The sequence below is a fragment of the Vibrio sp. YYF0003 genome, from assembly GCF_036350715.1.
Lineage (GTDB): Bacteria > Pseudomonadota > Gammaproteobacteria > Enterobacterales > Vibrionaceae > Vibrio > Vibrio natriegens.
On record NZ_JAZDWA010000006.1, the window covers coordinates 115343 to 173013 of the forward strand.

The 57671-nt window shown below is 46.2% G+C and carries 46 protein-coding genes (2 of these 46 running past the window's edge); 15 read left to right on the forward strand and 31 right to left on the reverse strand.

Features of this window, described 5'->3' with window-relative positions; translation table 11 throughout:
* From V1U08_RS17345 to dsrO, 4 genes are all read right to left on the reverse strand, one after another.
* A protein-coding gene (locus tag V1U08_RS17345) for a c-type cytochrome (protein WP_372378677.1) crosses the window boundary here: on the reverse strand, positions 1–89 show its beginning. 475 nt of this gene lie to the left of the window's left edge; the window shows 89 of its 564 coding nt (coding positions 1–89); it begins with the start codon at positions 87–89; its stop codon lies beyond the left edge, outside the window.
* Between the two features lie 177 nt (positions 90–266).
* Positions 267–3359: a tetrathionate reductase subunit A gene (locus V1U08_RS17350; RefSeq protein WP_330471088.1), complete on the reverse strand. Its 3093-nt coding sequence runs from the start codon at positions 3357–3359 to the stop codon at positions 267–269.
* A gap of 17 nt (positions 3360–3376) precedes the next feature.
* A complete protein-coding gene (gene nrfD / locus V1U08_RS17355) occupies positions 3377–4507 on the reverse strand; it encodes an NrfD/PsrC family molybdoenzyme membrane anchor subunit (RefSeq protein ID WP_330471089.1) in 1131 nt (376 codons plus the stop codon).
* Positions 4504–5271: a sulfate reduction electron transfer complex DsrMKJOP subunit DsrO gene (gene dsrO / locus V1U08_RS17360; RefSeq protein WP_330471090.1), complete on the reverse strand. Its 768-nt coding sequence runs from the start codon at positions 5269–5271 to the stop codon at positions 4504–4506. Before dsrO ends, nrfD begins: the two co-directional genes overlap by 4 nt.
* A 177-nt stretch (positions 5272–5448) precedes the next feature.
* On the opposite strand from dsrO, the gene V1U08_RS17365 reads away from it, so the two are divergent.
* Together V1U08_RS17365 and V1U08_RS17370 are read left to right on the forward strand one after the other, a co-directional pair.
* Positions 5449–7284, forward strand: coding sequence for a sensor histidine kinase (locus V1U08_RS17365; RefSeq protein ID WP_330471091.1), 1836 nt, complete (start codon positions 5449–5451; stop codon positions 7282–7284).
* A gap of 18 nt (positions 7285–7302) precedes the next feature.
* Positions 7303–7911 carry a response regulator transcription factor gene (locus V1U08_RS17370; protein WP_330471092.1) on the forward strand — a complete coding sequence of 203 codons (609 nt, stop codon included), beginning with the start codon at positions 7303–7305 and terminating at the stop codon, positions 7909–7911.
* Between the two features lie 22 nt (positions 7912–7933).
* Here the strand turns inward: V1U08_RS17370 and V1U08_RS17375 are convergent, their stop codons facing one another.
* From V1U08_RS17375 to V1U08_RS17395, 5 genes are all read right to left on the reverse strand, one after another.
* A complete protein-coding gene (locus V1U08_RS17375; protein ID WP_020335600.1) occupies positions 7934–8815 on the reverse strand; it encodes a transglutaminase family protein in 882 nt (293 codons plus the stop codon).
* Positions 8812–11385, reverse strand: a complete 2574-nt coding sequence (locus V1U08_RS17380) for a circularly permuted type 2 ATP-grasp protein (RefSeq protein WP_330471093.1) — start codon at positions 11383–11385, stop codon at positions 8812–8814. The genes V1U08_RS17375 and V1U08_RS17380 overlap by 4 nt, the downstream gene beginning before the upstream one ends.
* Positions 11386–11487: 102 nt before the next feature.
* Positions 11488–14835: a transglutaminase family protein gene (locus tag V1U08_RS17385; protein ID WP_330471094.1), complete on the reverse strand. Its 3348-nt coding sequence runs from the start codon at positions 14833–14835 to the stop codon at positions 11488–11490.
* The gene (locus V1U08_RS17390) at positions 14832–15776 is read right to left on the reverse strand and encodes an alpha-E domain-containing protein (protein WP_330471095.1); all 945 of its coding nucleotides are present in this window, start codon (positions 15774–15776) and stop codon (positions 14832–14834) included. The genes V1U08_RS17385 and V1U08_RS17390 overlap by 4 nt, the downstream gene beginning before the upstream one ends.
* Positions 15776–17233: a circularly permuted type 2 ATP-grasp protein gene (locus V1U08_RS17395; RefSeq protein ID WP_330471096.1), complete on the reverse strand. Its 1458-nt coding sequence runs from the start codon at positions 17231–17233 to the stop codon at positions 15776–15778. The genes V1U08_RS17390 and V1U08_RS17395 overlap by 1 nt, the downstream gene beginning before the upstream one ends.
* 428 nt (positions 17234–17661) lie before the next feature.
* On the opposite strand from V1U08_RS17395, the gene V1U08_RS17400 reads away from it, so the two are divergent.
* The 6 genes from V1U08_RS17400 (at position 17662) to V1U08_RS17425 (ending at position 25031) form a co-directional block, all read left to right on the forward strand.
* Positions 17662–19218: a sensor domain-containing diguanylate cyclase gene (locus V1U08_RS17400; protein ID WP_330471097.1), complete on the forward strand. Its 1557-nt coding sequence runs from the start codon at positions 17662–17664 to the stop codon at positions 19216–19218.
* 540 nt (positions 19219–19758) lie between these two features.
* Positions 19759–20595: an MBL fold metallo-hydrolase gene (locus V1U08_RS17405; protein ID WP_330471098.1), complete on the forward strand. Its 837-nt coding sequence runs from the start codon at positions 19759–19761 to the stop codon at positions 20593–20595.
* Positions 20596–20849: 254 nt separating this feature from the next.
* Positions 20850–21755: a 30S ribosomal protein S6--L-glutamate ligase gene (gene rimK / locus V1U08_RS17410; protein WP_020335591.1), complete on the forward strand. Its 906-nt coding sequence runs from the start codon at positions 20850–20852 to the stop codon at positions 21753–21755.
* A gap of 200 nt (positions 21756–21955) precedes the next feature.
* Complete coding sequence (locus V1U08_RS17415) at positions 21956–22345, forward strand: hypothetical protein (protein WP_065297049.1); 390 nt, start codon at positions 21956–21958, stop codon at positions 22343–22345.
* Positions 22346–22407: 62 nt separating this feature from the next.
* A complete protein-coding gene (locus V1U08_RS17420; protein ID WP_330471099.1) occupies positions 22408–24516 on the forward strand; it encodes a protein-disulfide reductase DsbD family protein in 2109 nt (702 codons plus the stop codon).
* Entirely contained in the window at positions 24516–25031 is a 516-nt protein-coding gene (locus V1U08_RS17425) for a protein disulfide oxidoreductase (RefSeq protein WP_330471100.1), read from the forward strand. Before V1U08_RS17420 ends, V1U08_RS17425 begins: the two co-directional genes overlap by 1 nt.
* A gap of 57 nt (positions 25032–25088) precedes the next feature.
* Here the strand turns inward: V1U08_RS17425 and V1U08_RS17430 are convergent, their stop codons facing one another.
* The 3 genes from V1U08_RS17430 to V1U08_RS17440 form a co-directional block, all read right to left on the reverse strand.
* The gene (locus V1U08_RS17430; protein WP_014232435.1) at positions 25089–25622 is read right to left on the reverse strand and encodes a hypothetical protein; all 534 of its coding nucleotides are present in this window, start codon (positions 25620–25622) and stop codon (positions 25089–25091) included.
* A gap of 367 nt (positions 25623–25989) precedes the next feature.
* Positions 25990–27015 (reverse strand): DUF2955 domain-containing protein, encoded by a 1026-nt coding sequence (locus V1U08_RS17435; RefSeq protein ID WP_330471101.1) that lies wholly within the window; start codon positions 27013–27015, stop codon positions 25990–25992.
* Positions 27016–27023: 8 nt separating this feature from the next.
* The gene (locus V1U08_RS17440) at positions 27024–28088 is read right to left on the reverse strand and encodes an HlyD family secretion protein (RefSeq protein WP_330471102.1); all 1065 of its coding nucleotides are present in this window, start codon (positions 28086–28088) and stop codon (positions 27024–27026) included.
* Between the two features lie 99 nt (positions 28089–28187).
* On the opposite strand from V1U08_RS17440, the gene V1U08_RS17445 reads away from it, so the two are divergent.
* Positions 28188–29048 (forward strand): LysR family transcriptional regulator, encoded by an 861-nt coding sequence (locus tag V1U08_RS17445; RefSeq protein WP_243974146.1) that lies wholly within the window; start codon positions 28188–28190, stop codon positions 29046–29048.
* Positions 29049–29187: 139 nt separating this feature from the next.
* Positions 29188–29730, forward strand: a complete 543-nt coding sequence (locus V1U08_RS17450) for a hydrolase (protein WP_065297043.1) — start codon at positions 29188–29190, stop codon at positions 29728–29730.
* A gap of 30 nt (positions 29731–29760) precedes the next feature.
* Here V1U08_RS17450 and V1U08_RS17455 read toward each other — a convergent pair whose 3' ends face one another.
* From V1U08_RS17455 to V1U08_RS17470, 4 genes are all read right to left on the reverse strand, one after another.
* The gene (locus tag V1U08_RS17455; RefSeq protein WP_330471103.1) at positions 29761–30657 is read right to left on the reverse strand and encodes a 1-aminocyclopropane-1-carboxylate deaminase/D-cysteine desulfhydrase; all 897 of its coding nucleotides are present in this window, start codon (positions 30655–30657) and stop codon (positions 29761–29763) included.
* Positions 30658–30774: 117 nt separating this feature from the next.
* Positions 30775–32055, reverse strand: a complete 1281-nt coding sequence (locus V1U08_RS17460; protein ID WP_330471104.1) for a sensor histidine kinase — start codon at positions 32053–32055, stop codon at positions 30775–30777.
* Positions 32052–32729 (reverse strand): response regulator transcription factor, encoded by a 678-nt coding sequence (locus tag V1U08_RS17465; RefSeq protein ID WP_020335581.1) that lies wholly within the window; start codon positions 32727–32729, stop codon positions 32052–32054. Before V1U08_RS17465 ends, V1U08_RS17460 begins: the two co-directional genes overlap by 4 nt.
* A gap of 188 nt (positions 32730–32917) precedes the next feature.
* Positions 32918–35254 (reverse strand): YgiQ family radical SAM protein, encoded by a 2337-nt coding sequence (locus V1U08_RS17470; RefSeq protein ID WP_330471105.1) that lies wholly within the window; start codon positions 35252–35254, stop codon positions 32918–32920.
* A 347-nt stretch (positions 35255–35601) separates the two neighbouring features.
* Between V1U08_RS17470 and V1U08_RS17475 the strand changes: the two genes are divergently transcribed.
* The 3 genes from V1U08_RS17475 to V1U08_RS17485 all read left to right on the forward strand — a co-directional run bounded on the left by V1U08_RS17475 (position 35602) and on the right by V1U08_RS17485 (position 38805).
* Positions 35602–37629, forward strand: a complete 2028-nt coding sequence (locus V1U08_RS17475; protein WP_330471106.1) for a sensor domain-containing phosphodiesterase — start codon at positions 35602–35604, stop codon at positions 37627–37629.
* A gap of 157 nt (positions 37630–37786) precedes the next feature.
* On the forward strand, positions 37787–38473 hold the full coding sequence (locus V1U08_RS17480) for a hypothetical protein (protein ID WP_065302603.1): 687 nt from the start codon (positions 37787–37789) through the stop codon (positions 38471–38473).
* Between the two features lie 131 nt (positions 38474–38604).
* Positions 38605–38805, forward strand: coding sequence for a DUF4250 domain-containing protein (locus V1U08_RS17485; RefSeq protein ID WP_014232424.1), 201 nt, complete (start codon positions 38605–38607; stop codon positions 38803–38805).
* 22 nt (positions 38806–38827) lie between these two features.
* On the opposite strand, the gene metR is transcribed toward V1U08_RS17485, so the two are convergent.
* Positions 38828–39739, reverse strand: coding sequence for an HTH-type transcriptional regulator MetR (gene metR / locus V1U08_RS17490; protein ID WP_118118872.1), 912 nt, complete (start codon positions 39737–39739; stop codon positions 38828–38830).
* Between the two features lie 261 nt (positions 39740–40000).
* Between metR and metE the strand changes: the two genes are divergently transcribed.
* Positions 40001–42283, forward strand: a complete 2283-nt coding sequence (gene metE / locus V1U08_RS17495; RefSeq protein ID WP_330471107.1) for a 5-methyltetrahydropteroyltriglutamate--homocysteine S-methyltransferase — start codon at positions 40001–40003, stop codon at positions 42281–42283.
* A 118-nt stretch (positions 42284–42401) separates the two neighbouring features.
* On the opposite strand, the gene V1U08_RS17500 is transcribed toward metE, so the two are convergent.
* The 7 genes from V1U08_RS17500 to V1U08_RS17530 form a co-directional block, all read right to left on the reverse strand.
* Positions 42402–42788 carry a GspS/AspS pilotin family protein gene (locus V1U08_RS17500; protein WP_014232421.1) on the reverse strand — a complete coding sequence of 129 codons (387 nt, stop codon included), beginning with the start codon at positions 42786–42788 and terminating at the stop codon, positions 42402–42404.
* Between the two features lie 3 nt (positions 42789–42791).
* Positions 42792–43088: a YciI family protein gene (locus V1U08_RS17505; protein ID WP_014232420.1), complete on the reverse strand. Its 297-nt coding sequence runs from the start codon at positions 43086–43088 to the stop codon at positions 42792–42794.
* A gap of 114 nt (positions 43089–43202) precedes the next feature.
* On the reverse strand, positions 43203–43598 hold the full coding sequence (yciA, locus tag V1U08_RS17510) for an acyl-CoA thioester hydrolase YciA (protein WP_014232419.1): 396 nt from the start codon (positions 43596–43598) through the stop codon (positions 43203–43205).
* A 202-nt stretch (positions 43599–43800) separates the two neighbouring features.
* Positions 43801–44364 (reverse strand): septation protein A, encoded by a 564-nt coding sequence (locus V1U08_RS17515; RefSeq protein ID WP_330471108.1) that lies wholly within the window; start codon positions 44362–44364, stop codon positions 43801–43803.
* Positions 44365–44495: 131 nt separating this feature from the next.
* On the reverse strand, positions 44496–44738 hold the full coding sequence (locus V1U08_RS17520; RefSeq protein WP_014232417.1) for a hypothetical protein: 243 nt from the start codon (positions 44736–44738) through the stop codon (positions 44496–44498).
* 89 nt (positions 44739–44827) lie between these two features.
* Complete coding sequence (gene luxN / locus V1U08_RS17525; RefSeq protein WP_330471109.1) at positions 44828–47365, reverse strand: quorum-sensing autoinducer 1 sensor kinase/phosphatase LuxN; 2538 nt, start codon at positions 47363–47365, stop codon at positions 44828–44830.
* A gap of 418 nt (positions 47366–47783) precedes the next feature.
* Positions 47784–49052, reverse strand: coding sequence for a dicarboxylate/amino acid:cation symporter (locus V1U08_RS17530; RefSeq protein WP_014232414.1), 1269 nt, complete (start codon positions 49050–49052; stop codon positions 47784–47786).
* A 542-nt stretch (positions 49053–49594) separates the two neighbouring features.
* Between V1U08_RS17530 and V1U08_RS17535 the strand changes: the two genes are divergently transcribed.
* Complete coding sequence (locus V1U08_RS17535) at positions 49595–51136, forward strand: long-chain-fatty-acid--CoA ligase (protein ID WP_330471110.1); 1542 nt, start codon at positions 49595–49597, stop codon at positions 51134–51136.
* 98 nt (positions 51137–51234) lie between these two features.
* On the opposite strand, the gene V1U08_RS17540 is transcribed toward V1U08_RS17535, so the two are convergent.
* The 7 genes from V1U08_RS17540 to V1U08_RS17570 form a co-directional block, all read right to left on the reverse strand.
* Positions 51235–51927, reverse strand: a complete 693-nt coding sequence (locus tag V1U08_RS17540) for a Crp/Fnr family transcriptional regulator (protein WP_014232412.1) — start codon at positions 51925–51927, stop codon at positions 51235–51237.
* Positions 51928–52200: 273 nt separating this feature from the next.
* Positions 52201–53007 (reverse strand): tryptophan synthase subunit alpha, encoded by an 807-nt coding sequence (gene trpA, locus V1U08_RS17545; protein ID WP_014232411.1) that lies wholly within the window; start codon positions 53005–53007, stop codon positions 52201–52203.
* Entirely contained in the window at positions 53007–54197 is a 1191-nt protein-coding gene (trpB, locus tag V1U08_RS17550) for a tryptophan synthase subunit beta (RefSeq protein WP_330471111.1), read from the reverse strand. Before trpB ends, trpA begins: the two co-directional genes overlap by 1 nt.
* 40 nt (positions 54198–54237) lie before the next feature.
* Entirely contained in the window at positions 54238–55677 is a 1440-nt protein-coding gene (trpCF, locus tag V1U08_RS17555) for a bifunctional indole-3-glycerol-phosphate synthase TrpC/phosphoribosylanthranilate isomerase TrpF (RefSeq protein WP_330471112.1), read from the reverse strand.
* Between the two features lie 13 nt (positions 55678–55690).
* A complete protein-coding gene (gene trpD, locus V1U08_RS17560) occupies positions 55691–56686 on the reverse strand; it encodes an anthranilate phosphoribosyltransferase (protein ID WP_330471113.1) in 996 nt (331 codons plus the stop codon).
* A gap of 19 nt (positions 56687–56705) precedes the next feature.
* Positions 56706–57296 carry an aminodeoxychorismate/anthranilate synthase component II gene (locus V1U08_RS17565; RefSeq protein ID WP_330471114.1) on the reverse strand — a complete coding sequence of 197 codons (591 nt, stop codon included), beginning with the start codon at positions 57294–57296 and terminating at the stop codon, positions 56706–56708.
* Positions 57297–57302: 6 nt separating this feature from the next.
* On the reverse strand, positions 57303–57671 hold the 3' end of the coding sequence (locus V1U08_RS17570; RefSeq protein ID WP_330471115.1) for an anthranilate synthase component 1. Its footprint extends 1194 nt past the window's final position; the window shows 369 of its 1563 coding nt (coding positions 1195–1563); the start codon falls outside the window, past its right edge; it ends in the stop codon at positions 57303–57305.

Consider the following 57671-nt stretch of genomic DNA (forward strand, 5'->3'; position numbering starts at 1 on the left):
GCGATATTGGCCTGGCCCATACCATCTTGACCATGGCAACCGCTACACACACCAGCTTTTTCAGGAATAGACGAGGCGCTTACGCTCATTGTGGTTGCCAGCAAACTGGCTGCGACCACTGAAAGAACTTTTGACATGCTGACTCACTTTGTCTTTTTTAGAATCGCAATATTGTCTTCCTTGTCAATAAGTGGCGGTATTGTGGATTTCCACATATTTGACGCTGAGAACGTGAGAGGGCTGCCCCAAAAGGACAGCCCCGAAGGTTAAGCTTTGATTATCTTAGCTGGCAGGGATTGACGTGCCGCTGCGCCGACCACCCAATCCAATAACACGCCTTTTCCTTCTCGGGTTGGATCTATCAAGCCAATGTCATTGATGTTGACGCCATTCTGGCGGCAAGTTTTCACTGGCTGCTGCTTATCGCCAATCCAGTGCGCGCGTTGTCCTAACTCGGTATGACCAAATCCATGTTCAAAGCCGAGAGTTCCCGGACGAATGCCGCTAACTACCATCGCGAGCGCTTTGGTGCTTGCCGACGGGGTTTCGATAGTAAACTCATCGCCGGTTTCAAGACCTGCTCGTTCGGCATCGATAGGGTGGATATAAACCGGGTTAACTCCTTTGATCGAGTTCAATCTTGGCGATAAATTTGACACCGCACTGTGAATATTGGACTTAAAATTCGTCAGGCTAAAAGGCCACTCAGAACTCGGGTATTTTTCCTCCAAAGGCGTACCGTCCGCCAGTTTCTGCGGATGCCATGTCGGACATCCGGAATAGAAATCGCCCGTCATGGTGTTTCTTGCGCTACCAACACGCTCGTTCCATATCGCAACTGGACGCGTCCACTTATGTTTCATTTGCTCATCTTGATAGGCTTCTGTCGTGTTTTCGAATCGACCACCACGAGCAAAAATAAAGGCTACGCGTTTCATCTCCTCTGCGGTGAGTGTTTTTTGCATGGCTGGCATCAAACGCTCTAAGCCCGACCATGCAATATCTTCTGCCGACACTTCAGGCACGCCGCCTTTCACATAAGCCAGGTTTGCCGCAGAGCGTAGGTAGAAATCTTCTGCGCTATGGAGAGCGTGCCAGTTACCTTGAGCGTCCGGAATTGCTTTGTCACCAAATCCGCCCAGTTGCATTTTCTTGGCGACATCAATCAAAAAGTTCTCTAAGCAAATCGAGCGGCCGTCGGCAGTTTTATCGGTTCTTGCCTCCACAATCGGCCAGCGAGCAGTCACGGTTTTCACGGGTACGCCATGCCAAGGTGTTGCCATACCCCAGCTTTCATAGGTGACGGTGTCTGGCACAATGTAATCCGATAACGCGGTGGTTTCGTTGATGAAAGCATCGACGGAGACAATTAAACCAAGCTGTTTTGGATCTTTGAGCTTGTCTTCCAGCAATGTTTTTAAACCTGGGACGCCATACATTGGGTTCGCCATATGGTTGACCCAGGCTTTTACTCGGTATGGGTAGCCATCGATGGCTGCCGACAAGTGCTCGGTAAGCAGTGGTGCCGCAAATGGATACCAAGGCGCGCGTGTTGGGTAAGGGGATTCACCAGCTTCAACACGACGCTTGTATTCGCTGGTCTTGTGATACGGGAATTTACTGCGAGAGAGAAAAACGCCCTTCGGATCGACTTTGCCTTGAAATTGGGTGAAGTCATAGCCTGGACCATTGGCGGAGGTTGGATAGCCACCCGCTTTCGCCATCGCGCCACCTTTCATGTTGATATTACCAATCAGTGCGTTGAGCATCATGATGGTAAACGCATTGTAGAAACCATTAGTGTGCATGTTGCCACCGTGGGTGTCGACGGCTGCTTTTGTACCGTGACTGGTAAATCGCGTTGCTAATTCCACAATTTGTTCGACAGGGATTTCACACTGCTGACTGTAAAACTCCAGATTGTATTTAAACGCCTCTTCTTTGAGTCTTTGCAGCGACGACTTTACCCGAACATCACCCGATGTGAGTGTCACGGTTTTATCGACAAACAGTTCTGCTTCATCGGACTGAGTATGAACACTCAATTCACTGCTCTGGGCATCGACAATGACATATGGGTCTGAGTCAGAAAGCACATCGCCATCGAATGGCAGGTTGAGATCGGACGCACGTAAAAACGTCCCGTTCCTAGGGTGCTGCTCATCGCTGATCACCAGATGAGTGGCATTGCACCAGTGCGCGGTGCCTGCGCGTTTCATTGCGTTTGCGCCCGGCTGGGCTAAGAAGGTTTTATTGTAGCGTTGGTTTTCCAAGATCCACTGGATCATACCAAGCACAAGGGCAGAATCGGTTCCGGGTTTAATCGGAATCCAGCGGTTATTGTCTCCAGCCGCCAAGCTTGACGAACCCGCAGGCAAGCTTGGCGTGATGATGCTGTACTCCAGTTTACCGTTGGTTCGCGCATTGGCGAGTTGCCGAGCTTGACGCTTAAATGGATTACCGGCTTGAGCGGGTGACATACCGATGAAGATAATGTATTCCGCGTTGTCAAAATCTGGTTTCAAATGCGCGTACTTATCTAAATCATTCATGAATGCGCCGCTGCCAGCGCGAAATGCATAGCCGCAGTATGAACCGTGGTGACCGAAGTTACGCGTCCCAAAACTGTTAAAAGCGAAACGTTTAAAGATGTCGTCCCGGCCTTCGTTTCCGGCATTCGTCATTAACAGTTGGTTGGCTTTGGGGCCATATTCTGGATTATCAGGATCGACTGGTGTCTTTAAATCCCGAATTGCACGCAAGCCATCGACATGGCCTTCTCCAAATAAATCGCCACCTTCGACGACTTCTTCTATCAACTTCTCGTAGCTGATCGGAGTCCATTTGCCTTCGCCTCGCTTTCCTGCTCGTTTGAGTGGCTGGGTAATACGGTACGGACTGTTACGAATCTCTAGCATGCCATTGCCACGAGCACATGCAGTCGATCGACCTTCAAGACCCGCTTCTCCCGCCAAACTTAAATAGGCGTCTTTGACTGGCGTTTCGAAGGGGATATGTTGCTGCTGAGAGAGTGGGTGATATGGGTTGCCACTGATACGCAAAATTTCGTCAGTACGGTTGTCAATGCGCACTCGCAATCCACACAGTGACCAACAACCGAAGCACATCGACGGTGCAATGCGCTGATTTGAATTCGGGATCAGATTGCCTTTGTCACTGACTGTGTATTCAGGTTCCAGAGAGTTGCCGTGGTGACTATCGCGAGTTTTTTTACCCGCAGTGCCTTCAAGCGCACCTTCAACCATATGTTTAGTGGTGGTGGCATAACCTGCAGCGAATGCGCCAAGCCCACCAACGGCAAGCCCTGATTTCAAAAACTGACGGCGTTTGTTATCCATAATGAAATCCTCTTTGATTAGCGTTCGGTTAAGGTGAGTGAAGTCGTTTTTCTATGGGTGTTTTGTTTGGACTGAACCAGTTCTGAGCCGAGTAAGGCCAGTGCTAGCCACAACCCGAACATGCCAATAATGCCGAGCCAGCCATTTCCATTCATAGTCAATTGGTACGGATACAGACCGGCATCGAATTTGGCGATGGTCTGCACTTCCATGATGGTGAACCAGCGAACCAGCCACGCGCTTGCAAGTGAGGTTAATGACATGCAAGACAACCCAAAGATGCGACGAAAGTGAGAAGATGTGGACGTTTTACTGTCTCTCAACGTAATGAACGCGAGCAACATACTGCCTAAAATTATCAAGGTGATCAGGGCAATGTTTTCTACCCATTGGTCGCTTGAATAAAGTGAGAATGTCGAGTTATTGGATGCCCAAATTGGCATGAGAATCAGGGTTAAGCCTCCGCTTATTAACACAGACTTTTTCATTAAATTGGTATCGCCTGAGGATAGGCTTTTTGAGTGGTTTGGTAGTAGTAGCCAGATCAGCAGAGCAAAACCAACTGCGCCCATAAATGCAGTGACGAACCAAAGAATAGGCGAAGCAGGTTGATGCCATAAAGAGCGTGACTGAACGACGGCGATTTCTGCACCCGTATAGAGTGCGATGGTTAAGCCAGAAAACACGGTGATCATAGATATCATCAGCATGGCTTTACGGGAGATTCGCCACTCACCAAACGATAACTTCGACAATAAAGGCAGTATTTTCCCCGGTTGCTCACGCAAATTGATCAGGTCCTGACGCAGGTACAGCCAGGCTGTCATCACAGCTAGACCAGAAAATACGGGCAGGAACAGCGAGCCTAAAGACATCCACGACCACGGGGTGAAATGCGCGTAAAAATGCCAAGCGCGCCCCGGCTGGTGTAGATCGCCCGTTAACGCCAACGGTCCCACGATAGCGCCTATGGCCAAGGTTAGTACCAATGCAGCGCGCAGCCGGTGGCTGGTGTATTGTTCAAACAGTAAAGCTATCAAAAACAGAATAGCTGCCGCATAAGCAGAACCGATATAGAAGAAATACTGTACTGCCCACGGGAGCCAGGCCATCGCTTGAGGTTGGACTAACACTTCGGTGATGTTCATGCGTGTTCTCCTTGTGGATCGTAAATCGCTGGTTGTCCGTCTATATGGTCGGTAAAGCGTTCATCCATGCCGATATAAAAAACGTGCGGTTTGGTGCTTTGTTTGGGCTTGAGCACTTTGATGTCGTTTTGATGTTCTGCAATTAAGCGGCGTATTTCACTTGACGGGTCATTCAAATCGCCAATCACGCGTGCCCCGCCAACACAGGTTTCCACGCAAGCTGGCAATAACCCTTTTTCTAATCGATGTGCGCAGAAGGTGCATTTGTCAGCAGTAAGTGTGTCTTCATTGATAAAACGAGCGTCGTAAGGGCAAGCTTGTACACAATACGCGCAGGCGACGCAGCGGCTGTTATCCACCATGACGATCCCATCTTCGCGCTGAAAAGTCGCCTGAACGGGACAAACTGCCACGCAGGGCGGGTTGTCACAGTGGTTACAAAGGCGAGGGAGCATAAAGGCTTTAGACTCTTGAGTGGCGGTAGAACCATCATCGAGTGTCACCTCATATTGTTTTACCGTGGTGCGGAACTGTCCGATAGGCGCTTGGTTTTCGATACTGCAACTTACAGTACAAGCTTGGCAGCCGACGCATTTGCGTAAATCAATCACCATGGCGTAACGTTTACCGACGTGTCCTTTTCGGTCGGGGGAGTGGTTATTTCGAATGACATTACCCGCCGTGGCAGTGCCAATACCTGCAATTGGGATCAGCGCGGCACCAGCTGTGACAGCGCTGAGAAAGCGACGTTTGGTGGAATCCATAACTCACCTGCTTAGTTGAATTTGAACTGACTGATTCCATTGTGAGAAATGTGCTGCGAGGTCGATATAGTGGATTTCCACATACCCAGATCAAAGTTGATCTAAAACAAATGTGGTTTAGGGAATGTAGCTGTTATTCTTGTTCCATCATTTGCTTAGGGAATATTCGACCTCATCATGAAAAAAACATCGCTGCTGTGTCCGGTTTGGATTCTTTTCTTGGCTGTGTTCTCCTCTTTGGTTCAGGCAACGCCTTCGGTACAAATAGAGCAACAAGGCGTTAAACAGCATGAAATGAAGCAGAATGAGGTTAAGCAGATAGTTGACGTCGGTGTTTTGGCAATACGTGGTCATCTTTATGCGGAGCAGAGGTGGCAACCGACTATTGATTGGTTAAATAAGCAAATTTCTGAAGTTCACTTTGTTCTTCATCCTCTGAATTTAGATGAAATGGGAGAGGCGGTGAAATTTCAGACCATGGATTTCATCGTAACTAATCCCGGACAAGCGGTTCGATTAGGCAGACAATACGCGCTTTCCTGGATGGCGACCTTGACCAGTCGCGCCCCACAAAACTCAAACTATGGCATTGGGTCAGCGCTGGTGGTACGGGCAAACTCTCCGTATCAAACATTAAAAGAGGTGTCTGGGTTGCCAGTGGCCGCAGTGGAGGAAAAAGCCTTTGGTGGATACCTGACCTTGCGCTACCAAATAGTAGAAATGGGACTCGATCCGAATGACTTTTTTGCTGATGTTCGCTTTCTCGGCTTCCCTATTGACGCCAACCTCTATCAATTACGTGACGGCAATGTCGAAGCCGCTGTGGTGCCCGCCTGTTTATTGGAGAAGATGCAAGATGAAGGTCTGTTACAGCAAGGCGGTTTCAGAGTCTTAAATCAACAGCCGCATGAACACTCCTCCTGTGCGGTGTCGACTCCGCTTTATCCCAACTGGTCATTTGCCAAAACAGAGCGAGGCTCTTCTCTTCTGGCGAAAAAAGTCGCTCAGGTATTGCTTGCGATGCCGCCAGAACATCCAGCGATTATTGCTGCTGGCGCATCGGGATGGACGTCACCAGTGAGTTTGTTGAGCATTGATAAACTCTATCAAGCTTTAGATTTGCATCCCTTGCAGCAACCTTGGTGGCAGGAGGCACTGCGTTGGCTGCGTAACCATCAGGAATGGGCGTGGGCGCTGTTCATTTTTGTGATTGTGTTGAACGCTTACCACTTTTGGCTTGAATATCGTTTTAGTAAAAGCAAGCAGGCGTTGGAGCAGACTTCTCTGAGGCTGAAAGAGAAAAGCGAGCAGTTGGAGCATTCGCAGAGAGTTGCCATTGTCGGAGAAATTGGCAGCAGTCTCGCCCACGAATTAAACCAGCCATTGGCGGCGATTCGAAATTACAGTGAGGGCGGTTTACTGCGTTTAGCTAAGAAGCGCCCTTACGAAGATATTGTTCCTGTTTTTGAGAAAATACAGGGTCAAGTAGAGAGAGCCGATGCGATTATTCAACGTCTAAGAACTTTGATCCGCAAGCGTAGCGTTGATAAAGCGCCTTGTGATATTCAAGCGTTAATTGATGACACGGTTGAGTTGCTCCATTTCCGACTGCAAAAGCAAAATGTATCGGTTGTGACCAGTAGCGAAGGGGAGGTTCGCCACATCTTGGCCGATGCCGTGGGTGTTCAACAGGTTTTGGTTAATGTGATCAACAACGCGATTGATGCTTGCGCTTTGTTTAAGGAGAAATATCACTCGTCCGGTTATCAAGGTAAAATTGCCCTGCACAGTGACTACCAAGGTCATCAGCTTTCCATTCGTGTATTGGATAACGGGACAGGGTTACAGCAAGAAAACCCTACTCAAGCATTTGTGAGCACAAAGGAAGAAGGACTTGGGTTAGGTTTGGCGATTTGTCGTGACGTGATGGAATTGCACGGTGGCGAGTTTCTTATTCAATCGACCACGCCACACGGTTGTTTGGTCGAGCTTGTGTTTCCATATCAAGACTAACCTGTACTAGGAGCATTCATGAGTAGTACTGAAAAACAGTTACCTGTTTATGTCGTTGACGATGATGAATCGGTGCGTGATTCGCTGGCTTTTATGTTGGAGGAACATGACTTCCACGTCATGACTTTTGCAGACGGACAGTCTTTTCTGGATGAAGTAGACATTCATCAGGCGGGTTGTGTGATTCTCGATAGCCGAATGCCCAATCTTCGTGGTCAGCAAGTGCATCAAATACTTAACGATGCCAATAGCCCACTTGCGGTGATTTATCTGACTGGTCATGGTGATGTACCGATGGCGGTGGATGCATTGCAGTCAGGGGCGGTGAACTTCTTCCAAAAACCCGTCAAAGGTGATGCACTGGCGCAAGCCATTTTACAGGGGCAGGTGCAGTCGGCAGCAAGTTTCGATATGGCTGGAGCAAAGTTGGCGTATGAGTCTCTAACGCCGCGAGAGAGGGATATTTTACGTTTAATCATCGAAGGTAAGCGCAATATCCGTATCGCAGATGAACTGTGTATTGCGATGAGAACCGTCGAGGTACATCGAGCCAGTTTGTTGAAAAAATTCTCCGCCAAAACGGTCGCAGAGCTGGCGTACATTTACGGTAAATTAGCGCTTGAGTAATCTGATTTTAAGAACTTCAGATTTATACTCTAGCCACATCCACTGAAACACTCAGGTTGTGAGTTTCACCACCATCAAACACGACTCCCTGCAAGGGTGGCACATCAGCGTAGTCGCGTCCCCAGCCAGTAACAATATGTTGATCGTTAGCGATGAGGTCGTTAGTCGGGTCAAATTCCACCCAGCCAAGATCCGGTACAAAAATCGCAAACCAGGCGTGAGAAGCATCAGCACCGACGAGCTTTTCCTGACCTGGAGGCGGCAGAGTCTCTATATAACCACTCATATAGCGTGCCGCTAGGCCAACAGATCGCAGGCAGCCTATCGCCAATTGGGCATAATCCTGACACACGCCCCGTTTCTCTTTAAGAACCTGTTCGGTTGGCGTTGTTACGTCGGTTGCGGTTGGATCAAAAGTAAACTCGGTAAAGATTTTATGGGTAAATGCCAAGGCGGCTTTTAACACGGGCTGATTGTCACTAAACAATTCTTGCGCATATTGCCTTAAATTTTCGGAGCGTTTGATTTGTAGTGAGTCGAGGCAAAATTCCTGCGCTAACCTGATGTCCGCACTTTCAGCATTAGCCATGATACTTCGAAGTTCACCGCAGGTAAGCTGATGGTTCTCGATGATGTCGGCCCAGTTGTGAGGCTTTACCTCTAAAAAGCTGGTGACATCAATGGTGAGTTCCTTATGTGGCTCTTGAATAGAGAAGTAAAACGTTTCGTTACCAAAATAATCCTGGCCTTCGTTTTGGTACAACGGCCTTGGTGTCACTCTAATCTTTCGGTTAAAGCAGCGCTGATTGTCGGTGTCCCTCGGCAACAGATGAGCCATGTTGTAGCACAGAGTCACAGGCGAACTGTAGGAGTAGGTCGTTTTATGCTGGACTTTATATCTCATACATTCAATTTCCATTTGGGTTTTATCAACTGCTGCGGTCCAGCTGTGTGATCAAAGTATTTGTCGCTTATCAGTGAAGTAAATTGCTCTAATTGGCCGATTATCTTATCCATCAGAGCACCAAAATCTTCTCTGGTTTGGTTATTTGGATTCGCCTTAGCGAGTTGTTCGAGATCCGTAAGTTGAATATCGTTCAGCGTGAGTAGGATCAGCCTGGTTTCGCTGGTGAGTCCGCCGGGAATAAAGGCATGGTTATCCGGTAGCATATCCAGGAACTCTTTCAGCTTTTCGGTCTGGTAGACCAATGAGCGCGGGTTCGAAGGATCAACCATTAGCAGATCCAAGCCAAACGCCACACGAGCTCGGGTGCGATAGCGTCTTCTGAAAGAAATGAGCGCTTCCATGCTGAGGAGTACCGACTCCAGCACTTGTTGCTGCGACAAACTTTCTAGCTTGATGCTTAGCGTTGACTGGAACAGTTTTGCGGTCTGAATTGCCCTTTCGGTACGCTGGCCAATCTGCTGAAATATCCAGTCTTCTCCTCTAAGCATGCTGTCGTTGCTCAGCCCCGACAGTGCTAGCAGCATGGTCATCAAGTTATCCAGTGATTCTTCTGGCGCTTCCGGCAGGCCACTGGTGTAGGCTCTATCCAGCTCGTTAAGGTGGTCACGTAGCTTGTTCAGTACTATTCGGGTGTCGGCAGACAGGCGATCCCGCACATTATCACTGCAAGAAAGCATGGCCAGTAAGTTGGATTTTATACTGCCAATTCGTTTGCCATTCACCACCAAGTCGGCCAGTTCGGTATCTGGATTTTCCAGAAGTTCGGCATTCCCCTCAACAAATCCCGGCAGGCAATTTGTCTGTAGAGAGATCGCCTTTAAAAGGGTCGTCCTTGCTTGAGGTGAGAGCTCTTCGATACCATTCAGCTGCTTAAATAACACTCGCATCAGGCGAATGCTTAACTCAGCGCGTTCCGCATAGCGTCCAAACCAGAAGAAGTTTTCGACGACGCGGCTTGGTACATTCCCGTGCTGAGCAACGTGAAAACCAGGCTCGTCTAGCAGGGACTGATGAGTCAGATCAGGCTTGTTGGCAGTTACCCAGGTATCCTTACTGCGAGCACCAGATAAACTGGTAACGATGTAGTCGTCATCGGATTGAGTCACCCGACTTAATGCACCTGGCATCACGCAGTATCGGTCACCGTCAGCGACAGTAAAGGCTTTCAACAGGCTATGTCGGTTTTTTATTTTTGAGCCGGAACAAACAGGCACCGTAGAGCCGGGGATATAAGTCTGCGCTACATACTGTTTTGGATTAGCCTTAATCATCTCCAGCGTTTTTATCTTTTCTTCTGCCGATAAGCAGTGGCCGTAAATTGTCTGGCTGCGAGCTTTACGATATGAAGGCTTGATAATCAGGTTTTCGAGGTTTTGTTCAACAAACTCTATGGTTCCGTCAATACCGCACCAGTAAGTATCAACGCTATGGAGTTTCAAAGGCTCACCCAGCAAGTATTCACATATCTTCGGAAGAAACGCCATCAGTACCGGAGATTCAAGAACTGCGCTTCCCAGCGGGTTGGCTAATACCACATTGCCGCTGCGTGCCGCTTCTAACAGTCCAGGAATACCAAAAAGAGAGTCAGGTCGCAGCTCTGACTGGTCGCAGTCGTTGTCGTCCGTACGGCGCAGAATGACATCAACTGGCGTTAAACCAGAGAGGGACTTGAGCCAAACTTTTCCGCCTCTTACCGTTAAATCGCCAGCTTGCACCAGCGGGTATCCTAAATAGTTGGCTAAATAGGTGTGTTCAAAATAGGTGCTACTTGATGATCCCGGTGTTAAAAGAACAACTCTAGGCTCGTCGGTTTTATGTGCAGCAAGCTGGTTAAGAGTGTTTCTCATGGTCTGGAAGAAACTGGAAAGACGTCTCACATTACTATGACGAAATACGGATGGGAGTACTCGTGAGATGACGGTTCGGTTTTCCAACGCATAACCCGCACCTGAAGGCGCTTGAGTTCTGTCACTGATGACGACGTAAGAGCCGTCTGAGTCACGTACTAAATCGATGGAATGAAAGATAAGGTTTTTCAGTCCTGGAATGTCAATCCCAAAACACTGGCGTAAAAAGCCAGGGTGAGAAAAAATAATCTCTGCCGGTATCACACCATCTTTGATAAGGCGTTGTTCGCCATAGATATCTTTTAATATCCGATCAAATAACTCTGAGCGTTGTGCCAGACCTTGTTCTGTATCTTTCCATTCGCTCTGAGCGATGATATTAGGCAGCACGTCCAGAGACCAAACTGTAGGCGAAAGTGGATCGTTTTTAAGATCATAAGTCGCACCGTCGTCTCTCAGAATTCTCTGAGCACGCTTTTGTAAATCTTCCAGATTACCATCTTCCAGTTTCTCTAAATGCGTAAAGAGAGGCAGCCAGTGTAGTCTGGTTTGCTTGATGTCATCATACGCCTCATCGTAGGCCTTTTTGGATGCCTGATAAGGACCAATCAAGGGCGGGGTTTCTCCCGCCCCAGCGAAGTCTGAAACGAATTGACTCATACTATTTTTTGCTACTACCTTGTGAGTTATTGCCTAGTATATACCACTCGGAAAAGACAACCAGCTGAGTAGAGTTTATACGATTCAATTTTCGCGATGATCTCATCCAATACGTCGACTGCGTTTGCGAAGATCCAAAGTGTTTGGATATTCGTGGCAGATTTCCTCTTTGGGTGGTGCCATTGGGCGCGGCGCAGTCTTGTTTTCATAGAATTTGCGCAGAGCGTTGAACTCCGGTGGCGGGTTAAACGTTCCCTGAGTAAATCCGTGATCCCAGAAACGATTCACCCTCCGAGCCTCAGCTTCGTTTCCGTTGACTGGGAAGGTTTCATAGCTTCTTCCCCCGGGGTGGCTGACATGGTACGTACAGCCGCCAATCGAGACACCGTTCCAGCTGTCGATCAAATCGAACACCAGTGGAGAATCTATTCCCAGTGTTGGGTGTAGCGCTGAAGGCGGAGCCCAGGCTCTGTATCGCACGGCTGCCACGAATTCGCCTTGTCTGCCCGTCGGTCTCAATGGTATCCGACGGCCGTTACACGTTAGTACATAACGGCTTTCCGTCATTCCCGTCAGGCGAACTTGCAGACGCTCCACCGACGAGTCGACAAATCGGCTGGTGCCAGTCTGCGTGACTTCCTCACCGAGAACATGCCAAGGCTCGATTGCCCAACGCAGTTCGATTTCAATGCCATCTATCTGTTGCCTTCCATAATGAGGGAAGCGGAATTCTTCAAATGGTGCAAGCCACTCCAATTTAAACGGGAACCCGTGTTGTTGAAGATCGTCCACCACCTCTTTGATATCCTGCCAGACGTAATAGGGCATCATGAACTTATCGTGCAGGGTAGTTCCCCAACGTATCAAAGGCTTGTGGTAAGGATCTTTCCAAAAGCGTGCAACTAAACAGCGCAGTAATAGCGTTTGTACCAATGCCATTCTGGCGTGCGGTGGCATTTCAAAACCACGGAATTCCAGTAGTCCTTGTCTGCCGCTGCTGGTACCTGCCGCATATAACTTATCGATACAAAACTCGGATCGGTGGGTGTTCCCCGTCACGTCCACGAGAAGGTTTCTCATCAGTCTGTCGGCCAGCCAAGGCTGATCGACCAGTCCATCCGGGAAGTTCTGGAAGGCTATCTCCATTTCGTACAGGGCTTCGTCTCTTCCTTCATCCGGGCGTGGAGCCTGACTTGTCGGGCCAATAAACATGCCGGAGAAGAGGTAAGACAATCCCGGATGGTGTTGCCAGTAGTTAACCAGACTTCTCAACAGATCTGGTTTTCTCAATAGAGGGCTGTCTGCAGGGGTCAGACCGCCAAGCGTAATGTGGTTGCCACCGCCAGTACCGGTATGACGGCCATCCAGCATAAACTTCTCTGTCCCAAGTCGGCATTGGTGCGCTTGTTCATAGAGCGTTTCGGTATTCGCCACCAACTCTTGCCAGTTTTTTGCAGGGTGAATATTCACCTCGATCACGCCCGGATCGGGTGTGATAAGGAATTTCTGCAAACGGTAATCTTTCGGTGGCTCGTAACCTTCAATGACAACCGGAATGGAGAGCGCGCTTGCCGTCGCTTCTATTTGGTAGATGAGCTCAACATAATGCTCCAGATGTGTCACTGGTGGTAGAAACAGATGTAGTCGGCCATCTCTCGGCTCGACACAAATTGAAGTACGGATAACATCAACCGTCTTTTTGCTACTTTCCTTGTCTTTGAGAGGAGGTTGTTGAGATTGCTGGCGTTGCGCGACATTCTCCGTTAACGAATAGACAGGCAATGCCTCTCTGGCTTCAAACGGATCACGTTCCGGCGGGATTTCCTCTTCGCTGACCTGCGGCAGAGAATCCAGCGGAAGCCTGTATCCCATTGGACTGTCTCCGGGGATAAGCGTGATCACGTCACTTCGCATTGGCCATAGCGAGCTCTGCCAGCCTTGTGGGTCAAATGAAACCGGAAGCACGTAGCCGCTGATGCTTTCTAAGCCTCGTCCTAGTAGCTTTGCCAGACGACGTCTTTCCAAATCATCGCTCAGCTTGGCTTTTTTCGGATTCGCTGACTCTGGCAAGGAACGCTCTAGCCAGAGATAGTAAAGCGAGTCTTCATAGGCCGGTTGCAAATATTGGTTATGGATGCCCAACCGTTCACAAAGCAACTGCCCGAAACGCTCGGCATCCTCAATCGTATGTTGGTAATCTTTGTCCACACGTGCCAGCAAAGACGGATCGTGCCACAGTGCTTCACCATCGGTACGCCAAAAGCAGCCGAGCGCCCAACGTGGTAACTCTTCGCCGGGATACCACTTACCTTGACCGTAGTGCAACAGTGCGTGGGTGTTGAACTTGTCCTTCAGGCTGATGAGCAGATCTTTTGCCAGTTTGAGCTTATCCGCACCTAACGCTTTGGTGTTCCATTGCGCCGAGTCCATATCATCAATCGAGACAAAGGTTGGTTCACCACCCATGGTCAGGCGCACGTCCATCTCATCCAACTGCTCGTCCACAGCGCAACCGAGCGCTTTGATGTTTTCCCACTCATCATCCGTGTAAGGTTTGGTTACTCGCGGGTCTTCATGAATTCGAATCACCGTATTGCTGTATTCAAATTCGCATTCGCATTCGTCGGTCGCACCAGTAATAGGGGCGGCCGAGACAGGATCAGCGGTACAGGCAAGGGGAATATGTCCTTCTCCGGCAAACAAACCGCTGGTCGGGTCAAGGCCAATCCAGCCTGCGCCAGGCAGATAAACTTCACACCAGGCGTGCAGGTCAGTGAAGTCCTCCTCCGGCCCGGATGGCCCATCTAAAGATTTAATATCAGAAGTCAACTGAACCAGATAACCAGAAGCAAATCGTGCAGCCAGCCCAAGGCTGCGAAGGATCTGAACCAGCAACCAAGAGGTATCACGGCAGGAGCCTTTTTTCAGGGTTAGCGTTTCCTGACAGGTTTGTACGCCCGGTTCCATACGAATGCCGTACTCTATCTGTCCAGCCAACTTACTGTTTAGCTCTACCAGAAAATCGACGATGCGCTTTTTGCTGCGGTCGACATCTGCCAGCCATTTTTCGAGTTCTTTACTCGATTCAGTCACCGATAGGTAAGGTGCAAGTTCCTCCTGTAGGAGATCGTCGTATTTGAACGGAAAGTTCTCAGCGTACTCTTCGATAAAGAAGTCGAAAGGATTAATCACCGTCATATCGGCGATAACTTCGACCTCAAACTTCAGTTCGCGCATCTTCTCCGGGAAGACCAATCTGGCCTGATAGTTGCCAAACGGGTCCTGCTGCCAGTTAATAAAGTGTTCTTCCGGCTCTACTTTAAGTGAGTAGCCATGGATATGAGTACGTGAGTGAGGGGCCGGTCTCAACCTCAGTAGGTGAGGTGATACCTTCACGTCGCGGTCGAACTTATACGAGGTTTTGTGCTGAATAGCTACACGTATGGTCATGCCGCTTCTCCGTGATCAAAGTGGAACCAAGTTTCACCAATCTCTGCTTGCAGGCTAATCAATGCCAACTGAATATCGTTAAGGTAGTCACTGAACGCCTGACAGATACTTTCGTTGTGTTCGATGCTGTAGGTGGTATCCAACAACTGTTCTATGTGCAGGATGATCTCTTCGTGTCTTGGCAGATACATTGCCGCGCTTTTGATCTGCTTCAGGCAGAATGCTTGTGAGCGAGGAAAATCTTCGTCAGTAAGTAAGAAGGTTGTGGTATTGACGCCATCAATACCGCAGCGCATGGATCTCAGGTAGTTCTGGTAAGCGCTTTGCGACTTGAGCACCTTCGGCCAGATAATCTGTTCCAGCAAGACCTCTTCTTCCGGCAGGGCTTTTATCTTTAAGCTGACGGCGGAATCCAGAATGCGCGTATTCATATCCGCCCGCTCGAGATAACGTCCCATAATAATAAAGCTCCATGCGGCATCTCGGCTCATGGCGTTACTGAGCAAACCAATGATCTTTCGGCAGCCTTCAAGCACATTGTTTAGATAGTCATAGCGCTCACCCCGATTTATTCCTTTTTGTAGATTCTTGCGAGCATAGATGTCCAGCTCATTAATCAGCTCCCACATCTCCTCGGGGACGACATCTCGGGTTGTTCGGATATTTTCACGTACCATTTTCAGTGAAGATAACATCGAGCATGGGTTATCCTCACTGGCGAGAAGAAAGCGCACTACGTTTCTTTCGTTCTTATCTTTGTACTTTTTATTAAACTCGTGGGCACTGCCACTTATCTCAATCAGGTTGTACCATGAAATACGTACATCCTTTGGTAAATCAAACAATAGCTCATCGTAAACACTGATCAGACGGACAATATTTTCAACGCGTTCCAGGTAACGGGCACTCCAGAACAGTCGTTCAGCAACTCTTGATAGCATCACTTATCTCCTTCTGTTTTTACGATCCAGGTATCTTTACTGCCACCACCCTGAGAGGAATTCACCACCAGAGAGCCTTTTTTCATTGCGACCCGGGTAAGGCCACCAGCGGTCACATAGGTTTTCTTGCTTTGAAGAATAAACGGACGTAGATCCAAGTGTCTCGGCTCCAGTTTTCCTTTTTCTATCAGTGTCGGCGCAGTGGATAGCTTAAGAGTCGGTTGGGCGATATAGTTGCGAGGGTTGTTCTTAATAAGTTCGGCGAACACGTCCTGTTCTTTTTTGCTGGAATGAGGGCCGACTAACATGCCATAGCCGCCAGATTCATTGGCTGGTTTTACTACGAGCTTATCTAAGTTTTTCAGCACGTATTCTCTGTCATCTTTATCTTCACATAAGAAGGTTTTGACATTAGGCAGGATAGGCTCTTCATCCAGATAGTATTTGATAAGTTGCGGCACATAGGCGTACACCACTTTATCATCTGCGACACCAGCACCAGGTGCGTTTGCTAGCGCTACGTTGCCTTGCTTCCATGCTCGCATCAGTCCAGGAACACCAAGCATAGAGTCTGGGGCGAATGCTTCAGGATCTAAAAACATGTCGTCGATGCGGCGATAGATCACATCCACGCGTTCAGGGCCGTAGATGGTTTTCATGTAGACGCAGTCGTCTTTACCTACATAGAGGTCTCCGCCTTCGACTAACTCTGCGCCCATCTGCTGAGCGAGAAAAGCGTGTTCAAAATAGGCGGAATTGTAGATGCCAGGGGTTAAAACGACGATTTCTGGTCGCGGAATATCTCTTGGTGAGAGCGCTTGTAGCGTATCCAGAAGCTGAGAAGGGTAGGAGTCCACTTTTCTGATATTGTCATTTTCAAACAGCTCTGGTAATACCCTTTTCGTGACGGCTCGGTTTTCCAACATATAAGAAACGCCTGAAGGGACACGGAGGTTATCTTCCAGCACATAAAACTGTCCATCTTCGGCACGCACCAAATCGGTGCCACAAATATGCGCCCATACACCAAAAGGGGGCGAGACACCGACACACTCAGGACGAAAATTTTTCGATTCTTTAATGATATGAGCAGGGATAATGCCGTCTTTAATACAGTTCTGGTCGTGATAAAGATCGTCGATAAAGCGGTTTAGTGCGGTAAGGCGCTGCTTGAGTCCTTTCTCTGCAGTTTCCCAGTCTTTTGCATCTATTGTTCTGGGAATAATATCAAATGGCCAAGCGCGGTCGATGTTGCCTTCTTCGGTATAGACAGTAAAGCTGATACCCATTTCCTGAATTGTAGCTTCCGCCGCCAGCTTACGTTTATCAAGCTCTTCTGGGGGTAAGCTATCGATATAGCTCAGCAGTCTGCATGAAGAGTCTCTGTATTTACCTGCGCTGTCGATCAGCTCGTCAAAGTACTCTCCACTGTCGTACCCTTCGGTTAATTTACTCATAGCGGGGATCCATCCTCTTGCTTTTGAACTCACTTCCCGGCCGTACTTCACTTTTATCCCTAGCAGCAACTTTAGATATTCAAAGAAAAAACCGGCGAGATTTGATGTTCCTGTTTTGATTAGTTTTATTCTTTATTTATTGCATAAGCATGCATCTATCTCATGACAGTAATAAGAATAAAAGCAAATAACAGACCGGAAATTACATAGTCATGGAAGATTAATAATTCTAAAGTGAGTTTAGTCGCTATGAGCAATTGCATGAATAAATCTGGTCAGCGCTAATCTTTTATAAGGATATTCACTCGTTTGAGTATTCATTACAAAAATTAAGGTATTGATTCTTTTGTGTTTATCAGTTGCAGTGCTTGCCTTGAACGTTTAGATTACCCAAAACAGTATTAAAAAGCGTGGTTGAGAGTTGGCAGATGTGGGACAAATTGAATTTAAGAAAGTTAATCCTAATCCTATGTGTGTTCAGCGTTGTAGTCACATTGCTTAATGCTTTTTACTCAATCTATCGAGTGCAACATAATCTGATTATCAGCAATACAATGGAATCCAACCGTGTTTACGCTGAGAAAATGGCGGAGATGACGGATGCTTTTATTGATTCTGCAATGTCTCAGCTTGAATACAGTGCAAATACCCTCCGCACGAAAATGGCTGATCCTGATGTCCTGGAAGAAGAAGTTAATCGCTTAAGAACCCAAACCGATTACTTTAACTCTGTGCTCATCGTCAATGCCGAAGGGGTGATCGTTTCTGTTTCTCCAGAAACCCTACAAATAAAAGGCATGCGTCTAAGCGGTAAGCGTTTCTTGCAATCCCTGCACTCGCAAGCGCCAAAAATTACAGACCCGTTTGTCTCTCCGGCAGGGAACTATCTAACCAGTATGTCATATCCTATTTTCTCTGGAGGTGGGGAGTATCTGGGCTATGTAGCGGGCACCATCTATTTAGAACAAAAAAACATACTGAATACTTTATTGGGACAACATAGCTACAAAGATGGGTCTTACCTGTATGTTGTCGACCAAAATCACACGCTGATTTACCATCCAGACAAACGCAGGATCGGACAAAAAATCACCAACAATGATGCAATCAATGCGGTTGTTGAGGGCCAAAAAGGGCAGCAGGACATTGTAAATTCTCTGGGAATCGAAATGCTCGCCGGTTATGCGCCAGTAAATCAATCCGGGTGGGGGATCGTCGCACAGAAGCCTAAAAATCTCACCTTATCCGTACTCGATGACCAAATGTGGACCGTGTTTCTTGAGACATTGCCTATTGGCGCGCTCACACTGTTGCTTATTTGGGTATCTTCCGTTTTTATATCCAAGCCATTGTGGCAGTTAGCCAGTGCTGTAAAGAACTTCGAGAACCATACTTCGAGTGACAACGATTTTACACAGATTAAGCCATGGTATTTTGAAGCGAGTTATCTGAAACGCAGTTTTCTAAGTGCAATGAATATTGTATCTAACACCATTGATCAGCTTCATCTGGACACTTTAACGGATGCGATGACGGGGTTATTGAATCGTAGAGGATTAGACAAGGCGGTAGAAAGTCTGCGTGAGCAAAATACGCCATTTTCTGTCCTGGCCCTGGACGTTGATTACTTTAAAAAAGTTAATGATACCTTCGGCCATGATGCGGGAGATGCGTTATTAAAGAGTGTTGCGAGTTTGATTCAGGACCAAGCGAGAAAGGGCGACGTCGTGTGTCGCTCTGGCGGGGAAGAATTTATTGTCTTTTTGACCAAAACCGATCTGGATCAGGCATTTATGGTCGCAGAGCGAGTAAGAAAATCGATTGAATCTCACGAATTTGACACCGTTGGAAATGTAACGATTTCGGTTGGTATATCCCGTTGGGATGGAACGAATGAGCCAATCAACGCAGTGCTTAAAAATGCTGACGATGCACTGTATCAAGCTAAACACAATGGTCGCAATCAAACGGTGTTGAGATACTGACGATTTTGAGTTGCTAAATTAGAGAGCGTTCTAGCTGATTCAGAATCACCAGCCAGAACGCTTCTATAGTTACTTCACACGTTCGACCTATGTGTTTAGCATCTGTTGTCATTCCACTTTCTACTGTTTCTAACTCTCGAGCAATTCTTGAGCAAAGCTTGTTTGGTGCCGATGTCTTCTACACAGAAAGGCGCTTTAATAACGGCGAGTATTCAATATCGAAGTTTTTCTCCTTTTCCTCATTTTTAAAATAGTGAAATAGAGTGGTTTGCACTTAATTCTTTTAGGCGACTCGCATTTTTAATTTTGGTTTGCGTTTAGTGGCGGTTCATCTGGCTTCAGAGTTTGAAGTTTGGTGTTATATTTCAGCATCTTGGCGCGTCTCTAAGATTCCAGTGTACAGCATTGTCTTGATTCCCTACACGCGGCGTTTTAGTGTGTCAGTTCTTCTCATGTATCCATTGGAAAGTCGTATCGAGCCCACCGCCAGACATGAAAAACGTTTTACTTTAAGAAATAATTTTAAAGCTAGGGAAAATAATGGAATTAAAAGTATTAGTTGATAACAACACAATAATTGATCGTTATTTTTTAGCCGAACCAGCCGTGTCTTATCTGATTACTGATGAGAATATAAAAATATTATTTGATGTAGGTTATTCAGACGTGTTTATTCAAAATGCAAAGAAAATGGCTGAGTCACTAATGGATATAGATTACGTTGTAATTTCACATGGGCACAATGATCATACCGGAGGTTTGGTTCCACTTGTTAAGCATTACTCTGAGGCGAAAGCTGAGGGGAAAAGCTACGTAAATCCAATAGTTGTCGCCCATCCAGATGCCTTTGCATATAAAGAGTATTCAGGCGATGACATCGGCTCTATCTTAGATGAAACGAGAATAGGTAGATATTTTGGTACTAAAATATCCAAAGAGCCATTCTGGATAACCGACAACATCGTTTTTTTAGGAGAAATCGAAAGAACGAATGACTTTGAGAATATCGACCCGGTAGGAAGGTGTGAACGAGATGGCTCTCTGGGCGATGACTATGTGAAAGATGACTCGGCGTTAGTATATAAATCGCCTGAAGGCTTAGTGATTTTAACGGGCTGCTCCCATTCCGGTATTTGTAATATTATTGAGTATTCAAAAAAAGTTTGTGGCGATAATCGAATCATAGATGTTATCGGTGGCTTTCACTTGATTCAGCCAAGTCCAATACAATCGGAAGGGACTCTGGATTATTTTAAAAATCAGAAAATCAACGCTATACATCCATGCCATTGCACCAATCTGGAATACAAAATTAAGTTATCTAAATACTCTAGCGTAAAAGATGTGGGCGTTGGCTTATCACTTAATTTTCAATGATTTTTGTAAATAAATAGATCGGAATATCACGTAAGGGTAGTGATTGCGGTACATTTGGCATGAGATCTTCTAACTCAGGTTGATCTGCGACGTTGTATGCTCCTGTGGGTGGGCTATTGTTTATATAACCTTTTAAATTTGTACGTCGGTTATGCTGATTGTACACAGTCTTGGAAAGTTCAAAAGGTGTTTAACCATAGGTTTATTGGAGTCGACTTTAAATCATCAATTTCTACAAGAAGAAGGATGTAAAAGTGAAAATCGCTATTTTATCAAGGAATAAGAACCTTTACTCCACGCGCAGATTAAAAGAGGCAGGAGAGGCTCGCGGCCATGAAGTAGACGTTATTGACACGTTACACTGCTACATGGATATCACCAGCAGCAAACCTGCAGTGAGGTTCAAAGGTGAGCAATTACCGCATTACGACGCGATTATTCCACGAATTGGTGCGAGCATTTCGTTTTACGGAACATCAGTAGTCAGGCAGTTTGAGATGACGGGTAGTTTTAGTGTCAATGAATCCGTCGCTATCAGTCGTTCACGAGATAAATTACGCTCTATGCAGCTTCTCTCAAGAAAGGGTATTGGATTACCACGTACAGGGTTTGCTAACCGACCAGACAATGTGAAAGATTTAATCAGAAACGTTGGTGGCGCACCATGTGTGATTAAACTTTTAGAGGGGACGCAAGGTATTGGCGTTGTATTAGCGGATACCGCAAAATCTGCAGAGGCTATCGTTGAAGCATTCATGGGGCTAAAAGCCGATATCCTGATACAAGAATTTATCAAAGAAGCGGGTGGCGCTGATATTCGCTGTTTCGTTATCGGTGAGAGGGTTGTCGCTGCAATGAAACGACAAGGCGCAGAAGGTGAGTTTCGCTCAAATCTACACCGGGGTGGTTCAGCAACGTTAGTCAAACTGTCTAAAGAAGAACGTGCTACTGCGATCGCTGCGGCTAAAGTGATGGGGCTTAAAGTGTGTGGTGTCGATATTCTAAGAGCGGAACGCGGGCCTGTTGTGATGGAAGTTAACTCTTCACCAGGACTTGAAGGCATTGAAACGGCAACAAAAAAAGATGTCGCAGATTTAATTTTTCAGTTTATCGAAAAGAACGCGAAACCTTACAGAACGAGAACGTTAGGTAAAGGTTGATACTAAAAGTACATATCTGACTCACTTCACTAAGTGATACGGATGTCGGCGTTCTGTAGTCAAACCGGATCACACTGTGGTCGATGCAGCCGATGCAAAGTTGAGATTTATCTCATCGTATATAGAGCTGATTCGGTTTGACTTGAGCTTTCACCCGACTCGCGTATTATTCTCAGCGTTTCTTCTTTATTCGATTTTTTATGATCTTATTGGGTTCACGACATCGCGCGCCGCAGAAGCAGGCGAAGTGGCTCCTGGCTATCATTGGCTGGGTCATTGTCGTGTGCCTGATGCAAAACTCCGGCTTTGTATCGTCGTGTTCCATGAACGGAGAGACGGTTGCGAGCGCTTCGGTCGCCGAAGAAAAGGTTCATGATACTAAGTCAAAAAGTGCCAACAAGTGTGAATTGTCTGATAAGCTCATTCAGTTTGCTAAACACCATCTCGGGCTGTTCATTGTTATTTTGTTTGTGGGCATTACATTGGTGGCGGTCTGTCGACGTGGTGTATTTGCACAGTTAAGGCAATGGACCGAACCAATACCTTATAAACATCGGGTTCATCTTACATTTTGTGTTTTCCGTGAATGACAAGTGACTTCTGGCTTATGTAGCCAGCGAACTTCTACACTTGTTTTTTATCAGGAATCACTATGAACCATATGACTAAAATGACTCGAGTCGCGTTGATATTCATGACAACGTTACTGTTAAGTTTGTTTTCTCTCCAACTTCCCGCTCAGACACCCGACACGGGTTGGATGAGCAACCCTCAACATCCACCGGTACAAACACGCTTTGTACTGACCGGCTTGCAAGATCCTCAAGCCAAAACGGTCACTGGCTATTTGGATGTAAAGCTATCGGGAGATTGGAAAACCTATTGGCGCTCACCGGGTGAAGGTGGTGTTGCCCCATCAATTGACTGGAAAGCGTCGAACAATTTGACCAAGGTCGATTGGCTTTGGCCCTACCCACAAAAGTTCGAACTACTGGGCATAGAGACGCAGGGCTACAAGGGCGACACATTATTTCCGATCACGCTGCATATCGAAGACATGAGCAAACCCGTTGCTATTGATGCGGTATTAACGTTGTCTTCCTGCACCACGATTTGTGTTTTGACGGACTATCCAATTCAACTGACGTTTCTGCCTTTAGATTTACAGGTTGATGAAGAGGTGATGTTTCGTTATGCACAAGCACTGAGTAATGTTCCGCAACCTTCGCCATTTATTGAAGTCACGCAGGCAGATTGGGATGCCAATCAATCGATACTGCAGGTAAAGCTGATAAATACCCAAGGTTGGAATCATCCGCAGGTATTGGTAGATGGTGTTGATGACTCCACGCGAGATTACAGCTTCAAGTTAAAAGGAACTTATTTGCAAGGCAATGTCCTGACGGCTAGTTATAAAGTGAATACCTGGCTGGGAGAGGTTGACCTTAATAACCAGCCGCTGTTTGTTTCAATCAAGGACGATAACTTATTAGCGGAAGAGGTTAGCCAAGCGAAAGCTGCAGCGATCGTAGATGCGTTACCAGATACGTCTTTAACAAGCGTATTTGTTTTTGCTCTGCTTGGTGGTCTGATTCTTAATATCATGCCTTGTGTTCTTCCTGTGCTTGGGATGAAGCTGAGTAGTATCGTCACTGCTCACGGGGTTGAACGTCGTCAGATTCGCGCACAGTTCGTCGCTTCTTCGTTCGGAATTTTGACGTCGTTCTGGATTCTGGCGGGTTTTATCACTGCGCTTAAAATGACAGGCAGTGCGATCGGGTGGGGCGTACAGTTCCAGAGCGTTTGGTTTCTTGGCTTGATGTTGCTGGTTACTGGGCTTTTTGGCGCCAATATGCTTGGGCTATTTCAAATTCGCCTTTCATCTGGCACGAATACGTGGCTGGCTTCCCAAGGCAATAACACTCTTATTGGCCACTATGTTCAGGGTATGTTTGCGACTTTACTTGCGACACCATGTTCTGCGCCATTTTTGGGGACGGCGGTGGCCTTCGCGCTTGGGGCTGGTGTGTTTACGTTATTTGCCGTCTTTACTGCGTTGGCAATCGGTATGGCGTTGCCGTGGATTCTGGTCGCTGTCTTTCCGAGTATTGCGCTTAAATTGCCAAAGCCAGGTAAGTGGATGAACGTGGTTAAAGTTGGTTTTGGTGTGATGATGCTGGCAACCAGTATTTGGTTGCTGACCTTGATTGCTAATCACTTACCGTTGTTCTGGGTCATTCTGGCTGGCTTGGTCGGGTTTATTTTTATCATGGCGAGGGTTAAAACCGTTTACGGCGAAAAAATGCTGGCGATAACGGGTTCCGCCTCAGTATTTTTGATTGCTGGTGGGTTGCTTCTTGCTAGCTTTACTGCCAGCAAGTGGGCGACACCACTCCCACAAGACCTTGCATGGCAGAGGTTGTCAAACACAGCGATTGACTCTCATGTTGCAAATGGAAGAGTCGTATTTGTGGACGTCACTGCAGATTGGTGTATCACTTGTAAAGCGAACAAGATCGGGGTGATCTGGCAAGATCCGGTGTATTCGTTATTACAAAGCCCAAGTGTCGCGACATTGAAGGGCGACTGGACTCACCCTGAAAGTTCCGTAACGGATTTCCTACGTCTATATGGGCGTTACGGCGTCCCTTTTAATATCGTCTATGGGCCAGCAGCACCCCAAGGCATCCCCTTGCCCGTCATTCTTACAGAGGATGTTGTCGTCAGTGCGATCAAACAAGCGAGTGGGGGAAACAGTTAATGAGCTCTAAAAGCCGTCGTAAATCATGGCAACATTGGCTACGCCAACTCCTACAAATTGTGATCATTGTTATCGTCGTTTCAGTTGGTATGGATTGGTACCGCACCAAAGATATACCCAAACAAAACGCGCCAGCGTTGAGCGCGTTCATGAGCAGTGGTCAATATGTTGATGTCATCGAGAAAAGTCATGAAGAACCCGTGGTCGTCTATTTTTGGGCGACATGGTGTCCGGCATGTAAATTTGTTAGCCCAAGTATGAACTGGATAAGTGATCACTACTCGGTAATTGGGGTTTCTGGTTCTTCAGGAAATGAGGAGCGGGTGAAACAGTTTATGATGTCTAAAGATTATCGATTCAATAATATCAATGATCCTAAAAGTAAAATTATGCAAGATTGGAAAGTCGTTGTTACCCCCACCATTTATGTTTTAAGAAATGGTGAGATAATCTCTATTACAACGGGTATTTCCACGCCGATGGGAATATTAGCAAGAATTTGGTTAGCTAGTTAATTTCCTAAAATAAATCCGATATTCCAACACTGGAATATCGGATTTTTTAATACGGCGCTATTTTCTAGCACCAACAGGAATCATAATATGAGCATATGGTGTTCCTTTCCACATGACATAGGGGCCACCATAATAGGGATCGGTTGGTAGTGAATCGAGTAGTGCCTGGTCCGGAGTAATAATCATCAAGTGAGGGCCTTCGACTATCCATTGATTGTCGTCGGTTTTTCCTTCTGCATAAGGGTCGGTATTACTGGCGCCACCATCACCGGCCAACATATAAGAAATACCCAATGCTTTTGCTTGGAATGGCTTTTTATTCATCCAGGCATCTGCCCATTCCATCCACGCTCCGTCCATACACATTGGTGCTGTACCCTCTAACTGAGGAGGAGTCGGGAAACAGGTATATTGACTTGACCCTTCTTGAAGGACGTTATTGTTCCAGTCCATCACCGTTACTTTGTCACGAATGGTTGGAGGGGCTGCACTCAATGCGTCATCCAATAAAGCTTGTGAATCATCTGCTGCGTACACACTAAAAGCGCAACTTACCGAAATAAGAGTTGAAATATAAAGAGCTGACTTCATAAATATGGCCTCAAGTTAATACAACATGAGAATGAGAGTGACTTAATTATAGATTAACATTAGCAATGGGTAATTTATTTTTACGGAATACTCATAAGCAATAAGTTTATTATGTTGATTTGAATATTGTTTCTATATACATATGAAACATAGCTTTCACTAATAATGTTTTTACGCTTATTAAAGCCAATTAAATATTAATGCTGGTAAACGTTTTTATATATCTATCTTTATATCTAAATGTTCATTTAGAGAGCACTATTATTTTATGCTCGTAATGTATTTATATAACAACGAATTAGTATAGAAAAAAGCCGCATGATTGCGGCGATGTATAAAAAACCAGTCAGTCAGCAAATGGTGCTTTCTAATGCTGGGTGACGTTGTTTTGGAGCATTTCGGGGTGTTTCAATAACATGACTCGAATCCAGTGATGGACGACCCAGATCACCATTGCGGTAAGTAGCACTGCCACAAAAATGGAGCTGAAACGGTACAGGATTGAGAAAAAGGCATCCTTTTGCTCTGGAACCAATGACGTTGTTAAGGGCACTGATAGCGCCGACATGGCGGAAAACGCAATCGCAGCTTTTATTTGCCCCTTGGTCAGCCAGAGGCAGAAAGGCCCCATCGCAATGGTAAATGCCAGCCAGAAAAGTAAGCCATGGCCATACCAACTGCCCAAGATTAATTGCACAGCCATCCCTGCGATGCAGCCTAACGCTGTTCCTATTATGCGGATTTTCGCCATGCCCATTGAACCGGCTAAAGTCATTGGCGTCAGGATGATCAATATGGACGCCTGTGCAGACAACGAATCATACAAATCAGCAACCTGGAAAACGATAAATGCAGCCATCGCGACTACCCAACCCATTGCGACCTGACTGATGTAGTCGATATCTCTTTTCACGGGGGTAGAGATTGCGATGTTTTCGGTTGGTGAATCAGGATCTGGAAACAGCCAATAGGCGAGTGCACAAACAAAAATATTACACAAGGTGATGACCCACATGTTTACGTTGAACTCTTCGATATCCATAAAATCGTAGCTGGCGAAGTTCAACACGATGGAACCAACTAACAGCCCCATGTAGCCGAACAAGAACGTTTTAGGATTCATCATCGCGATACATTTAAACAGCATCATGATGCCGACCGCTACAGTCATCAGCACCGGATGGAATTGTAAGTACTCCAACAGGAAAGTAGCCTGCAGCGTCGTCCAAACGGCGGAGAAAAACACCATCAGTAACGACGGGAGATCAAAACGGTCAATTCTTCCCAGAATAAACAGCGGTACCATGATGGCAAAGAATCCGTATGACCAGTTAAACAGCATACTCAGTGCGAGACCTAAAGAGCAGCCGAACCAAATTCGTAAGGTTTTCATTTTGCCGCCTAGTAGATAAAGTGGAACCAACTCGCGAGATAAATCTGAGCGTTAGCCATCATCTGCCAGAAAACACTATTGTCCGGATACAAAACGATGGTTGCACGAGAGCCGACGAACAGGGCGTTTGGTAATGCTTCGTCACTGGTGAGATTAACCCGTGTGCGCTGAGCATCACGTACCCAACGGTTATTTACTTCCACTTTTGTCAACGCGCCATTTGGTGTTTGTTGCGCTGCGGCGACACCGTAATCTCTGCTGGATAGATCAAAGTCGTAAACCACCCCGGGATTTGCATCGAAAGTGACTAAAGCATGATAGGTTTTGTCGACGCCAGCGACCGATTTTTCACGAAAGTCAGCAGCAACCCACATAGAACCCGTTGGTACGAACGTTAAAAGCGGCAAGTTACTATTCGCCATGGTTCCGGCTTCCAGTTGCAGGTTAGTTACCACACCATCACTTGGCGCGAGTATTTCGGTATTGGCTAAGTCTAACATCGCTTTGTCGATACCATTTTGAGCGATGCGCACGGCGGAACTTTGACCTTTTTGATCACCAAGCTGGGCTTCAATGACTTTTAAGTTCTGTTTTTCCGCCTTTAATGCGGCATTAGATACCTGGTTTTGTGCGAAAGCATCATCGAGCGTTGATTGGGAAATGACTTTCTTACTTGATAGCTTCTGCAAGCGCAGGTATTCCCGATGTGCATTATCAAACGTCGCTTGCGCTCTGGCGATATTGGCAATTGCTGCCTCTCGCTGAGAATATAGGGTTGCCTCTTTTTCGTATGCGGCTTGCAGCGACAACTTCGCTTGCTCAAGCGCGATTCTGTATTTGCGATCGTCAATCTTAAATAACACTTCGCCCTTGCGGACTTCCTGGTTATTGGAAATCAGCACGTCGGTGACTTTACCAGAGACCTCTGGAGCTAATTGAACAACATACCCCTGAACCCGACCTTCGGTGGTTAATGGAGCGTGACGGTCAGCAATGACGATGTATAAGAATAGAACGATAAACAGGACAATTAATGTGCGCATCCAGTGTCTGAATTGTTGGTCAGCAGTCATTGAAAGTTCCGGATATAGATTAAAGAAAGCGATTATAGATAACTCACTAACAATTCAGTAGAATGATAACACCAACATAAGTGACCTAAAAATAGGACAATGAACGTAAGCTTAGATGATATTTATCTGTTCACCCAGACTGTTGTTCATGGTGGGATCAGTGCGGCGGCTGAGGCGAACCAATTGCAACGCTCCAAGGTGAGCCGCAGATTACAGGAACTTGAAAAAGCGTTGGGTGTGCAATTACTCATCCGTACTACCAGAAGCATTGAACTAACTGCGCACGGTAAACGTTTATTTGAGTTGGTCGGACAGTCGGTCGATCATATCCAGCAGGGTTTGAGTGCAATGCATGAGTACCAGCAAGAGCTTTCAGGGAAGGTGCGATTGGCAATACCATCCGCGTTAATGAGCTCAGCTGCGTTTAGTGCGATTATTTCTGAATATACTCAGCGTTACCCAGATATCTCTGTGGAGATCGAGAACCATCAAGAGAGTGTCGATCTTAAACGGCAGTCGTTTGATCTTCAGCTTTTGCCCAGCGTCGTTAAAGTGACTGATGACAGCTATATTCAATTTAGTCTGTTGCCGTATACCAGTCATTTTGTTGCATCAAAAGCGTACCTTGAGGCTCATCCTCCAATCGAGTCTTTGGACGATCTTAAGCATCATCGCTTGCTGACTAACCGCTATAACGCGAACCTGTTAGATCCTGCTCTGGATGTTGCATTAAAGTCTGATGACCTCAACCTGTTACGTTCAATGGCAGTCGCTGGCAATGGTATTGCTTTTATTCCTCAGACACATTCAAAGCCCTCGTTGCAAGATGGCCTACTTGTCGAAGTGTTGCCCGAAATCGCTCACCCAAAGCAGCATTTGACCCTTATTTATCCGTCAGCTCTGTTTCTGCCAAACAAAGTGGTTGCGTTAATTGAACTGTTTCGAGAAAAGTTTAAATAACAAGAGGTATGGCGATTCAAAATAGTGTGAGCGAGCCTTCTCTTTCCGTCGCAGGTTCTCCAACCTAAGTGGATATTAGGTCATTATCGATATTCAACTGGTTTTATTGGGTGTCAACCACCACATAAAGGAGGTAAGTATGTTATCGAAGGACAACACTGGGTTGATTGTCGTGGATGTACAAGGCAAGCTCGCGACATTAGTGCATGAAAGTGACCAGCTGATTGAAAATGTCACCAAGTTGGTCAAAGGAGCTAAGGCACTGAACTTGCCAATTCTCTGGCTGGAGCAGAACCCTGAAAGATTAGGGCCAACCTCTGAGCCTATTCGAGTGGAGTTAGAGACAGCACATTTGCCGATTACCAAGTACACATTTGATGGCTGCAAAGAAGAACGTTTTAAGCTAGCGGTAGAAAATGCCAAAGTGGATACATGGCTGGTTTGTGGTATCGAGTCTCACATTTGTGTGTATCAAACTGCGCTTTCTTTGCGTCAATCGGGCTACCGAGTTGAACTTGTGACCGATTGTGTGTCGTCGCGTACGGCTGCGAACAAGGCGCTTGCTCTGGCGAAGTTAACCGCCAATGGTGTCGTATTAACGGGCCTGGAAATGTGTCTTTACGAAATGGTGGAAGATTGTCGAGCGCCAGAGTTTAAAGATATTCTGGCGTTGATCAAATAGGTCTTCGAGGCGCTGTCTAGGGCTGCGCGTTTAGTCAAATTCTCGTTGATATCTTGGCAGCATTGACTCGTTGCCAAGAATCCCTCCTTGATGAACATAGATCAGTGTCTTGTCTGGGTTCTCTTTTCGCCACGAAGCCAGACATTGCCACATATAGGGGTCGTAAAGGAGATCAAACTCCAGATCCGTTTGTTCGTACAAGCTTTTCCATGTCTCGTAATCTTCTTTATACAGGCGGCCGAAATGGTGTTTTTTCCGTACCGATAAAACCTGTGGATGGCTGGTTTCGCCCAGCATATTGAACTGCTCAGTTAGATAGTTTTCATCTCCTACGCAAGGGCAGGTTAAGATTTCTATTCCATGAGGGTTAAGATACTTGTGCACATATAATGCGGTGGTGCCAGTACCGGAAGGAAGCGCAACTGCAAACTGTTCTTTTGCCCTGAAGCGAGTCCAGTCGAGAATCTCGCGCGCAAGTTGCTTTACGCCACCTTCGGCAATTTGAGAGCGCCCGCCTTCAGGCATAAACAGCGTGGTTTCATCCAATCCACGTATATCCGAGATGTACTGGCTAGGGTGAAGCTCGCTGCCAACGTCTTTCATCGCTGTTATCTGCATTCCCAAATCGAGTGCGCCCCGATAATTACCAATAGGTGTGCTTTTTAACCACTCCGGGATATGACTGACATAAAACTCGAATGCCCACCCTTTAACTTTTGCGAGTGCAGCCAGAGAATACATCGCATTAGACTGGGCGGAGCCATAGCTAATCAGAGTCGTAACATTTGGATCCTGCTCTTCTAATAACATCATGAATTTACGTGCTTTGTTCCCGGAAAAGTGGGAATGCAGTAAATCATCGCGCTTTAGAAAGAATGTCTGACCGTTAAAGCTGTGTTGAGTGATTGGGCTTTCAGAGAGTTTCATGTGATGCCTGACGGAATAAACCGTGTCACCTGATCATTTTAAAAGGTGGCACAGTTTACCGTTATCGCTAAGAGAACAAAAGCGGCGAGGCTTAAAAATACCATTGATTTTTCAAGGTTATTCGTCGGTATGTTCAGATGCCAAATTGATCAAAGCTTCACACCCGCCTGATGAGTGCGTATTGATCACAAACTGCCAGCCATAGCGGCGGCACAAGTCATCAACGATCATGAGCCCTAAACCGTGGCCGTCAGAGTCTGGAACGGAAGAAAAGCCTTCTCCTTCATCTCGGACAGACAAAGTATCGTTGCTCATTTCAACGTAGATTTTGCCTTTAGAGGTTGCGGCAATACTATTTCGAATCAGGTTACTCAGAACGATATTAAGCACAGCGGTTGTTGCTCTTGTATGTGGGCTGCCTGTTACCGTCACTTCAAACTCAAGAGACTTTTCATCAGCCTGTGCCTGACTAAGTGAAACAATGTGGCGCAACTCCTGCTCAGAAATTCTCCGTACAGGGCTATCATCCGAATTTCGCTCATACCGAACTAATCCCAGCAATGCGTCGACCATGGTAGACATCTGCTGCGTTGCGTCCTGAATACGATGAACCTGTCGTTCCTGAAATGGTGTGCTGGAATTTCTGGCTAATAAGCTACTGGATCCTTTCATGACGGTCAGCGGAGTTCTGAGCTCATGGCTGGCGTAGCGTGCAAAGGCTTGTTCTCGCTTAATGACCTGATTTACCTCGTTGCGATACTCGTTAAGTTGAGTAGCAAGGGCTTCGAACTCTTTCGCTGAACCTGGCGGCACAACAAACTTCTTCGTTGTATCGCCTTGGTGCTCATCCAATTGCGTTTTCAAAGTGTTAATCGGCTCAATTAATCGCTGAGACAAGCGGAGTAACAAACTGCCGAAGACAAAAATCAGTGCGAGTACCACCGCCAGCACCAACCCGATAACATAAGAAAACTCGCTCCATGTAATCTCGATTTCATCAATTAACGAAATCAAGATGATGGGATGCTCCTCACCATCCTGCATGTAGGTGCTCATGTAAATCATGCGTGTATAGGGTTCTTCGCCGGCTTCACCTAAAAAATAGTGTTTATCTTGCAAGAAAGGTCGGTAAAAAGCGGGAACCAGATTGATGTCATTGTATGCCGTTGTCAGAAGATCAAGCTTTATGACTCCCTCGGAAGGCGTCTGTTTAAAATGCTCAATGGCTTCTTTTTTGTCGATCATAATTCGGCGCTCACCGACGCGATCTTCTGACCACAGCAGTGATCCACTTACTAACGCAAAGCAGAGCAATCCGATCACGACGGAAACCAGCAAGAAAAACAGTTCGAGTCGACCGGTCATACTTTTCGTATTACCGAGTAAGCGACGAATCATGCTCCCGGCTCCAAACGGAAGCCGACTTTAGGAATGGTTTTGAGCAAGTGCTCCTCGAAGGGTTTATCGAGTTGTCCGCGCAGCTGATAAATGTGGCTGCGAAGCACATCGTTATTTGGCTCGTTTTCTTGCCATAAACGAAAGGCAATGTCTTCTCGGGTTACGATTTCTGGTGCGCTTTGTACCAGCATTTCAAGAATGGTGTAAGTGGTTGGGTTTAGTGCCAACTGCTTGCCTTGGCGATAAGCCTGGTGCGTTTTTTGGTCAATCGTTACTTCACCGTACTGGAGTTGGCTTGAGGCAACGGTACCACGATAGCGTTTTATCAACGCGGTCATGCGAGCTTCGAGAATATCGAGGTCAAAAGGCTTAGTCAGGTAGTCATCCGCTCCATGGGCAAAGCCTTTCAGCATATCGTCGCGACTATCTAGTGCGGTCAGCATGAGTACAGGGGTATTATTTCCTGCGTCTCTTAACTTGTTACACAGCGTTAAACCATCCATACGCGGTAACATTAAATCGAGCAAAATAATGTCGAAAGAGTTACTAAGGGCAAGCTTAAGACCAAGCTCTCCGTTGTCAGCGTAATCAAGCTGCATGCCAGCACACTCGAAATAATCGAACAGCATTCCAGCGATTTCTCGATTATCTTCTACTAAAAGTACACGTTTCATTCATTCTTATCCAATCTCGGCAATGTCGGTTTGCCCTTGACGAACATTATTCACTATAAGCGTGAAAAAGTTGTCAATGTTATAAACGATTCACCAGTATAAGTGACTGATTGAAAGCGTAACACGCAAAACAAAAGGGCTCCAGAATTGCTTCTGGAGCCCTTTATTAGATTTCGTTGTTTCGACGGTTATCGACGCTTAGGTTTGCGCTGACCGGCTGGTTTACCCTGAGCTTGAGGGCGGCCCTGGCCTTGTGGCTTACCGCCATTCGGACGGTTTGAGTTAGAGCCTGCACGCTGGCTGTTGTTATTTCCACGCCCTTGACCACCTTGCGCTTTACCTGCGCCATTACGGTTGCCAGAAGGCTTGCCGTCACGAGAACCACCCTCAGAGCGTTTCTCAAGGTGACCACCAAAACCAGGCTGGTTCTTGGTGTGCTTAGTCGCAAAGCGGTTTGCACCGTGGCGGCCGGATTTACGACGCTGCGCTGGTGTTTGCGCATCAATGTCTTCAGCCGGCACCAAACAAGTGGCTTTGTCACCAATCAGATGTTTTTTGCCCATGCTGATCAGTGCTTCACGAATCATTGGCCAGTTTGCCGGATCGTGGTAACGCAGCAGAGCTTTGTGCAGACGACGTTGACGCTCACCTTTAGCGACAGGAATGTCTTCACGCTGTTTGTACTTCACGCGTTTCAGAGGGTTAGTCTCTGAATAGTACATTGATGTTGCGTTACACATCGGCGATGGGTAGAAGTTCTGTACCTGGTCACACTCAAAGTTGTTCTTCTTCAACCAAAGAGCAAGGTTCAGCATATCTTCATCTTCAGTGCCCGGGTGCGCAGAGATAAAGTAAGGGATCAGATACTGCTTCTTACCAGCTTCAGCACTGTACTTCTCGAACATTTCTTTGAAGCGGTCGTACGTACCCATGCCTGGTTTCATCATCAGATCCAGAGGGCCTTTTTCAGTATGCTCAGGTGCGATCTTCAAGTAACCGCCAACGTGGTGAGTGACCAACTCTTTCACGTATTCTGGTGACTCAATCGCAAGATCGTAACGTACGCCCGACGCTACCATTACCTTCTTAACGCCTTCAACCTTGCGCGCTTCGCGGTAAAGGTCGATGGTGTGTTTGTGGTCGGTGTTTAGCTTGTTACAGATACCAGGGAACACGCAAGAAGGGCGACGACAGTTCGCTTCCGCTTTCGGATCTTTACAACCCAGACGGTACATGTTCGCGGTAGGGCCACCAAGATCGGAAATCGTGCCAGTAAAGCCTGGAACTTTGTCGCGAATTTCTTCTATCTCGTTAATGATCGATTCTTTAGAACGGTTCTGGATGATTCGTCCTTCGTGCTCGGTAATCGAACAGAATGAACAACCACCAAAACAGCCGCGCATGATATTTACCGATGTTTTGATCATGTCATACGCAGGGATTTTCGCCTTACCATACATAGGGTGAGGGACACGTGCGTATGGTAAACCAAACACAAAGTCCATCTCTTCTGTGGTCAACGGAATCGGGGCTTGGTTAACCCAAAGTTCACGGTCGCCGTGGCGTTGAATCAACGCTCGTCCAGAGTATGGGTTAGTTTCCAGGTGCATCACACGGCTTGCGTGCGCGTACAGAATACGGTCGTTATTGAGTTTTTCGAAGTTAGGTAAACGTACCGCTGTGGTTTTAGCATCATGACGTGACGGACGAATAGTGATTGGCTGCGCCGCAGCTGGTTCGTCTTTCTTGGTGTCGCACTGCGTTTCTACCTCGTATGGGTTCTTAGGTACGAACGCTTCTTTACGTGGTTTTTCAATACGAGACGAGTCGATGATGGTATAGCTGTCTGGTGCTGCAGGCAGGTTAACCGCTGTACCACGAATGTTCGTCATGTCAGAAATATTTTCGCCGTTTGCGATGCGGTGTGCTACTTCCACCAGTGCACGCTCAGCATTACCAAATAACAAAATGTCGGCTTTCGCATCAAACAAAATCGAGCGACGAACTTTATCTGACCAGTAGTCATAGTGCGCAACGCGTCGTAGGCTGGCTTCAATACCACCTAGTACGATAGGCACTTCTTTATAGGCTTCACGACAGCGCTGTGAATAAACTAAGGTCGCGCGGTCAGGACGTTTACCACCTTCGTTATTCGGTGTGTACGCATCATCGTGGCGAAGTTTTTTATCTGCGGTGTAGCGGTTGATCATGGAGTCCATGTTACCCGCTGTGATCCCAAAGAACAGATTTGGCTGACCAAGCTGCATGAATGCGTCTTTGTTCTGCCATTCAGGTTGAGCAATGATACCAACTCTGAAGCCTTGCGCTTCTAGTAGACGGCCAATGATCGCCATACCAAAGCTTGGGTGATCCACGTAGGCATCCCCTGTCACAATGATAATGTCACAGCTATCCCATCCTAGGGCATCCATTTCTTTGCGGCTGGTCGGCAAGAAAGGTGCCGAACCAAAACACTCGGCCCAGTATTTTTTGTACTCATGAATAGGAGTGATGTTATTGGTCATATTTTGCTCTCTGTTCCAGGGAGCGCGAATTATAGCGATTTGATGATCAGGTATCTATACCAAACTTGTTTATTCAAGCTTAGTTCATCGAGTTTTATTTAGATTGTAAAAATTGGACGGAGTTAACGATGGATTTTCATCTAATATCACCTTGAATCCCTTGTGGTTATTAGGGTTGCGACTAATAGTGTCCCAATCTTAATACAAGAGATAAGCAACCGTGTTCTTATCTTTGTTCCTGTATATAATCAGATTGTGCACAGCAATATAACGCGATTCAGGCGGTTATGTTTGTCACGCTAAGCCAGAGCAGTCGAAGTTAGGGTTTAAGAAGGAAAGGCTAGGTAATGAGGGATTCAGCAAAGATAGCACTAGGTCGAGTACAACCCGAACTCAATCATACAACAGTTATTGAGTGGTCTTACAATCATTGTACTCGCGAGTATGAGTGCGACCAGCGGAGCATGGACGAGGTTTTTGGTTTTCAAAGCTTTGAGGACATGCTTGATCAAATGTCTTCGGAGCAAAGGGAAAACTTCCAGCAGCAAATCAGCGAAGTGGATCTACTCGGCGGCGAGGGGCATTTTTCGTGTTGTTTAGCATCAAACGAAATCGATCTTGTTTGTGCCACGATGAACTTCGAGAAGGTAAATGACTGCGTGGTGAAAGGTACCGTCACGCCTTTGATGAGCATTGCCGGTGGAGGGGAGCAGGCTAAAATATTGGAGACTCTGTTCGACTTACCAAATGTTGGTGTTTTAATCGCGGACGCTAACGCCAATATACTTGGGTGTAACCGAGCTTTCGAACTGCAAATGGGCTATAGAAATAGCGATCTCATCGGCCTCAAAACAGAAGTTTTTCGTTCCTCACATCATAGTCAATCCTTTTATGCTGAGATCTGGAACCGTATCGAGAAAGATGGTTACTGGAGTGGCAACCTTTTTTCCCGAACCGCGAGCGGTGGTCATCAAGCTCACCATCTCTACGCTTATCGGCTGAATTTTCAATCTGGGCGAGTATTGTTCCTCGGGTTCTCTACGGATATCTCTGCGTCCTTGGTATGGATGAAAAATCGCAGTGAGCAGGCTCGAGACTGGTTCTCGTTTTTGCCCACAAAAGACCAATTTGAAAACAAACTAGAGCACTTCGCCAGAGAGAGTGGGCATCAAGATCTCAATATCATCATGACGCTGAGGCCGAACTTTAGTCAGAATCGCTTAGTGGAGCAGCAGCTAGGGTTTGCTGACTTTATCACGCGCAGCCGCTACACAAAGCTAGCCGGTCAGTTAACTCGGAATGTATTTGTCGTGTGCTTGCAAACACCGCGTTGCCAGTGGCTAAGCACCATCAAGTTAATCGAAGTGGCTATGAAGGGATTCTTCACGGAATTAAAAAGTGAGATGGGCACAATTGTTCATGACACGATTGTTGAAGGACAAACTGGCGTTTCCGTACTTGGCTACGATACGAGCAGTCCCAAAAAGGCGCTAGCTTTGGCGGTTCAAACGATGGTGTCGTCTAAAGTAGGTGAAGGAGGATACTTCAATTTTTATAACAGCACGCTGCATACCGAGCTGCTAAAACGCCAGCACTTAGAAGCCTTCCTTCAAAAGAAAATCGATGGTGAACTTGTAGATGTCTATTTTCAGCCGATTGTGGACACCTACTCAGGTAAAGTCATTAAATTTGAAGCGTTAGCGCGGTTTCACCATGAAAATAGTAGTTACACTACGCAAGAGATGATCTCGGTTATCGAAGATCTGGAATTAATCGCCGAGTTAGACGATATGGTTTGTCGAATCGCGCTGGAGCGCTGGTCTGAATTACAAGGCTTCTATGACGATGATGTCGGACTGTCCATTAACCGCTCTCTCAACACTAAGTTAGATGTATTACAGGTGTTGCAACGTTCATTAGATTTGATTAAATCCAGCAGCGTCAATCCTGAACTGGTGACATTAGAATTAACCGAATCGGCTTACTTTGAGCAAGATGAAGCGCATACTCAAGCCTTGAAGCAGATCAGGCAAGAAGGGATCAAAATCGCCATTGATGATTTTGGTACCGGCTACGCTTCTTTTTCTTATCTTGGAAAAGGACAGTTTGATCTACTCAAAATTGACCGTAAGTTCGTGGCGGATATTCATGAGGGCAGCAGTAATTATTACATTGTTAAAATGATCACCGAACTGGCTCACCAATTGGGAGTAAAAGTGATTGCAGAAGGCGTCGAGCAAGTACAAGAGCGGCGTATTTTGGCCGACCTTGGGGTCGATTACCTTCAAGGGTATTTGTTTTCCCTGGCGGTGCCAGCCACGGATCTGAAGCAAACTAAATATTGCCAGAGCTTATTTAGCTTGGGCTCGAGGTAATGAAAGCCTCTGCCTTCAATACGTAATCAGAAAATGCTGTAGAAGTGAGTTCGAAAGGTGAGCAGAGCCGATTAATGGCCCTTTAGGGTTTAGGTGGTTTGGCGATAGGTGATTTGTTATTATCGCCACCCCAAACGACTTTTGAGCTTGCTACATCATGATTCAACAATTGCTGGTTACTTTTCCTCCTATGTTATTTGGCGCACAAGCGCTACTGACTTTGCTTTTAATCAAGGGCGATATTTGTCCGGGTCAGCGAGGTCGTTTGCACAAAATGTTACCTGCAATAGGAGTCATGTGGCTGGCAGTCGCATCATTGCGCATTGAGGCGTTTATGGTGGTGTTTGCGATCTTCTATTTCTATTCTCAGGTTCAGACCAAAAAAACGCGTGAGAAAGGGCCAATTTGGGCATTGCACCTGGCGAATGGTTTGGCGTTTGCCTATGTCAGCATTCAAGTATTTGAACAGGCTAACTGGCCAGCAGCGTTTGCAATGGCGCTCATGATCTTCTTTCTTGGGGCTTCATTCTCTCAACTGCTACTTACGATTGCGCGTAGCCGTTTACAAGCGTTTCATCGAATCTTACCAGTAACCGGTATTGTATCTGGCATGTTATTGGTGATTGCGACGCTGTTTTCTTCTTACCAGTTGGATGAGGCAGCATTGAGTGCCGCAACTCAACCAATACTCATTGCCCTAGCGATGTTGATCTCTTCTATCGTGGTTTGGTGTTGGCATATTTTCACCCATAAAAAACCTGAGAAAGTGCAGCTTAGTATCGCTTTCTTATTTGCTCTTGTTTCTATGACAAGCCTGCAAAGCTTGTTTGCAATGATCGCTTAATGTCCCGTTTGTGAGCTCACGATCTAGAGTGGGCTCACTTTAAATTCGCCAGATTATGTCTACGCTGTATATATATACCCGATCACTTGAGGTTATTTGGGGTATAAACCTTGTCGAAGAGGAGTGTCGCGATGGATTTAAGCAATGTAGGTAATCTGGATAGCATTATTCTGTTAGGTATCGTCAACGAAAAACTACGCTTAGAGTGTGACAGTTTTGACGAATTAGTTTCGACTTATGAAATGGATACAGAGTCGGTAGTAGGCAAGCTGGATATGCTTGGCTACCAGTACGACCCTCTCACAAACCAATTCAAATCGTACGAACGCTAACAACGTTCAACATCTCCCATTCTTAAGCCATCTTGATGCCATCGAGGTGGCTTTTACATTGTTGTCTTGCGGTTGCGAAAAACGCCTGTAAATAGCGTTTGTCTTTCTCTGAGTTTCGAACAGCAGCAAACAGACGACGCCACAGCCCATTGCCAAATGGCTTACTGGTAATTAGTCCTTGTCGAGAAAATTCTGAAATGGCCCAGTTCGGCAGCGCGGCAACCCCTAATCCAGCCGAAACCATTTGCACTAACATCAATGTGTTGTCTGCTTGCTTCCACTTAGCTGGCTCCACACCAGCAGGTTGTAAGAAGTGTTTAACCACATCAAGTCGCTGTTTTTGAACCGGATAAGAAAGCATGGTTTGATCGGCAAGATCTTGAGGTTCAATAATCGCTTTATCAGCCAGTGGGTGGCTGGTGGACGTGATTAGGCGCATTTCAAAGTCAAACAAAGGCTCGTAGTGCACCTCTGAGCGCGGCTGAATATCCGAAGTAATAACCAGATCCAGCTCTCCGGCGAGTAGGGCAGGTAAAGGCTCGAATCCAAAGCCTGAAGAAAAATCCAGCGTCACACTAGGCCACGCCAACTGGTATTCCTTAAGAGCAGGCATCAGCCATTGAAAACAAGAATGACATTCGATAGCCATGTGCAATCGGCCATTAACGTCTTCTTTCAAACTTGCCAGTTCATTCTCCGCTCTAGCGAGTTTCGGTAAAATATCTTCTGCAAGGCGCAATAGAATTTCACCTTCTGAAGTGAATTTCACCGGGCGGGTTTTCCTAAGAAACAACTGGCCACCAATGCGAGACTCCAGATCCTTAATTTGGTGCGAAAGAGCTGATTGAGTCAAATGCAACGCAGTTGCCGTGGCCGTCAGCGAGCCCGTATCTCGAAGCGAGGTAATAGTACGCAAGTGTTTTAGCTCTATCATGAATCTCTTTCATCCTTTAATGCTCACCATGAACGTAATTAACTTAACTGCAAAATATAGAAATGTAAACGTCTAGACGTCTATTAATTAAAGGTATTGGTGCGTTTTACGATCGCATTATGAATTTTTTTAATAAACAAGTTGAATATTTAGACCTTGTCCAATTTTAGTCTGAGAGAGATAGTTTAGCCATCCAGACATCCTAACGGTTAAGCCAGAGATGTTCTGACCAAAATAAACTGAATAATAAGGACTAGGGAAATGGCGACAATCACACACATACTTGGCTACCCACGCATTGGTGAAAAACGTGAACTGAAATTTGCGCAGGAGAAATACTGGCGCGGAGAAATCGATCAAGCACAACTCCAGCAGGTTGGCGCACAGCTAAGAGCAAACAACTGGCAAGTACAAAGCGATGCGGGGTTGAGTTTTGCCACTGCCGGCGACTTTGCCTGGTATGATCACGTACTGACAACAACATTGTTACTGGGCCACGTACCAAAGCGTCATGCCGAGGGCACACCTAACCTTGATACTTTGTTCAAGGTTGGTCGAGGCCAGTCACAGGCCGGTTGTGGCTGTGCAGGCGCAGCTGCCTCTGACATGACTAAGTGGTTCAATACCAACTACCACTACATTGTGCCGGAATTTAGCAAAGACGATACTTTTGAGGTGAGCTGGCCGCAGCTATTTGAAGAGGTGAGTGAAGCCGTTAACGCGGGACACAAGGTTAAGCCTGTTCTACTTGGTCCATTAAGTTACTTGTACTTGGGTAAAGAAGTTGAAGAAGGCTTTGACCGCCTGTCACTGTTACCGAGATTGCTCACCGCGTATCAAGCAATTTTGGCTAAATTGGCTGCTCTGGGTGTGGAATGGGTACAAATTGATGAGCCTATTCTGTCTCTTGAGCTGGAAAGTCAATGGGCGGATTCATTCAAACTGGCGTATCAAATCATCCGCAGTGACGTAAAAGTGCTGCTAACGACTTACTTTGACGCTGTTACCGATACACTGGACAAAATTGTCGAGTTACCTGTTGATGGTTTGCACATTGACTTGTCGGCAGCGCCAGACCAGCTTGATGAAGTTGTGGAAAAACTACCACAAGGTTGGGTGTTATCGGCTGGCGTTATCAATGGACGCAATGTTTGGAGAGCGGATCTAAGTGCGCAACTGGCGAGCTTACAACCGGTAAAAGAGAAGCTAGGCGATAAGCTGTGGGTTGCAAGCTCATGCTCATTATTGCACAGCCCGGTAGATCTAGAGCTTGAAACAGCGCTGAGTGAAGAAGTAAAAAGCTGGTTCGCCTTTGCGAAACAGAAAGTTACCGAGGTAGCCCTGCTAGGTAAAGCACTGGACGGCGATCAAAATGCGATTCTGGCATGCGATACTTACAGCCAGCCAATCAATGCGCGTAAAACGGCGACACACGTGAATAAACCTCAAGTGCAGGCTCGTATCAATCGCATCACCGCGGAGCTAACACAACGCAGTGCTCCTTATCCTGAACGTGCGGCGCATCAAGCTGAAGTGCTGGGTTTACCACTGTTGCCAACCACGACTATCGGCTCTTTCCCTCAAACCGGTGAAATTCGAGTTCAGCGCAGCGCGTATCGCTCTGGTCAACTTTCTGAATCAGATTATATTTCCGCACTAAAAGGGCATATTGCTGATGCGGTGAAACGTCAGGAAGCGCTGGATCTGGACGTGTTGGTACACGGCGAAGCTGAGCGTAACGATATGGTTGAATACTTCGCAGAAAATCTGGCTGGTTTCCAAACAACCAAATTCGGTTGGGTTCAGAGTTACGGTTCTCGCTGCGTGAAGCCTGCTATTGTCGTTGCGGATATCGAGCGTGAAAAACCAATCACGGTTGAGTGGTCAACGTATGCACAATCTTTGACCAGCAAACAAATGAAAGGAATGCTGACCGGCCCTGTTACGATTCTGTGTTGGACATTCCCGCGTGAAGACATTACTCGTAAGGAGATCACCCAACAGTTGGCGCTGGCGCTGCGAGATGAAGTTTCTGACTTACAAAATGCAGGCATTAATATCATCCAGATTGACGAGCCTGCGATTCGTGAAGGGTTACCGCTTAAGAAGCGTGATCATAAAGCTTACCTGGAATGGGCAGTGGATGCGTTTAAGATTTCTGCAGGTAGTGCGAAGCCGGAGACACAGATTCATACTCATATGTGTTACAGCGAGTTCAATGAAATCATTGACTCAGTTGCGGCACTGGATGCCGATGTGATTACCATTGAGACGTCACGTTCAAACATGGAATTGCTAAAAGCGTTTGAAGAGTTTAATTATCCAAATGAAATCGGCCCTGGTGTTTATGATATTCACTCACCGAACATTCCAAGCGAAGAGTGGATTGAAGGTCTGATCAAGAAAGCGGCAGAAAAAATTCCGGTACAACGTTTATGGGTGAATCCAGATTGTGGTCTAAAAACACGAAACTGGGCAGAGACAGAGGCAGCGTTGGCTAACTTAGTCTCAGCAGCGAAAAAGCTACGTACTGAGCTAGCATAAACAGCAGTTAAAGAAAAAGCAGGGGTGATCCCCTGCTTTTTTGTATCTTTTAACCAGCCATTCAAATGCGATGCTTGGACGGTATCCAATACTGAGCTCGCTCGGCAAATTACTGTGATTAATTGCTACAGCGTTGCTCTGAAATCAGTTCATCCGCCATCAATTGACCGCGCGTATTACGCACTTTCACTCTATACATTAAACCCATATTGATATGATCTCGGATTTCTGGTTTGTGGCAGAATGTGTAGATACTCGAGTTAAGCATTTGTGCTAATGGTTTCGCTCCCATCGCGCCGTCGTTATAAATCATCATCATTTCAACGACATTCTTGTTAGAAGAAACCCGCATAATTTGCAGTGGTCCATATTCCATAGGTAGACCAGCAGAGAGAACACCGGCACGATTAGATGCCATCAGTTCCAGCTGACGTTCTTTATCCGCGGTAGACGTACAGCCTGCTAGCGCACCAAGCGCCAGAAACAAACACAGTAATTTTTTCATAAATTAAAACACTTTTTTGAACGGTTTGACGATCACGTTTTCGTAAACGCCCGCCGCCACGTAAGGGTCTTTATCTGCCCAGGCTTTTGCGTCTTCCAAAGAATCAAACTCTGCTATGACGGTGGAACCGGTAAATCCCGCTTCTCCTGGGTTGTCAGAATCAATCGCTGGCATTGGGCCTGCGGTTAGAAGTCGTCCTTCGTCCTGAAGTTGTTGCAAACGTTCCAGGTGTTGAGGGCGAACACTCATACGCTTTTCTAATGAATTCTCGATGTCCTGAGAAAAGATGACATACCACATAGCATAGTTCCTTAATTGGTAGGTTGAAGTCCTAATTTAACGACTTTTTGGTGACTCTCACAAGTTAACAATAGAAAATGTGAGAATTTTCCTTCTATTAGAACCGTTTCAAACCTATTTTGCGATAGGGCGAGGTTTACCTTCGCTGTCGATCGCGACGTAATTAAAGGTTGCATCACACACCATAAAGCGATCTTCAATGCCGTCTACTTTCACCGGTTTTACCCACACTTCAAGGTCGACACTCATTGAAGTGCGGCCGATGTTTTTACATACACCGTAACAACAGACGACATCACCGACGCTCACTGGTTTTCTAAACGTAATGCTCGAAACAGAAACGGTGACGACGCGTCCGGAAGAAATTTCTTTCGCCAAAATAGCACCAGCTAAGTCAAGCTGAGACATAATCCAGCCACCAAAGATATCGCCGTTCGCATTTGTATCAGCAGGCATTGCGAGGGTACGAAGCAGTAGTTGGCCTTTCGGAGAGTTAAATTCTTGGCTCATTGTGACATCCTAAATCATCGTCAGCGCTTAAATGGGACCAATCTCAGTAAGTAAAAGTTCCCAAGCATTTTAATCTGCCAGGATGTTCTGTTAGTTACTACGATGGATAACAAGCGCAAATATTAATTGGAACAGTAACAAAACAGCGACCCGAAGGTCGCTGTTAAAAATAATTTGCGCGGATTATAGCAAAGCTGAGCCGTTATTCATCAACCGAAACATCGGAGGAGCTATTTTTCTGCTCTTTTGGCATGTGTTTGTAGATGTAAAAACCTGTAGCGATCATATAACTGAATGTCGCTATCAGCAGACCAAACACTTTAAAGTTAACCCAGACATCGAGTGGCAGTTCGTAGGCAACATAAATGTTTAAGCCTGCGCAGAAAGAGAAGAAGCCGACCCAAGCCCAGTTGATGCGTGTCCAAATGTTTTCAGGAAGATAGATCTCTTTTCCTAGCATCCCTTTTATTGCTGATTTGCCCATCGCGTGACTGACCGCAAGACCAATAGCAAATACCATGTAAACAATGGTCACTTTCCATTTGATGAAGTTGTCATCGTGGAGAAATATGGTCATGCCACCAAATACAGCCACCATCACGAAAGTGATTAACTGCATTTTTTCCACTTTTTTGTAAAGCGCAAACGTCAGGACGATTTGAATAGCCGTCGCGACGATGAGTGCTCCGGTCGCAACGTAAATGTCGTACATCTTATACAAGGCAAAGAAGACAATGAGTGGAATAAAATCAAGAATTTGCTTCATGTTGCAGAAAACTACCTGGTTATTGAGTTGTTCACAGTCTAGCGGAATCTGACGCAATGTGAATAGCTCGAGACAATTGGATACAAAAATTGCCGCGACAATGGCGGCAATCCTTGTCTCTAATTTATAGTTTAGGCGACATTCTGGTATTGGGGGATACGCGTTTTGACATCTTCTAAATAGCCTTCACACAAAAGGTTATCTACTGTGGCAGCGAGTTCGTCATTGGTCATGATGCCGCATGATGACTTGCCCGTCATTAGATTGAGGTATTGGTGATATTCATTTTCGGAATAGTGACCGATACGATCTAACAATAGTGCTTTAATACCATGATGAATCAAGCTGCGATATGTGTCTCTGCTGGGTAACATTGTCATCTCCCTTTAACATTTTTCTACCCGTGCCTAATGCTATGATTTAGGTAGCTCTACTTGTATAAGCATAAGCTATGCCAAGTAATTTAAAGTGAGTTTGACTCAGTGGGTTGGTTTTGAATGAGCCACGTCTGTATTACCTCTCGCAACGCATTTAAGGTTGTTGGCTTGTTCAAGCGGCCATCCATGAGTTTAGAAATCTGTGCGAGCTCTAAATCTCCAGATTCCCCTGATAACGCGATGACCTTAACGGAAGGAGAGATTGCTTTAATCCGTTGGCTGGCATCAAAACCATTCATAACCGGCATTTGCACATCCATCAAAACCAAATCGACTTTGTGAGATTGAATCATCTCTATTGCAGTCGCGCCGTTATTTGCCTGCAAACATTGGACACCTAATTGTTTCAAATACAGCTGAACTAATGTGCGTTGCACCTCTTTATCATCAACAATGAGCACTGTTGGTGCATGTTCACCGACTTTTAACTCGTTCATTACATTAGACTTAGCTTCGTCTTTTGTAGTGCTTCCGTGTTCGGAGTTAACTCTAAACGTCTCTGCTTTTGGTGAGTTCGGTACGACAGGAAAGTAAAGATAGAACTCTGTGAACTCTCCCTTTACAGAGTGGCATTCTATTCGCCCGCCAAATGAACGCATTACTCGCTGACAATAACTTAGCCCCAGACCACTCCCTCCGCTTTTTTGGTAGGAAAAGAAGTCGTCAAAGATCTTATGCACAATGGTGTTATCGATGCCAGGCCCGGTATCACGAAAGATTAATACGTTCTCATACGGTCCAGTTTGAGTACTCATTTCAATTTGACTTGCAGGATAAGAGTCAAAGTAATAAACCGCATTGCGGATCAAGTTAAAAATAACGAAGTTAAACAGGGTTTCATTTAACATCACCACAAAATCATCTTGTTGAGGCAGTTTTACTCGATCGAGACTCTTTTCGTTCTCAAAACCATAGCGAGTGATCGCCTGATTCACCGCGTTGTGAATAGAAGTTGCTACTTGTGGCTCTTGTTCGGGCGATGTGTCGCTGACCTCTCTTAATATGATATCAATCAGTTGCCGACCACGCTGAATTGCCGCTTGCCCCTTATTGATGTCGCCTTTTAGTGTTTCTGGTGGAAACTGGGATTCAAGATGTTGAGTCAAAACCTCAAATTGCAATTGTACTTGCGTAAGAGGGTTACGCATTTCATGAGCAATGGAGTGGGCGAGTGCTCGGCTTTGACGAACTTTTCTATCTGCCTCAATCGTGCTTTGCACACGAGTCAGCAGCGTTTGTAAGGCGGAAATCTCTTCGTTAGAAAATAGCTTCTGATTTCGCTTATGGGAAGAAATCAAAAGGTGAGAGACCGAGCGGCTATGGCCATAAATCGGCATGACCAGTGCCGTATCACTGGAACGCATTTTATTGTAGAGCTTTCTCAATGTACTGCTGTTGGCTGAGGTGTACTTTATCTCTTCAGACAGTTCATCAAGAAGCAGAACCGATTTATCAGAATGCAGATAATCTTCATAGAACGTCTCAGAGCAGTGGCTGTTGACCAATTGCAGTTTGTCTTTAGGGATATCGAGCAGTACCCCAAGCTTTTCCATCGCATCATCAATGGAGCGCTTAAAGTCCTCTTCCAGAGCCAAAATTTGTTGCACCGGAGTTTGCTTTTTAAAATAGACAAAATAGGAGACCAAACGGCTCACTCGACGATAGAGCCAATGCCAGGTAACACCAATCAGTGCACAGATCGGAATGGAAATAAGCCATTGGTTGCCTTCGGTTATTGGCATCAATATCGCCCCTAACGGCAATACAAAAATACCGCATACCAACAACGTGCTGACGGCGATGTAGGCGAGATATTTCGCACTATAAAAGCGTGAGGTGAGTAAAGCGTAGCCAAAAAATAGCATTTCACTGATGGAGAGTGCTGGTGGCAACCATGTCAGTGAAAAGTCGCCAAGAAAATAGGTCATGCCGAGATGGATGGCCGTAGTTGACAGCATGAATACCAAGATTCCTGCGATCATGTAGTTGCTTTTAGCCAGTGTCAGTTTGCTACTGTTGACTCGCATACGAGCAAGGTTGATGAGTGTAAGCGTAATCAGTATCAGGATGGAATTAAAGAAGTAGGCGGTCTGAGAGCCAAATTCAATCACAAACTCACTGGGTCCCTGTATAGAGACATTCTCTACCGTTAAATCCGGACGTAAATTTATAAAAAGTGAATACCCTGACAGCAGTACAAATATCAGTTGCTGCCATCTTTTTGTATCCCTGTTTTTTTGTTCGGCGAGTAGCTGACAGGAAAAGTAATAAGCAAAGGCAAAAGAGAAGAAGGACGCGAGATTAGCCAGTTTGGCCATGAAAACGCCGCCTTCTGAGCCAAAGTTCACCAATAGGTCAGTATGAAAATAGGCATTGCTGCCAATCCAGATAATGATGCAGGCAGAGTATGCGATGTAGGGCGCATGATGGGTGCCCAAAACGCGCTCGCTGCGACTTTTCAGGCGATAGCAATAGTACAGCTGCCACAAGAGAACAGCGGCTATAGTGACATATAATGTAATGGCTTTTGGATAGAGCAGACCTGCCAAACCAAAATCAAACATTCTGGTTCACCTGTGGAAGATGTTTGTTTTGTGGTTCGCAATACTTCCCACTGAATTCTAACAAGAAAGTTTGAGATTTCTCACGCCACGCTTTGATGAAAATACGGGCACAGCCCGCGATGCCACGGTTAGGAAAACATAAGCTTAGTAGCGGGTGGCAGAACGCCGTACGATGAATGATTTCATGTACAACTATTTGATTTTTTTGAATAGACCAATCTGTATTGGAGATCAGGTCTAAAGACAACTTTAGACTCATGAGACAACCTAGCACTGATATTTTTTGTTTTATAGGTGCGTTATATCATGATAAATAATTTATGCTACCAGTTTCTGTTTGTATGGTTACCTAATGCAAAAGTTGGATAAAAAAAGCCGCTCAATTTGAGCGGCTTCTTAAAAGTTGAATTACGGAAAATTAAGCTTCTTGCTTACTCAGCTCAACTTCTTTATTTGCTTGTACTTCTTCTTCTACAAGTGCATCAACAATAACAGCACATGCTGCATCGCCCGTGATGTTCAGAGCAGTACGAATCATATCGAAGATACGGTCAAGAGCGAATAGTAGTGGCAGACCTTCAATTGGAATACCAGCTGCTAGTAGAACCGCAACAACCAAGAATGATGGACCCGGTACACCAGCCTGACCAACTGCACCAAGAGTAGACGTTACGATGATCGCGATGTAAGCGCCCATGCCTAGGTCGATGTTAAATAGCTGAGCAAAGAAGATTGCTACCAAGCCGTAGTAAATCGCGTTACCAGACATGTTGATCGTTGCGCCAAGAGGCAGAACGAACGAAGCGGTAGAGTTTCTAACGCCTAGGTCTTTTTCACAAGTATCCATCGTTACTGGCAGTGTCGCCATTGAAGATGCTGTTGATAGTGCAACTGCTTGTGGTTTCTTCATTGAAGAGATGAATTTCTTCGCAGAGGTCTTAGTGAAGATATGAACCATCGCAGGGTAGACAACGAAACCAAAAATTAGGATAGCGGCTGTGTACACAACGAACAGTTTGAATACAACCATCAGTGCGCCGAAACCAAACGTACCTACTGCTTCAGCCATCAGGCCAAATACACCGATAGGAGCAATGATCATCACCTTATTGATCATCCAAACCATCGCGTCAACAATGCAGTTAACACCGTTGATGATAGGATCACGGCGTTCTTTAGTTTGTTGAGAAATCGCAATACCAAAGAACATACAGAATACTAGGATCTGTAGGATGTTCGCATCATTCAGTGACTGGAAAACGTTGGTTGGGATCATACCAGTGATGGTAGCCCAGAAAGTTGGCAGCTCACCTTTAGAAGCGTATTCAGCTGAGAACATGCCTTCAACGCCAGAAACGTCGATGCCGATGCCCGGTTGGAATACTTCACCCATAAATAGAGCAAGTGCTACTGCAAGAGCAGATGTTAGACCAAAGTAACCTAGTGTTACTAAGCCAACTTTACCTGCAGACTGGCTATTTCCAAGACCAGCAGCACCAGAAATCAAAGCGACAGCAACCAATGGGATTACTAGCATTTTGATTAGGTTGATAAAGATAGCACCAAGTGGCGCGAAGACCGTAGCGTCGTGACCCATTAGAGCACCAGCGGCTGTACCCACGATCATTGCAATGACGACTTGCACGCCAATGTTGTTTAGCAAACTCTTTTCTTTTAACACTTCCATAACCTCTGTGCTAATAAAATGTAAAATCCTAAAATTACACACTGTTCACATATAAATAAACGGAGAATAATTTCGCCCTCGCTTTTTACACTTATCATTCACAATTGGCAATATGCTAAACAGGGTTATTGATGAAAAAATCGATATTTCATTGACGAATGCTAACTTTTTGCTCAAAAGCAAACGTTTGCTATTTGTTTATCAAATGCATTACTGGTTGTTACATTAATTTGGTTAATGAGGTTAGCGATTGAGGATGAAATATTTGTTAACAACTTGTTTGCTGTTTTTGGGTTGGGGGAGGGCGAATTTATTGCCTGATATTTATGACAATAATTAGGACGCAAGCTCACACTTTAGTGATTTCACGGTTATAAATGTTAAATATTTTACATTCTTGGGATGTTAAGTCTTGTAAATATAATGTTAACAAGTGGTGGGTTGAAGATGCAATAACCGTAAAAAGCCACTCTATCGTTAACTTTTTGTTGTTGAATCCTTAAGAACAACGTGAATGCCAATAATCTAGAGGTGGAGTCATTATGATGAATCTTGCTGCTGCGCTGCAGCGAAATGCTGCCAGTAAGCCTGATAAGACAGCGTTGATATGCGGTGACTTGGAAATTTCTTATTCTCAATTTGATGCGATCGCGGGCAAAATTGCGACGTCTTTGATCAATAGTGGTGTCAAACCGGGTGACCGAGTCGCGTTGTCGTGTCCTAATCTGCCTTTCTTTGCGTTTATTTATTTCGCTGTTCAGAAAGCGGGCGCCGTTGCCGTACCACTCAACGTGTTGTTGAAAGCGAGAGAAATCAAATATCACCTGGAAGACTCAAACGCTAAGTTTTTCTTCTGTTTTGAAGGTACACCAGAGTTACCAATGGCCAGAGAAGGTGTGAAAGCCTTCAAGGAAGTTGAAACCTGTGAAAACATGATTGTCATGACCCAGTCGCAGGCTGATTTAGAGTGGGGTGGTGTACCAACTCTTAACGCTTTCATTCGTGATGTTGAACCGCTATCTGATTACGTGCCTCGTAATGCCGATGACACCTGTGTTGTATTGTATACCTCTGGTACGACGGGAATGCCGAAAGGTGCGGAACTAACGCAACAAAACATCGTGATGAACGCGATTGTTGGGCAAAACATCATGGCTGCGCAAGGTGACGATGTGCACCTGGTGACTTTGCCTCTGTTCCACACATTTGGCCAAACCGTGCACTTGAACGCCAGTGTCTTGAGCGGTGCAACTTTGGTTCTTGTTCCTCGATTCGAGCCTTCTCATGTTCTTGAATTGATCGAAAAACATAAAGTGACCATTTTTGCTGGTGTACCAACAATGTACATCGGTATGCTTCATGCGGATGCGGATTACGATATTTCGTCGCTGCGCGTGGCGGCAAGTGGTGGTTCATCGTTACCAACGGAAGTGTTCCGTGCGTTTGAAGAGAAGTTCAACGTGCCAATTCTGGAAGGCTACGGTTTATCTGAAACGAGTCCAATCGCCTGCTTTAACCATTTAGATCAAGAGCGAATTCCTGGTTCGGTTGGTCAACCTATCCAAGGTGTGGAGGTTAAGCTTGTCGACCTAGAGGGGAATCAAGTCCCTGTGGGTGAAGAGGGTGAAATCATCGTACGCGGTCACAATGTGATGAAAGGCTACTTGGGTCGCCCAGAAGTAACAGAGTCAGTACTGAAAAACGGTTGGTTCCACACGGGTGACGTAGGCCGTTTTGATGAAGCAGGTAACTTGTACATCGTGGATCGAATCAAAGATTTGATTATTCGTGGTGGCTTTAACGTTTACCCACGTGAAATTGAAGAAGTGTTCATGACGCACCCTGCTGTTGCGATGGTCGCAGTGATTGGTATTCCTCATCAAGAATACGGAGAGGAAATCAAAGCTTACGTAGTGCTTAAGCCTGATCAGGATCTTGAAGCGGCTGACCTTCAGGCTTGGGGACGTGAACACTTAGCGGCATTTAAATACCCTCGCTTTGTCGAGATTCGAGACCAGCTTCCGATGAGTGCAACGGGTAAGATTTTGAAACGCGAATTGAAATCCGAACTTAAAGTCGCTTAGACAAATGATGAAATGCAAGCCAGCTAGTGATTAGCTGGCTTTTTTTGTTTTCTGATACTTTTTATTTTCTGATACAGGGGATGATGCAGGGGCATGGGTTATTCAAGTTGTTTGAGATATTCTTCCATCTCCAGAGGATTGGGAATAGTGATGCTCCCGTAGCTCAGAGAGAGTATTCCCTCGCTTTCCATTTTTTTTAAGACTTTGTGTACGCTTTGTCTTGTTAGCCCCATCATATTCGCGATGTGTTCTCTAGTTACACGAACCATACATGGCTCTGCACTGATTGCCCGATTGGTTTGATAAGTCGCGAGTAAAAGTAACCGGCGACCAATACGCTCTTCAATGCCTCGTATTGCATCGTCTTCTATAACGGATATTGCCGACCACAGCCTTCGACTCATCAGATCCAGAATGACTGGGTAACTTTGCGGGTACTTAGCCAGCAATTGACGGAACTTATCACCTTGTAGCTCCAGGAGTGTCACGTCTGAATGAGCCGTTGCTCCGAATATGCGCGGCATACCGGGTGAGAAAACATTGTCTCCGAACCAGCCGCCCGCATCAAAAATCATTAACGTGACTTCTTTGCCTTTTGTACTTATCGAGTTGACTCTTACTGCTCCTTTAGCAATCACCATCAGAGATGAATGCTTGTCTCCTTTGTTACAGATAAGCGCTTTTTCGTCGAAATGCCGGGTTCTTGCAATTTGTACCGCGTCATTGATTCCCTCTTCAGGTAATCCAGATAGCACGGGGCATTGAAGCAACAACTTTTTTAACTCTTCCATGTCGGTACCTTAATGCAGCACTGTTAACTGAGCTATTTTAACATTTTATAATTCGATGAACTCAAGGCGCTTGTCTCGGGAGAGGGTAATAATCTGAATTTGTGATGGGTCTCTATTTGAGTGCGCATCATTTGTTTGGGAAGTGGTTGGTTTGAGAAACGGTTGATATGAAAAGTAAGTGGCTCAAATAGAGATTCGAGTCGTTTATCCGCCAAACAAAAAAACGCCCGCTTATAGTTATCAGCGGGCGTTTATTTACATCAAGAAGAGGGCTTATTTTTGAGTAGCGGCCTTCATGGCCGAAACAAACTCACCAAGCTTGTCCAGCATAATCTGTGGCTGCTCTGCGTGCGTCTCAATGATTTTAACCACGGCTGAACCTGAGATAGCGCCAGCGGCACCGGCCTCTATTGCCTGTTTCACTTGTTCTGGCTCAGAGATACCGAAGCCAAGTAACGCCGGTGGAGCATCGAATTGGTTCAGTCTCTCTAACAACTGTCCAACAGGCATATTTGCCTTCGTTTCTGTCCCTGTCACACCCGCTCGAGAAAGCAGGTAGGTATAACCGCCACTTAGCTCTGCCACTTGTTCCAGGGTTTCATCGCTGGCTGTTGGCGGCGCAATAAAGATCGGATGAATGCCGAACTTCTCAGCTGCTGCGACGAACTCCGCGCTTTCATTGGTTGGTACATCGGCAATCAGAACAGAGTCGATACCGGCTTTGGCACAGTGTTCGTAAAAGTTTTCAATACCACGAGAGTAAACCAAGTTCGCATACATCAATAGCCCGATTGGTAGATCTGGGTATTGGGCGCGAATCTTGCCGATTTGCTCAAAGCAGATACTTGGTGTTGCGCCAGACTCTAGTGCACGTTTATTTGCTCCCTGAATTGTCGGGCCATCTGCTAGTGGGTCAGAAAACGGAATGCCCAGCTCAAGTGCGTCAGCACCCGATTCAACAAGGGTTTCCATAATTTTGTATGATTGTTCTGCATTGGGATCACCTACCGTTACGAACGGTACAAACGCGCCTTGGTTCTTTTCATTCAGGCGAGCAAACATCTTCTCATAACGACTCATTAGATCACTCCTTTTTCTTCTAGGATGGCGTTTACGGTGAAGATGTCTTTGTCACCACGACCGGATAAGTTGACGACTAAAAGCTGCTCTTTTTCTGGATTTTCGCGAGCCATACGCAACGCGTGTGCAAGTGCGTGAGACGATTCAAGTGCCGCAATGATACCTTCACTACGCGCAATTTCCTGGAAAGCATCCAAGGCTTCATCATCGGTTACATTGGCGTATTCCGCGCGGCCAATGGAATTCAAGTAAGCGTGCTGAGGCCCGACAGATGGAAAATCTAGACCAGCAGAAACGGAGTAGGACTCTTCGATCTGTCCGTTTTCATCTTGCATGATTGGCGCTTTCATACCGAAATAAATGCCTGTCTTACCGTGTTTCAGCGGCGCACCGTGTTGGTCGGTATCGATACCTTTACCTGCAGGTTCGACACCAATAAGGCGAACACTTTCTTCTTCGATAAAATCAGCAAACATACCAATGGCGTTAGAGCCACCGCCAACACAAGCGATAACTGCATCTGGAAGACGTCCTTCACGAGCCAGAATCTGGTTCTTGGTTTCTTCACCAATCATACGCTGGAACTCGCGAACGATAGTTGGGAACGGGTGAGGGCCCGCTGCCGTACCTAGTAGGTAGTGCGCGTCTTCGTAAGTCGCAGACCAATCACGTAGTGCTTCGTTACACGCATCTTTTAGCGTGGAAGAGCCTGAGTGTACCGGAATCACTTCCGCACCCATCAGTTTCATACGGAATACGTTCGGGCTTTGACGCTCAACATCTTTGGCACCCATATACACACGACATTTCAGGCCAAGTAGTGCACACGCTAGTGCTGTAGCGACACCGTGTTGACCCGCACCAGTTTCAGCGATGATTTCTGTTTTGCCCATGCGCTTAGCCAGTAGAGCCTGACCTAGCACCTGGTTAGTTTTGTGTGCGCCGCCGTGGAGTAAGTCTTCACGCTTTAAGTACAGTTTGGTCTTTGTACCTTTAGTTAAGTTGCGAGTAAGCGTTAGCGCCGTAGGGCGACCTGCATATTCCTGAAGAAGTGTCATGAATTCGCTGCGGAACTCTGGATCTTCCTGTGCGTCAATAAACGCTTGCTCAAGTTGCTCCAATGCAGGAACGAGGATTTGCGGAACGTACTGACCGCCATATTCGCCAAAGTAGGCATTCAGTTTTGCCATCGTGATAGTCCTTCTCGTAATTTTTTTGCTACGAATAATTTTAGTAGTTGCGAATTGCGTTAAACGCGGCCTGCAACTTCTGTGCATCTTTTTTACCTGGCGCGCTTTCTACGCCAGAGTTTAAATCTAATCCCAAGCAACCTAATGACGCCGCTTGTTGAGCATTCTCAGGCGACAGTCCACCTGCTAACATGATTTGACTTGGGTCGCCGATAAGAGACCAGTCGAAAACTTGTCCGGTACCACCAGATTGATTCCCGACCTGCGCATCCAATAAATGGCGATCAACGTTTTCCGCAAGCAAAGTTGGCGCGCTCTCTTTGACGCCATACGCTTTCCAAATTTCAACGCCAGCAGGAAGTTCAGCTTTTAACTGGTTGACGTAGTTTTGATCTTCTGCGCCATGCAATTGCACTGCTTTCAAGCCAAGCGATGTGACTATCGAAGCCACAAAATCAATCTCATGATTTTGGAACACACCTACGTATTGAAGTGGCGCGCCACTCATCGTCAGCCGAGCCGTTTCTAAATCCACCGCTCGCTTAGACTGTTCCACAAAAATCAGACCGCCAAATACGGCTCCTGCTTTATACGCTTTTGCTGCATCGTCAGGATGGGTCAAGCCACAAACCTTATTTTCACCCAATGTCACCTTGCGAACCGCGAGCTCCAGATTGTCTTCAGACATAAGCGAGCTGCCAATCAGGAATCCGTCCGCATAAGCCGCTAAATCGCGGACTTGCTGGTGGGTGTATATCCCTGATTCTGAAATAACGGTCGCTTCTGGTGCGAGTTTTCGAATCAACGGTGCCAGCTCTTTGGTGCGGTTTAAGTCGGTACTCAAGTCACGTAAGTTACGGTTGTTGATGCCGATAACACGTGCGCCTAAGTCAACCGCACGGTGCAGTTCTTCTTCGTTGCTGACTTCTGTCAGAATACCCATGTTCAGGCTGTGAGCGACTTCAGCTAACGCTTTGTACTCTTCATCATTGAGCACAGATAGCATCAACAAAATAGCATCCGCACCATAATGACGTGCCAGGTAAACTTGGTAGGTATCCACCATGAAATCTTTACAAATCACCGGCTGAGTGACCTGATTGCGCACTTGCGGAATAAAGTCGAAGTTGCCCTGAAAGTATTTCTCGTCGGTTAAAACGGAAATGGCATCGGCATGATTGTTGTAGACCGATGCAATGTAGTCTAGGTCGAAGTCATCTCTGATGAGCCCTTTAGAAGGTGAGGCTTTTTTACACTCAGTAATAAATACGGTTTTATCATTGCTGAGCGCATCGTAGAAGCTACGATCTGAAGGTTCTAATTCGGATTGAAAAGTACTCAAATGCTGAGAAGCTTTGCGTTCTGCGACCCAGGTAGTTTTGTCGCGAACAATCTTAGCGAGTACTTCCGCCATTTCTGCTTCTTTTTTTGACACGTGCTCAGAAAGGTTGTCAGCTTTTTGAGTGTTGAAATCCGTCATCTTGATTATGTCCTTAAGCGTGTGCGGCAAGTTGCTGAACTAACTGGTAAGCCTTGCCTGAATTCATTGCCTCAATCGCTTGCTGCGCATTGGCTTTTAAATCTTCGTGACCGAACAGACGCATGAGCAATGCAACGTTCGCAGCGACAGCGCCCAGCTGAGCATCGGTTCCTTTTCCTGTGAGAATATTGGTGATGATTGCTTTATTCTCTTCAGGAGCACCACCTTTGATTGCTTCTAGCGGGTGTGTCTCTAAGCCGAAGTCTTCTGGCGTCAGTGTGTACTCAACAATTTGACCATCTTTAATCTCTGCCACTGTGGTTGGTCCATGAATAGCAACTTCATCCAAACCACTACCGTGTACCACTGCTGCGCGCTTCATACCCATTTGTAGCATGGTTTCCGCGATAGGACGAACTAGTTCTTCGCTGTAAACGCCCATTAATTCAATATTAGGGTGCGCTGGGTTAATCAATGGGCCAAGAATATTGAAGATCGTACGTGTTTTCATCGTTTGACGCACAGGCATCGCATGACGCACACCGCCGTGGTATTGAGGGGCAAACAGAAATGCAACGCCGATCTCATCCATAGCTTGGCGTGTTTCTTCTGGGCTCATGGCAAGGTTGATGCCGAAAGAGTCGAGTAAATCAGAAGAACCGGATTTACTCGATACACTACGGTTACCGTGTTTGGCGACTTTTAGACCACATGCCGCCGCAACAAAGGCCGCTGTAGTAGAAATATTGATGGTATCGTGACCATCACCGCCTGTACCGACGATATCGGCAAAGTCATAATCTGGGCGCGGGAACGGTTTTGCGTTGGCAAGCAGGGCTTTTGCCGCTCCAGCAATCTCGTCAGGAGTTTCCCCTTTAATTTTTAGCGCCGTTAACGCCGATGCCATCAAAATTGGATCGAGTTCACCTCGGATAATGGTATCGAACAATTGCTGGCTTTCTTCTTGAGTAAGAGACTGTTGATCGTATAGTTTGTTGATAGCTTCCATAATTTCTCTCCCTAAGTCCTTATGCGTTGTTTTTCTCAAGGGCCCATTCGATAGCATTTGCCAGCAGGGTGGCACCGTACGTGGTCATAATGGATTCCGGATGGAACTGAAATCCGCAAACTTTGTCCTGTTCGTGGACCACAGACATGGTTAAACCGTCAACTTCAGCCGTAATGGTTAGCGTTTCTGGAACATTGGTCGCGACCAGTGAATGATAACGAGCAATAGCCAGTGGTGATGGCAAATTGGCGTAAGTGGCGTGATTGTCATGCTCCATCATCGACACTTTTCCGTGAATGATTTCACCCGCTCCGGCAACAGTACCGCCGTAGGCTTCAACGATGGCTTGGTGACCTAGGCAGATGCCGATCATTGGTACTTTGCCTTTCATGCGCTGAATTAAGTCTGGCATTGAGCCCGCTTCAGAAGGAGCGCCCGGACCTGGAGACAGAAGTACCACCGGGTTCTCTAGTTCATTGACCGCATGCTCTATGTTTTCGGCAGCAATGTTATTACGGTAAATAGTCACGGAATGACCAAGCGAACGAAATTGATCAACCAAGTTATAGGTAAAAGAGTCAAAGTTATCGATAAATACAATGTTAGCCATGCTCTGCTACTCCTTGTGTGCTGCTTGAATAGCAGAAATAACGGCTTGTGCCTTACCGCGGGTTTCGTCCGCTTCCGCTTGTGGATCTGAATCGAAAACCACCCCTGCGCCTGCTTGTACTTGGGCAATACCGTTTTCAACATAGGCAGAGCGAATCACGATACAAGTATCTAGCGTGCCTTCTCCGGTTAGGTAGCCAACTGCACCGCCATAGCTTCCGCGGCGTACCCCTTCCACGTCACGAATCAACTGCATCGCGCGAATTTTTGGTGCGCCGGTTAGGGTGCCCATATTCATGCTGGCCTGATAAGCGTGCAATGCGTCTAGATCTTCACGTAACTGGCCAACCACACGAGATACTAAGTGCATGACGTG

Bases quoted from the DNA above. Each gene is read 5' to 3' on its own strand.
- V1U08_RS17350 (WP_330471088.1), bottom strand. From the start codon at position 3,359: ATGGATAACAAACGCCGTCAGTTTTTGAAATCAGGGCTTGCCGTTGGT.
- nrfD (WP_330471089.1), bottom strand. From the start codon at position 4,507: ATGAACATCACCGAAGTGTTAGTCCAACCTCAAGCGATGGCCTGGCTC.
- dsrO (WP_330471090.1), bottom strand. From the start codon at position 5,271: ATGGATTCCACCAAACGTCGCTTTCTCAGCGCTGTCACAGCTGGTGCC.
- V1U08_RS17365 (WP_330471091.1), top strand. From the start codon at position 5,449: ATGAAAAAAACATCGCTGCTGTGTCCGGTTTGGATTCTTTTCTTGGCT.
- V1U08_RS17370 (WP_330471092.1), top strand. From the start codon at position 7,303: ATGAGTAGTACTGAAAAACAGTTACCTGTTTATGTCGTTGACGATGAT.
- V1U08_RS17375 (WP_020335600.1), bottom strand. From the start codon at position 8,815: ATGAGATATAAAGTCCAGCATAAAACGACCTACTCCTACAGTTCGCCT.
- V1U08_RS17380 (WP_330471093.1), bottom strand. From the start codon at position 11,385: ATGAGTCAATTCGTTTCAGACTTCGCTGGGGCGGGAGAAACCCCGCCC.
- V1U08_RS17385 (WP_330471094.1), bottom strand. From the start codon at position 14,835: ATGACCATACGTGTAGCTATTCAGCACAAAACCTCGTATAAGTTCGAC.
- V1U08_RS17390 (WP_330471095.1), bottom strand. From the start codon at position 15,776: ATGCTATCAAGAGTTGCTGAACGACTGTTCTGGAGTGCCCGTTACCTG.
- V1U08_RS17395 (WP_330471096.1), bottom strand. From the start codon at position 17,233: ATGAGTAAATTAACCGAAGGGTACGACAGTGGAGAGTACTTTGACGAG.
- V1U08_RS17400 (WP_330471097.1), top strand. From the start codon at position 17,662: ATGTGGGACAAATTGAATTTAAGAAAGTTAATCCTAATCCTATGTGTG.
- V1U08_RS17405 (WP_330471098.1), top strand. From the start codon at position 19,759: ATGGAATTAAAAGTATTAGTTGATAACAACACAATAATTGATCGTTAT.
- V1U08_RS17415 (WP_065297049.1), top strand. From the start codon at position 21,956: ATGATCTTATTGGGTTCACGACATCGCGCGCCGCAGAAGCAGGCGAAG.
- V1U08_RS17420 (WP_330471099.1), top strand. From the start codon at position 22,408: ATGAACCATATGACTAAAATGACTCGAGTCGCGTTGATATTCATGACA.
- V1U08_RS17425 (WP_330471100.1), top strand. From the start codon at position 24,516: ATGAGCTCTAAAAGCCGTCGTAAATCATGGCAACATTGGCTACGCCAA.
- V1U08_RS17430 (WP_014232435.1), bottom strand. From the start codon at position 25,622: ATGAAGTCAGCTCTTTATATTTCAACTCTTATTTCGGTAAGTTGCGCT.
- V1U08_RS17435 (WP_330471101.1), bottom strand. From the start codon at position 27,015: ATGAAAACCTTACGAATTTGGTTCGGCTGCTCTTTAGGTCTCGCACTG.
- V1U08_RS17440 (WP_330471102.1), bottom strand. From the start codon at position 28,088: ATGACTGCTGACCAACAATTCAGACACTGGATGCGCACATTAATTGTC.
- V1U08_RS17445 (WP_243974146.1), top strand. From the start codon at position 28,188: ATGAACGTAAGCTTAGATGATATTTATCTGTTCACCCAGACTGTTGTT.
- V1U08_RS17450 (WP_065297043.1), top strand. From the start codon at position 29,188: ATGTTATCGAAGGACAACACTGGGTTGATTGTCGTGGATGTACAAGGC.
- V1U08_RS17455 (WP_330471103.1), bottom strand. From the start codon at position 30,657: ATGAAACTCTCTGAAAGCCCAATCACTCAACACAGCTTTAACGGTCAG.
- V1U08_RS17460 (WP_330471104.1), bottom strand. From the start codon at position 32,055: ATGATTCGTCGCTTACTCGGTAATACGAAAAGTATGACCGGTCGACTC.
- V1U08_RS17465 (WP_020335581.1), bottom strand. From the start codon at position 32,729: ATGAAACGTGTACTTTTAGTAGAAGATAATCGAGAAATCGCTGGAATG.
- V1U08_RS17470 (WP_330471105.1), bottom strand. From the start codon at position 35,254: ATGACCAATAACATCACTCCTATTCATGAGTACAAAAAATACTGGGCC.
- V1U08_RS17475 (WP_330471106.1), top strand. From the start codon at position 35,602: ATGAGGGATTCAGCAAAGATAGCACTAGGTCGAGTACAACCCGAACTC.
- V1U08_RS17480 (WP_065302603.1), top strand. From the start codon at position 37,787: ATGATTCAACAATTGCTGGTTACTTTTCCTCCTATGTTATTTGGCGCA.
- V1U08_RS17485 (WP_014232424.1), top strand. From the start codon at position 38,605: ATGGATTTAAGCAATGTAGGTAATCTGGATAGCATTATTCTGTTAGGT.
- metR (WP_118118872.1), bottom strand. From the start codon at position 39,739: ATGATAGAGCTAAAACACTTGCGTACTATTACCTCGCTTCGAGATACG.
- metE (WP_330471107.1), top strand. From the start codon at position 40,001: ATGGCGACAATCACACACATACTTGGCTACCCACGCATTGGTGAAAAA.
- V1U08_RS17500 (WP_014232421.1), bottom strand. From the start codon at position 42,788: ATGAAAAAATTACTGTGTTTGTTTCTGGCGCTTGGTGCGCTAGCAGGC.
- V1U08_RS17505 (WP_014232420.1), bottom strand. From the start codon at position 43,088: ATGTGGTATGTCATCTTTTCTCAGGACATCGAGAATTCATTAGAAAAG.
- yciA (WP_014232419.1), bottom strand. From the start codon at position 43,598: ATGAGCCAAGAATTTAACTCTCCGAAAGGCCAACTACTGCTTCGTACC.
- V1U08_RS17515 (WP_330471108.1), bottom strand. From the start codon at position 44,364: ATGAAGCAAATTCTTGATTTTATTCCACTCATTGTCTTCTTTGCCTTG.
- V1U08_RS17520 (WP_014232417.1), bottom strand. From the start codon at position 44,738: ATGTTACCCAGCAGAGACACATATCGCAGCTTGATTCATCATGGTATT.
- luxN (WP_330471109.1), bottom strand. From the start codon at position 47,365: ATGTTTGATTTTGGTTTGGCAGGTCTGCTCTATCCAAAAGCCATTACA.
- V1U08_RS17530 (WP_014232414.1), bottom strand. From the start codon at position 49,052: ATGGAAGTGTTAAAAGAAAAGAGTTTGCTAAACAACATTGGCGTGCAA.
- V1U08_RS17535 (WP_330471110.1), top strand. From the start codon at position 49,595: ATGATGAATCTTGCTGCTGCGCTGCAGCGAAATGCTGCCAGTAAGCCT.
- V1U08_RS17540 (WP_014232412.1), bottom strand. From the start codon at position 51,927: ATGGAAGAGTTAAAAAAGTTGTTGCTTCAATGCCCCGTGCTATCTGGA.
- trpA (WP_014232411.1), bottom strand. From the start codon at position 53,007: ATGAGTCGTTATGAGAAGATGTTTGCTCGCCTGAATGAAAAGAACCAA.
- trpB (WP_330471111.1), bottom strand. From the start codon at position 54,197: ATGGCAAAACTGAATGCCTACTTTGGCGAATATGGCGGTCAGTACGTT.
- trpCF (WP_330471112.1), bottom strand. From the start codon at position 55,677: ATGACGGATTTCAACACTCAAAAAGCTGACAACCTTTCTGAGCACGTG.
- trpD (WP_330471113.1), bottom strand. From the start codon at position 56,686: ATGGAAGCTATCAACAAACTATACGATCAACAGTCTCTTACTCAAGAA.
- V1U08_RS17565 (WP_330471114.1), bottom strand. From the start codon at position 57,296: ATGGCTAACATTGTATTTATCGATAACTTTGACTCTTTTACCTATAAC.